We start from the raw sequence: 56,500 nt of genomic DNA on the forward strand, positions 1-56,500 counted from the left end.
CAGAGACAGCGCCAGCAGGTGGCCCGGCACGTAGCCGGCGGCGATCCAGCCGAGCGCGAGGAGGCCCACCGCGAAGGCGGTGTGATGGAGGAGTCGGTTCATGTCGTGGGGTGCGTGCGAAGTGCGTCCAGCAGGCCCTGGGCCGGCAACAGCCGGTGCGCCAGTTCGGCCTGCAGCACGTGGTCCAGGTCATCACGGAAGGTGGCGGTCCAGCCGGGGTCGTCCCCGGCGGCGCGGGCCATCCGTTCGAAGTGCGATTGAAGCCTCAGCGGCACCAGCGCCAGCAGACGGCGTTCGTGCGGCGCCAGGGCCTGGTCCATGACGGCGTCGAGTGCGGCCAGCCGGGCGAGCGACGGCGCACGCCGGGACAGGGCGTCTCGCAGGCGCTGGCGCAACGCGCCGACGGCCTCGAGCATCGCCTGCTGCCGGGCGGCGCAGTGGCGTCGGTACGGGCTGAAATCGGTCGGGCTCGCCTCGGCGTCGGCAGGGCCGGCGGCGATGGACGCCGACAGGGCCGCGCGCACGCGCTGGAAGTCCGCCTCGTCGCCACCCAGGCCGCGCGAGCGCGCGGGGGCGGCATCCGACGGCCCGGCGTTGAGCGCGGTCGACAGCGAGATCGCGTCCGTCCAGCTGAGCCAGTGGCCCAGCCGTTCGGCGAACGCCGGTCGCACATCGACAGGGGGGGCGTCCGCCAGACGGGCCAGGAGGCGGGTGAGCTCCGAACCGGCAACGCCCGGGCTGGATGACCCGAGTTGCATGGATGCCAGTTTGAAGGTTTCGTGAAAGGGGAGTGAGTTTACTACGGGAGGGGGTCCGTCCGGCCCATCCCCCCCTCACTGGAGACGGACCGCGGAATCGAAGTGCCAGGTGCGCCGGATCTCGATCACGTCGTACTCGCGGGCGAGCGCCGCGGGGAACGCCGGGTTGGGCTTCTGGGCCTCGACGATGCGGCGGATCGCGTCGTCGACCTCGGGCACGCCGCTCGACACCACGAAAGTCACGGACTCGACGGAGCCGTCGCTGCGGATCGCCACGGTGACCATCGGCGTCGTGTGCGGCCGCCTGGCCAGGGCCTGCACCGTCTCGGCGGGAGTGCCGAACTGGATGCGGCGGGCCCAGGTGTCGGCGTACTGCACGAGTTCGGCGTTCGGGTCGGTGCGCCCCCAGAGACGGCCCCGGCGCGGGGAACTGAGCGACAGCGGCAGGCTGTTGTTCGGCGGGCGGGCCTTCGCCACGTCGCGCTGCGCGGCCTCCTCGTCGAGCTGACGACCGATCGCGCGGCGCACGGCCTCGCGGCGCTCCTGTTCGGCGTTGGCGCGGGCGGCGGCCTGCCGGTCGGCTTCCTGGCGCTCGGCGTCGGCGCGGGCGGCCTCCTGGCGCTGCGCTTCCTGCCGGGCCGCGGCTTCGCGGGCGGCCTGGTCGCGGCGTTCGGCGTCGGCTCGGGCTGCCTCTGCGCGGGCTGCGTCTGCGCGGGCTGCTTCTGCGCGGGTGGCTTCCGCTCGGGCCGCTTCGACACGTGCAGCGTCTGCCCGTGCGGCTTCCTGCCGCCGAGCTTCCTGTTCGGCCGCGGCCGCGCGTTCGGCCGACTCGCGGCGTTCGGCATCGAGGCGCGCGGCTTCGACCCGGGCGGCCTCCTGGCGGCGGGCCTCGGCCTGGGCCGCTGTGTCACGCGTCACCTGGGCCTGGCGTTCGGCCTCCACACGCGCCGCTTCGGCCCGGGCCGCCTCCTGCCGCCGCGCGTCCGCGTCGGCCGCGGCCTGCTTCGCCTCCTGCTCCCGGCGCTCGGCCTCCTGCCGTTCGGTCTCCCGCCGGGCCGCGTCGGCGCGGGCCGCCTCCTGGCGGCGCGCTTCCGCCTCGGCCACCGCCTGCCGCGCCACCTGGTCCCGGCGTTCGGCCTCGATGCGTGCGGCTTCCTGGCGTTCCGCCTCCTGCCGCACGGCGGCCTCCCGCGCGAGGGCCTCCTGGCGCTCGGCTTCCACCCGCGCCGCCTCGGCGCGCAAGGCCTCCTGGCGCCGCAGCGCCTCCCGCGCGAGTTCGTCGGGCGACGAAGCCGGCGCCTCGGGCAACGGCGCGCTGGCCGCGACGGCCACCACGGGAGGCGGCGCGACGGGGGTGTCGGGCACGGGCACCTCGACGACCGGCACGGGCACGGGCGGTGGCACGGGGGTTTCGGGTGCTGGCGGTGGGGGCGGCGCCTCGGCCACGAACGCGGGGGGCGGTTCGGGGGCCGGCGGCTCCGGGGCATCCGGAGCCGGTGCGTCCGGCGTCGGGGCGGGCGGCACCTCGGGTGCAGGCCGGGGACTCGGAGGACGCGATGCCCGTGCGGGCGGCGCCTCGTCCCGAGCTTCCGCGGGCGGTGTCGGGGGGGCGGGCAGCGGTGTGAGCACGATGCTCAGGTCGTCCGCCTCCGCCCGCCGGTCCTGCCACGGGAAGGTGAGGCCCGGCGCCCCGGTGCCGGATCCACCGAACACCAGGGTCAGCAGCACCGCATGCACGACGAGGGAGACGCCCATCGCCAGCAGCATCCGTCGGCGTTCGGGGACCGTGAAGCGTTCGGCCCGCTCCGGCACCGCACCCGGCGGCTCCGAAGGCCTTGGCGCTGCCACTTCAGCGTCGTCCGTGATCCGCGTCTGGGCCATCGCGTGGATTCTCGCGGATCCACGCGGTCATCCCGGGGCCGGCGCCCCACCCAAGAAGGGGGGCTAGCGTTTCATGACGTGGACGACTTCGCCCTCGCGGATCGTCGAGGTGCGGCCATTGGCATCGGTGTACGTGTAGACACCCGCCTTCGGGTCCAGCTCGGGCTTTCCGGTGCTGACGACCTGGCCGCCGTCGCGGGTGTTGATGAGGTATTCGCTGGTGGAGCAGGCGGCCAGGGCGCAGGCCGCGAGTACCAGGACAACAGAGGCTCGGAACATGGTGGTCGTCTCCCAGCGAAGAGTCTAGGAAGCCACCAGCCGGCCGGCAACTGCCCTTTGGTGCCGCCCAGGCTCCTAGCGGGCCGGATCTCCCGCCATCGCGAACGCGATCCACGCCAGGCCGACCATCGCCGCCAGCATCAGCAGCAGCTCCCGGTAGCCCGGCACCACGAGCAGCACCCACGCCCCCACCAGCGGACCGACCGCGCGCGGCACGAGGGACAGCACCGACAGCAGCCCGCTGATGCGCCCCACGTGCGCATGGCCGAAGTACGTGGGCACGACGTGGCCCCGCACGATGGTGATGAGGCCGTTGGCCGCGCCGAACATCACCGCGAACAGCAGCAGCGCCCAGAGCGAATGGGCCAGCGCGAAGATGAGGAGCGACAGCGGCATGGCCGCGAACACCGCCAGCCCGAGCACCCGCGCCGACCAGCGCCGCCCGGCCACCATGAACACCACCCGGCCGACGACCTGCGCCGGCCCCACCCACATCAGCACCGCCAGGGCCTGGGCCTCCGGCGTGCCCTTCGACGCGAAGGCCGGCAGCACGTGGGCCCAGAAGGTGGCCGACACGATGGAATACAGCATGAAGGTGGCCGCCAGCAGCCAGAACGCCTTGTGGCGCAGGGCCTCGTGCAGCGTGGCGTCGTCCGCGGCGTCGGCGGCACGCACCGGGCGCGGCGGGTCGGTGCCGCGCAGCGCCCATGCGTTGAGCGGCGTCGCCACGAACAGCAGCAGCCCGCCCACCACCGCGAGCGCCACGCGCCAGCCGAACGCCCCGATCAGCCACAACGTGACCGGGAACGACACCGTGCTCGCGAACCCGCCCACGAGGGTGAGCCAGGTGATGGCCGACCCGTAGCGGGTGGGAAAGCGCCGGGTGACGACGCTGAAGGCCGGCTCGTAGAGGGTCATCGCCATCGCGGCGCCCAGCAGCGCCCACGCGAGGTACAGCACCGGCAGGCTCTCGACGACAGACCACAGCAGGAAACCGAGGCCCGCGATGAACGTGCCGCCCGCCATCACCGCGCGCCCGTGTCCGCGATCGATGAGCGCCCCGGCCCCGTAGCTGGCCGCGCCCCACACCGCGAGCCCCAACGTGAACGCCCCCATGATCGACGGCTTGGACCAGCCGAACGTGTCGTGCATCGGCAGCACGAAGGCCGAGAAGGTGTAGTACAGCGCCGCCCACGCGATCAGCTGGGCCCCGGCCAGGCACGCGACGGTGGGGCCGAAGGCCGGCGGCGCGGGCGCGTCGGAAAGTCGGGACATCGCGGTGATTGTGGGCAGTGCGGCCCCGCCCGTCTGTCACCCCTGGGTCAGCCGCGCCGTGCCTTTGCGGGAAAATGCCACGGTGTCCTCACCCGATTCCTTCCCACCCATCGTGTTCGTCCACGGCAACGGCGACACCGCCGCGCTGTGGTTCACCACCGTCTGGCGCTTCGAGTCGAACGGCTGGCCGCGCGACCGGCTGCACGCCATCGACCTGCCCTACCCGCTCGCCCGCGACGACGAACACACGCCCCAGCCCGGCCGCACCTCGAGTGCCGAGCACATGGCCTTCCTCGCGGCCGAGGTGGAGCGCGTGCGCGCGGCCACCGGGGCACGCCGCGTGCTGCTCGTCGCGAACTCGCGGGGCGGCTACGCGGTGCGCAACTACCTGGCCCGCGGCGGCGGGGCGGACAAGGTGTCGCACGTGGTGCTGGGCGGCACGCCCAACCACGGCGTGTGGACCTCGGCGGAACACCTCCCCCACAACGAGTTCAACGGTGCCGGCCCGCTGCTGCGCGCCCTCAACGAACCCGGACCGGACGGCCACGAGGTGACGCCCGGCGTCGCGTGGCTCACGCTGCGGTCCGACGGCAACGACAAGTACTGCCAGCCCACCGGCCACTGGATCGGCGTGCCGCACCTGGCCACCGGCACCGGGCCCGACAGCCCCGAACTGCGCGGTGCCGTCAACGTGGTGGTGCCGGGCGTGGACCACCGCGAGACGTCGTACGGCCCCGAGGCCTTCGCCCACACCTGGGCCTTCCTCACCGGCGCGCCGCCGGCCACCCTGTCGATCGAACCGGAACCCCAGCTGCGGCTCGACGGCAAGGTCTCGGGCTTCGGCGTCGACAACCGCAAGGGCTTCGACCCGACGAACCTGCCGCTCGTGGGCGCGCGCCTCGAGGTCTTCGCCACGCACCCGGACACCGGCGAACGCCTGGGTCCGGCCGTCCACGTGCGCACCATCGGACCCGAGGGCCGCTGGGGGCCGATGACCGCGCGCCCGGGCCAGCCGTACGAGTTCGTCATCACCGCCGACGGCTACCCGGTCACCCACGTGTACCGCTCGCCGTTCGTGCGCTCCTCCGAACTCATCCACCTGCGCGCCGAGCGCCTGCCGAAGCCGGAGGCTACGCCGCCGCTGTCGCGCGTCACGCTCAGCCGCCCGCGCGGCTTCTTCGACCGCCAGCGCGACCGCGTGATGCTCGACGGCCAGTGCCCTCCGCCCGACGTGCCGCCCGGCGTGGCGGGGGTCTCGGTGGCCGTGGCCCGGGTCACCGACCGGGCCGGCCGCACCGTGCAGGCAGAATTCAACGGCGAACGCATCGCGGGCCTCGCATGGCCGCTGGCCGAGGGCCACCTGGTGACGTTCGAACTCCACCACTGATCTCCATGAAGCTGTCCCAACTGCTGTTCACCCAGGGCTTCGGCGCCCGCCGCGAGTGCGAGGGCCTGATCGCCTCCGGCCACGTCACCGTCGGCGGCGAGCGTGTCGACGACCCGTTCGCCGACGTCGATCCGACGGGCCTGCAGTTCACCGTGCGCGGCGAACCGTGGACGTACCACGAGAAGGCGCTGCTCGTGATGAACAAGCCGCAGGGTGTCGAGTGCTCGCAGAAGCCGAAGCACCACCCGAGCATCTACAGCCTGCTGCCCGCGCCGCTGCGCCGGCGCGACGTGCAGAGCATCGGCCGCCTCGACGAGGACACCACGGGCCTGCTGCTGTTCACCGACGACGGCGCGCTGATCCACCGCTTCACGTCGCCGAAGAAACACGTGCCGAAGGTGTACGAAGTGACCTGCAAGCACCCCGTGACGCCGGACCAGATCGCCCGCCTGCTCGAAGGGGTCAAGCTGGTGGACGACCCGGCCACCGTTCGGGCCGTGGCCTGCGAGCCCACCGGCGAACTCACGCTGCGTTTGACCCTCGTCGACGGCAAGTACCACCAGGTCAAGCGCATGCTGGCCGCGGTGAGCAACCGGGTCGAGGGACTGCACCGCAGCGGCTTCGGCGCCCTCGTGCTGCCCGCCGACCTGGCCCCGGGCCAGTGGCGGTGGCTGGAAGGCCCGTCGGCCATCGTGCCGGCCGGGTGAGGCACGGGTTCAAACGCCGGATATCTGCGCGGAACTCCGGAGGATTGCGTTCGCATCCCGCAATTCATGAACGGCCTCCGCACCCACCTCCGCGTCGCCCGCAAGCACCTCGGTGAAGCGCTGAACGGCGCGACTCCGATCGGCCAAGGTAATCCGGTCCTTCAACCGGATGGTGCCGTTGACATGAATCAGCACGAACAAAACTTTGCCGGATGCAATCGATTGAAGCTGCACTTTGGTCGAGTTGCCCTGACGTGCGGCAACCGTCGTGTAATTGCTGATGGCTTTCGTCGCGTAGCGCCATGGCAAATCGGATCGCGGCGATGCGGAGAAGATGGAATGCAGCCGGGCCCAGAATCCTTCTCGCTGCACTTCTTTCCTGGCGCGATGTTTGAGCTGTCGCTGGACCTCCAGCAAGAAGGCATCGAACTCCTTGTATGCAGCGGCCGGCACCGGTTCAACTGAGGCCTCTTCAAAGCCGAGCACAGACGGAGGGGAGGGCTGCACTGCCCCGGCGACCACGTCGGCCTGCTCGACCGCATCCGGAGATGATTCCGAGAGAAAGGCATCGAACTCAGCCGAACCGACTGGCGGCTCATGCCACGCAGTCGTCGCTGCTGGCAATGCATCGGCTTCCATGGCAACCGCACCGAAACTCGAGGGCAACGGGGCCTGTTCGACGGCCTTGCTGTTGTGGCGCTCCAGGGCGCGCAGCAGGCGATCAAGGGAATCACTGTCTTGCATCAGGCGCTCAACCAGCGCAGCCGCTTGTCTCGCACCTTCCTCGGTCGACAGATCGAACTCGCCCCCCTCGACCTCATGCAAGGCCGCGGCGAGGACATTCGGCGGGATCCCGGCAAGCGCATCAGCCATGGCACACACTCTAGCACCTCATCGGAAAGCATCGAACCGGGCCGAGAAGGCCCGCGCCACGACGTCGTCGAAATGGAAGTACTCGTCGCTGCCACGTCGGCGGAAGATCCGGGTGATGGCTGGCGCGTCGATGGACAGACGCTGCATTCCGACTTTTTGCTCGTAGAAGCGCAGCAGTTTCTCACCGCCCTCGGGTGCCGCATGCAGCAGAAAGGTGCCGTCCTGACCCGACTCGAGTGCGGCCTGGATCCCGCTGTCCAGCAGAGCCATTGCCACCCCTTTCGCAGCGGGCACCTTCAACTCATCATAGACCTCCTTCGGGGCATCTGCCAGAAACCAGCCGAAGCCTCTGTCACGCCGCTCTTCGAGCACCGTGCAATTCAGTTGCGGGACGGTGGTCAACATTCCGATGGGAAAGGCGCCGGTTTCTCCCGTGTCAACGACAAGGCTCATGGCCCAGGCGGGGCCATGACCACCCGCCAGACGAGTAAGGTTGTGCAATCCCGCCAGATGCAGCCAGTGAACCCAGTTCCATCCCACGTCGGCACGGACGGACGTGCTGTCGAGCCCTTCCGCTGCATGACGATAGTTGCGGTTGATGTGCGGCTGGACCGCGTGGTGCCAGATGTACGCCAGTCGACCCGTCATCGGCACGACGTGCACTTTCATGTCGGGCGACGAGGACAGGGTGCTGAGGCGTCGGATCGGCCGCTGGAGCATCGTTTCTGACATTCATGGAGGGGTACAGGCTCGCTACCCGGCTTGAGGCACCCCCGATGCCAGCGGGCCATCCGTCGGTGAACATCATGTCCAGGTCTCTACGCGGAAGAACTCCAGCAACGCGCACAAAAAGAGGCTTCTCCGTGGCCTGCTCTCCAGGGTAGGAGGCACCCTCCCGACGTGACGAGCCACAATCCTGGCCTGAAGCCATAATCCCGCACCATGCAAGTTTTCCGCGGATTCCACCACCCCGGCATCGCCCCCGCCTGCGCCCTGACCATCGGCAACTTCGACGGTGTCCACCGCGGGCACCAGGCCATGCTGGCCCTGCTCCGCTCCGAAGCCCAGCACCGCGGGCTGCCGTCCTGCGTCCTGACCTTCGAGCCGCACCCGCGCGACTACTTCGCCCGCAAGGCCGGCAAGCCCGAGCTGGCCCCGCCCCGCATCGCCACCCTGCGCGACAAGCTGAGCGAACTGGAGCGCTGCGGCATCGACCAGGTCGTGGTGCTGCGCTTCGACGAGGCCCTGGCCACCCAACCCGCCGCCGCGTTCATCCAGGACACCCTGGTCGACGGCCTGGGCGCGAAGTACGTGCTGGTGGGCGACGACTTCCGCTTCGGCGCGAAGCGGGTGGGCGACTACACGATGCTCGACGCCGCCGGCGCCGAGCAGGGCTTCGACGTGGCCCGCATGAACAGCTACGAGGTGCACGGCCTGCGCGTGTCGAGTTCGGCGGTGCGCGAGGCGCTGGCGGCCGGCAACCTCAGCCAGGTCACCGCGCTGCTGGGCCGCCCGTACAGCATCAGCGGCCACGTCGTGCACGGCAAGAAACTCGGGCGCGACCTGGGCTTCCGCACGCTCAACCTGCGTTTCCCGCACCGGCTGGCCGCGGCCATGGGCATCTTCGCGGTGCGCACCCACGGCCTGGCGCCGGAGCCCGTCGACGGGGTCGCGAGCCTCGGCGTGCGCCCCACGGTGGACGACAGCGGCCGGGTGCTGCTCGAAGTGCACTGCCTCGAATGGCCATCCTCGCTGGGCCTGGAGGGGGGGTACGGTAAACTCGTGCGTGTGGAACTGCTGCACAAGATCCGCGACGAGGCCCGGTACGACGGGCTCGACGCCCTGAAAGCCGCCATCCTGCAGGATGAGGCCGACGCACGCACGTTCCTCGCGTCCGCGACACCCCATGCCGCCACCGGTCGCCAGACCACCCGCGACCGAATTTAGCGCTCGCCCCTGCCCTCCCCGCGAGCTCCGGCGCCCCTGGCCGGCCCACTTTCCAGACGCGCGCCCCGCCGCGCCCCCTGCGCCATGACCGACAAAGCCACCGACTACCGCGCCACGCTGAACCTGCCCGACACCCCGTTCCCGATGCGCGGCGACCTGCCCAAGCGCGAGCCGGGCTGGGTCAAGCAATGGAACGACGAAGGCACCTACAAGCGCCTGCGCGAAGCCCGCTGCGGCGCCCCGAAGTTCATCCTGCACGACGGCCCCCCGTACGCCAACGGCCAGATCCACATGGGCCACGCGGTGAACAAGATCCTGAAGGACATGATCGTCAAGTCGAAGCAGCTCGACGGCTTCGACGCGCTGTACGTGCCCGGCTGGGACTGCCACGGCCTGCCCATCGAGAACGCCATCGAGAAGAAGTACGGCCGCAACCTGAGCCGCGACGAGATGCAGGCCAAGAGCCGCGCCTACGCCACGGAACAGATCGCCCAGCAGATGACCGACTTCCAGCGCCTGGGCGTGCTGGGCGAGTGGGACCATCCGTACAAGACGATGGACTTCGCGAACGAGGCCGGCGAGCTGCGCGCGTTCAAGCGCGTGATCGAACGCGGCTTCGTGTACCGCGGCCTCAAGCCCGTGTACTGGTGCTTCGACTGCGGCTCGTCGCTCGCCGAGTTCGAGATCGAGTACGCCGACAAGAAGAGCCAGACGCTCGACGTGGCCTTCAAGTCGCACGAACCCGCCAAGCTGGCCGCGGCCTTCGGCCTGCCGTCGCTGTCGAAGGATGCCTTCGCGGTCATCTGGACCACCACCGCGTGGACCATCCCCGCGAACCAGGCCATCAACCTGAACCCCGAGCTGCCGTACGCGCTGGTCGACACGCCGCGCGGCCTGTTCCTCGTGGCCGAGGCGCTGGTGGAGGCCTGCCTGAAGCGCTGGAACCTCGAGGGTTCGGTGCTGGCCACCACGAAGGGCGAGAAGCTCGGCGGCCTCGCGTTCGAGCACCCGCTGTACGACGTGGACGCCGGCTACCGCCGCCTGTCGCCCGTGTACCTCGCCGACTACGCCACGGCCGACGACGGCACGGGCCTCGTGCACTCGGCCCCCGCCTACGGCGTGGACGACTTCAACTCCTGCGTGTCCCACGGCGTCACGTACGACGACATCCTGAACCCGGTGCAGGGCAATGGCGCCTACGCGCCCGAGTTCCCGCTGTTCGGCGGCCAGCACATCTGGAAGGCCGTGCCGGTCATCATCCAGGCGCTGGAAGACGCCGGCCGCCTGCTCCACACCACCACCATCACCCACAGCTACCCGCACTGCTGGCGCCACAAGACGCCGGTGATCTACCGCGCGGCCGCCCAGTGGTTCATCCGCATGGATGAGGGCGAAGGCGTGTTCACGAAGGACAAGGCCCCGAAGACGCTGCGCCAGACCGCCCTCGAAGCCATCGAGCAGACGAGCTTCTACCCGGAGAACGGCAAGGCCCGCCTGCACGACATGATCGCCAACCGGCCCGACTGGTGCATCAGCCGCCAGCGCAGCTGGGGCGTGCCCATCCCGTTCTTCCTGCACAAGGACTCGGGCGAGCTGCACCCGCGCACCATGGAGATCCTCGACCAGGCCGCCGACATCGTCGAGAAGGGCGGCATCGAGGCCTGGAGCCGCGTGACCACCGAGGAGATCCTCGGCGCGGCCGACGCCCCCAGCTACACGAAGAGCACCGACATCCTCGAGGTGTGGTTCGACTCGGGCAGCACGTTCTTCCACGTGCTGCGCGGCACGCACGCGCCGCAGTTCCATGAAACCGGCCCCGAGGCCGACCTGTACCTCGAAGGCCACGACCAGCACCGCGGCTGGTTCCACTCGTCGCTGCTGCTCGCGTGCGCGCTCGAAGGCCGCGCGCCGTACAAGGGCCTGCTGACCCACGGCTTCACGGTGGACAGCCAGGGCCGCAAGATGAGCAAGTCGCTCGGCAACGGCATCGACCCGCAGGAGGTCAACAAGAAGCTCGGAGCCGAGATCATCCGCCTGTGGGTGGCCGCGAGCGACTACTCCGGCGACATCGCGGGCGACCAGAAGATCCTGGACCGCGTGGTGGACGCGTACCGCCGCATCCGCAACACGCTGCGCTTCCTGATGGCCAACACGAGCGACTTCGACATCGCGAAGGACGGCGTGCCGCTCGACCAGCTGCTGGAGGTGGATCGCTACGCGCTCTCGCGCGCCGCGCAGTTCCAGGCCGAGATCCTCGCCCACTACAAGGTGTACGAGTTCCACCCGGTGGTGGCCAAGCTGCAGGTGTACTGCTCGGAAGACCTCGGCGCGTTCTACCTCGACGTGCTGAAGGACCGCCTCTACACCACCGCGCCGAAGTCGCTCGCCCGCCGCAGCGCCCAGACCGCCGTGTGGCACATCACCCAGGCCATGCTGCGCTGGATGGCGCCGTTCCTGAGCTTCACCGCGGAAGAAGCGTGGGGCTTCATCGGCAACGGCCAGTCGATCTTCACGCAGCAGTACTGCGACCTGGGCTCGCCGGACGAAGCGCTGCTCGCCAAGTGGACCCGCGTGCGCGAAGTCCGCGACCTCGTGATGAAGAACATCGAGACCGTGCGCACCGCCGGCCAGGTGGGGGCGTCGCTGCAGGCCGAGATCGTGATCACGGCCCCGGCCGCCGACCTCGACCTGCTGGCCTCGCTGGGCGACGACCTGAAGTTCGTCACCATCACGTCGGCGGCCTCGGCCGTCGTCGGCGACGCGCTGTCCGTGGCGGTGACGCCGTCGGCGGGCACGAAGTGCGAGCGATGCTGGCACTACCGCGACGACGTCGGTGTCGACCCCGCGCACCCGACGATCTGCGGCCGCTGCACGTCGAACCTGTTCGGCGCGGGCGAGACCCGCACCGTCGCCTGACCCCTTTTCCGGACCGCTCCCACCGCATGGCCACCCGCCCCGCTCCGTCGTCGTCCCCCTCGTCGAGCCTGCTCCCCTGGCTCGGCATCGCCGCCATCGTGATCGTGCTGGACCAGCTCACCAAGACGCTGATCCTCCAGTACTTCCAGTACGGCGACAGCCGCACCATCACGTCGTTCTTCAACCTCGTGCGGGTCCACAACACCGGGGCGGCGTTCTCGTTCCTGGCGGGGGCCTCGGGGTGGCAGCGGTGGTTCTTCGTGGCCCTGGGCGCGGTGGCCACCGTCTTCATCATCTACATGCTGCGCCGCCACGGCGGCCAGAAGGTGTTCGCGTGGGCGCTGGCGCTGATCCTGGGCGGTGCCCTGGGCAACGTGATCGACCGGCTGATGCACGGCTACGTGGTGGACTTCCTCCAGTTCCACTACGCCGGCAAGGCGTTCCCGTCCTTCAACATCGCCGACAGCGCCATCACGATCGGCGCCATCCTGCTGATCCTGGACGAACTGCTGCGCGTGCGCCGCTCCAAATAGGCGCGCCACCGGGGCGATTGGGGAAAAAATCTGTCGTGAACGCGCACTCCCGGTAACGTTATGTAGTCGTGTTGGGGCATGATCGGGGGTCGCCTCCCTTCCCGCGCCCACGACGATGGTCGATTTCAGTTGCCTGCCGTTCTACGAGTGGCTCGACGTGCCCATCTGGGTGTTCGACCCTGAACGTCTGCAAGCCACCTGGGCGAACCGCGCGGGCCTGACCTTCTGGCAGGCCGACTCGGTGGACGAACTCTCCCGGCGCGATTTCTCCGACGTCAGCGAAGGCGTTCGCACCCGGCTCGCGCTGAGTTCGCAGGCCCACGCCCGCGGCGAGGTCACGCGGGATTCCTGGACGCTGTACCCGAAGGGCACCCCGTTCACCTCGGTGCTGGTCTCGCGCGGGATCATGATGCCGGACGGCCGCCAGGGCATCCTGTTCGCCTCGGAGCCCCTCTCCACCGGGCTCGATGCCGACGCGCTGCGTGGCGTCGAGGCCATCACCCACACCACGGTGCGGGTCGCGCTGCATTCACTGCCCGACGGCCTGGCGCTGATGCGCAACCCCGCCGCCGTGCAGGCCTTCGGTCCCATTCCGCAGGGCGACGCCCCGCGTCCGTCCGATTTCGACGGCATGTTCAGCGACCCCGGTGTGGCCGCGCGCATCATCGCCCAGGTGCGCAAGGGCCAGACCTTCAGCGCCGAACTCGAGCTGAACACGCTCGGCGGCCTGCGCTGGCACGGCGTGGACGTGCGCCCGGTGGTGGACCCCGTGTCCGGCCGCCGCGCGATGCAGGTCAACGCCCGCGACATCGCCGACCTCAAGGCCACTCAGAAGGCGCTGGAAGGCGCCCGCGTGGCAGCCGACAACGCCAACATGGCCAAGAGCGCGTTCCTCGCGAACATGAGCCACGAGATCCGCACGCCGATGAACGGCGTGCTGGGCCTCACCGAACTCGTGCTGCACACCGACCTGTCCGAGAAGCAGCGCCAGTACATCTCGCTCGCGAACCAGTCGGCCAAGGGCCTGATGGTCATCATCGATGACCTGCTCGACGTCGCGAAGATCGAGGCGGGCCAGATGGTCATCGAACACCGCCCGTTCTCCGTGCGCAAGTGCCTCGAGGAAGCGCTCTCGCCGCTGCTGCTCACCGGGCAGCAGAAGGGCCTGCGCCTGGCCTGGCAGGTGGCCGACGCCATTCCGGCCACGCTCGTGGGCGATGCCGTGCGCCTGCGCCAGGTGCTCATCAACCTCGTGGGCAACGCCGTCAAGTTCACGAACCAGGGCTCGGTGCAGGTGAGCGTGGAGCCCGCGCTCGACGCCCCACCCACCGGCGTGCACCTGCGCTTCACCGTGCGCGACACCGGCATCGGCATGTCGCCCGAGCAGCTGCAGCGCGTGTTCGAGCCCTTCGTGCAGGCCGACAGCAGCATCACCCGCCGCTACGGCGGCACCGGCCTCGGGCTCGCCATCGTCGCCCGCCTCGTCAAGCTGATGGGCGGCGACATCCAGGTCACCAGCAAGGAAGGCGAAGGCAGCTGCCTGAGCTTCACCGCGCAGCTGGCCCTGCCCGGCGGCGGCGGCCCCGAACCCGACCCCACCACCCACACCCTCGGCGCACCGGTTCCCCTGCACCGCCTGACCTTCCTCTGATGACCCATCGCCTGACCGCCCGCGTGGCGCTGGTGCTCACCCTGCCGCCCCTGCTCTGGGCCGGCAACGCCGTCGTCGGACGTGCATTGGTGGGCAGCGTGCCTCCCCTGACCCTCAACGCGATGCGCTGGGCCCTCGCCTTCTTCCTGCTGCTGCCGCTCGGCTGGCGCGCGCTGTCGCGCCCGCAGGAGATCCTGTCGCGCTGGAAGTACCTCGTGGTCCTCGGCCTCCTGGGCGTGGGCAGCTACAACGCGCTGCAGTACATGGCCGTGCACACCTCCACGCCCATCAACATCACGTTGATCACGGCCAGCATGCCGCTGTGGATGCTCGGGGTCGGCCTCCTGTTCTTCCGCGAGCCCGCGCGGCGCCGCCAGCTGTACGGCGCGGCGCTGTCGCTCGCGGGCGTGGCGCTCGTGCTGTCACACGGCCACCCGTCCACCCTGCTCGAGCTGCGCCTCGTGCAGGGCGACCTGCTGATCCTGCTGGCCGCGGCGCTGTGGGCCGGCTACAGCTGGCTGCTCGTGCGTCCGCCGGCCTCGATGCAGGGCGAGAACCGCCCGGCCTGGAACTGGGCCGAGTTCCTGCTGATCCAGGTGGTCTTCGGCGGCGCGTGGGCCTGGCTCTTCGCCGGGGCCGAGCACCTGTTCCTGCAGCCGGAGCCCATCGTGTGGTCGGCCAAGCTGTGGTTCGGCTGGTTCTACGTCGCGCTCGGCGCCTCCATCGTGGCGTACTGGCTGTGGGGCGTGGGCGTGGCGGCCGTCGGGCCGTCGATCGGCGCGTTTTTCATCAACCTCACGCCGCTGTTCGCTGCGCTGCTGTCGGCCGCGCTGCTGTCCGAGCCGCCGCGCTGGTTCCACGTCGTGGCGTTCGCACTGATCGCCGCGGGCATCGTGGTCACGTCGGTGGCCCCGAAGAAGGTCTGACATGCACCTTCGCCTCCGCTCCTGGCAGATCGCCTACGCCGCCGCCGCGCTGCTGATCCTGCTCGTGATGGGGATGGGCGAGTACCTCGGTGCCCTGGGCACCGACCGCTTCGCCCAGTCGATCGACATCGACCGCCTGTGGGCCCAGCGCTCGGCGAGCCTCGCGGACCTGCGCAAGCTCGCCAACGACGCGAACGCCCCGGCGAACGACATCTTCAGCACGCGCGAGCCCGCGCGCGAACGCCAGCGGCTGCGCGACGCCACCGTCCGCTTCGGCGACGGCCTGGCGAACGCCCGAGAGGTGTTCGGACGCCACGGGGTCGAGAGCCAGCGAGAGCTGATGCTGCAGGGGCTCACCGAAACCGAGCGGGCGATGCAGTCGATGCTCGAACACGCCGAGCAGACCCTCGTGCAGTTCGAGGATGGCAAGGTGGAGGCGGCCACGCGACTCATGGCCGAAGCCGACCGCGACTACACGCAGATCCAGGAACGCATCCGCAGCATCGGCATCACCGCGCGCACCGTGCAGAAGGCCGAGTTCGACCAGCTGTCGGCCGACGTCGTGCACTACCGCCAGCTCGAGTTCGTCAGCATGGGCGTGGTCACGCTCATCACGCTGGTGATGCTCGTGTACGGCTACCGGCTGCACCAGCGCGCCGAACGCGCGGCCGAGGTCGAGTCGGCCCACCGCGCCGAGCTGCAACTGGCGAAGGACGCCGCCGAGGCCGCGAGCCAGGCGAAGTCGCAGTTCCTCGCGAACATGAGCCACGAGATCCGCACGCCGATGAACGGCGTGCTGGGCATGACCGAGCTGCTGCTCGGCACGCCCTTGAACGACCAGCAGCGGCGCTTCGCTGACAGCGCGCACCGCTCGGGCCAGGCGCTGCTCGGGGTCATCAACGACATCCTCGACTTCTCGAAGATCGAATCGGGCACCTTCGAAGTGGAGTCGATGCCGTTCAACCCCTGCGAGGTGGCGCACGACGTGGCCGAGCTGCTCGCGGTGCAGGCCCACGCCAAGGGCCTGGAGGTGATCTGCCAGGTGGGCCACGACCTGCCCGTGCGCGCCTTCGGCGATGCCGCGCGCCTGCGCCAGGTGCTGATGAACCTGCTCGGCAACGCGGTGAAGTTCACCGAACGCGGCCAGGTGGTGATCTCGGTCAACCGGCTGCCGGCCACGAGCGCCGCCCACCAGCATGCCGCGCTCGTCGAGTTCTCCGTGTCGGACACGGGCCCCGGCATCTCGCGGGCCGACCAGGCCCGCGTGTTCGAGGCCTTCACCCAGGCGGACAGCACGCGCACGCGGCGCCACGGCGGCACGGGCCTCGGCCTCACCATCTCGAACGAACTGGTCGCGATGATGGGCGGCAAGCTGCAGCTCGACAGCGAACCCGGCGCGGGCTCGCGCTTCTGGTTCTCGCTGCCGATGCGGCTGCTGCCCGAGTCGTCGCCGGTGCTGACCGACCGCGAGGCCTCGATGCTGCACGGCCTGGAGGTGCTGGTCGTCGACGACAACGCCACCAACCTCGACATCCTGCGCCACCAGATGCTCGCGTGGGGCCTGCGCGTGGAGACCGCCACCACCGGTGCCCAGGCGCTCGAGCTGATGATGAAGCGCCCCACGGTGCACGACTTCGCCATCCTCGACGTGCACATGCCCGAGATGAACGGCATCGCGCTCACCGAACGCATCCGCGCCATCCGCCGCCTCGACGAGCTGCGCCTCGTGATGCTGAGCTCGGCCGGGCTCGACATGCCGGCCGAGGGCCTCGCGCGCCTCGGCATCGCCCGGTGGCTCGCGAAGCCGGTCCGCAAGAGCGAACTGCGGCGTGCGCTCGTGGAACTGCTGGACCAGGCCGCGACGCCCGCGCCGCAGCCGGCCCGCACCGTGTCGATCACCCCGCCGCCGCCCGATGCCGCATCGCACCACCCCACGCCCGGCGCACGCATCCTGCTGGCCGAGGACCATGTGGTGAACCAGGAAGTGGCCGCGCAGATGCTGCGCATGGCCGGCTACCACGTGCAGGTGGTGGGCGACGGCCAGTCCGCGGTCGAGGCCATCGCCGGCGGCGGTGTCGAACTGGTGCTGATGGACTGCCTGATGCCGGTGATGGACGGCTTCGAGGCCACGGCCCGCGTGCGCGAGCTGGAGGAAGGCTCCGGCCGCCGCCTGCCCATCGTGGCGCTCACGGCCAACGCGATGAAGGGGGACGTGGAGACCTGCCTGGCCGCCGGCATGGACGATCACCTCGCCAAGCCCTTCACGCAGCAGCAGCTGATCACCGTGATCGAGCGGCAGCTGAAGGCGCGCAGCCGGCAGGTGGGCTGAGAATCAGCCCACCTGCCGCCGCGGCGAAGGCCGGGGCCCCGGGCCTTCCTAGAACGTCCCCGGGTACGTCCCGCCGTCCACCAGGATGTTCTGTCCGGTCAGGTAGCCGGCGTGCTGGCTGCACAGGAACGCGCAGATCGCGCCGAACTCGGCCGGTGTGCCGAAACGCTGCGACGGGATCGTGCGGCGGCGGGCGTCGGCGGCTGCTTCCTCGTTCTGGCCCAACGCCTTGGCACCCGCCTTCAGCGTGGTGCGCAGGCGATCCGTGTCGAACGCACCGGGCAGCAGGCCGTTGATGGTGACGTTGCGCGCGGCGATCGGGCTGCGCGCGAGGCCCGCCACGAACCCCGTGAGGCCGCTGCGCGCGCCGTTGGACAGGCCCAGCACCCCGATGGGGGCCTTCACGGCACCGGACGTGATGTTGACCACGCGGCCGTAGCCGCGGGCGGCCATCGCATCGATGGTCGAGCGGATCAGCTCGATCGGGGTCAGCATGTTGGCGTCGAGCGCCTGGATCCACGTGTCGCGGTCCCAGTTGCGGAAGTCGCCGGGCGGCGGGCCGCCGGCGTTGTTCACGAGGATGTCGACCTGCGGGCATGCGGCCAGCGCCGCGGCGCGGCCCTCGGCCGTGGTGATGTCGCCCGCCACCGTGCGCACCTCGCCGCGGCCGATCGCGCGCAGTTCCGCGGCCGTGGCCTCGAGGGCCTCGACGCCGCGCGCCGTGATCACGACGTTCGCGCCTTCACGCACCAGCGCTTCCGCGCAGCCCTTGCCCAAGCCCTTGCTGGCGGCGCACACCAGCGCCCACTTGCCTTCGATCCCCAGGTCCATGTCGTTCTCCTCTCGTTGAATTCAGCCGACGCGGGCGCGCGTCAGCATCCAGATGCCACCCATCACCAGCACCGTGCCCGCGGCGACCCAGCCCGTGAAGGGCTCGCCGAGGATCACGATGCCCATCAGGATCGTCGACAGCGGCCCGATCATGCCGATCTGCGCCGCCGCGCCCGCCCCGATGCGTTCGATCGCCATCATCACCATGAGCACCGGCGCGAAGGTGCACACGGTGGCGTTCACCACGGACAGCCAGATCACCTCGGGCGCGACGATCGCGGCCGACATGGGCCGCAGCACCACGAACTGCACGAGGCACAGCACGCAGGCCACCGTGGTGGCGAGGCCCGCGAGGCGCAGCGCGCCCAGACGGCGCACTTCCTCGCCGCTGTACGCGAGGTACAGCGCGTAGCTCACCGCGCTCAGGAACACGAGCAGCGCGCCGAGGGCCGCATCGGCGCCGAGCGTGGTGATCTCGTGGCCGAACACCAGCAGCACGCCGGCGTAGCTGATCGCGAGCGACACCAGCTGCTTGCGGTTGACCTTCTTCTTGAACAGCACCACGCCGAGCGCGAGCACGATCGTGGGGTTGAGGTACAGGATCAGGCGCTCGAAGCTCGCGGTGATGTACGCGAGGCCCGCGAAGTCGAGGAAGCTCGCGAGGTAGTAGCCCGTGATGCCGAGGAACACGACGATGCGCCAGTCGCGCGCCGTGAGCGCCGGCTTGCCCCGGCCCGCCCACCAGGCGAGGAACAGGAACAGCGGCAGCGCGAACAGCATGCGGTACATGATGAGCGTGACCGCATCGACGTCGTGGCGGTAGGCCAGCTTGACGATGATGGCCTTGCCCGAGAACGCGATGGCGCCGAGCGCCGCCAGCAGCACACCCGGCCACATGGCGCGCTGCGAGGCATTCGCGGGCGCCTGGGCGGCTGCGGGAGAGGAATGCATCCCCGCATTCTAGGAACGAGGCCCGGCCCGTGCAGGCACTCGGATTAGCGGGGGCTCAGTCCTGCTGGTTCCGGAACTCCACGCACTGCGGATGGCGGCTGAAGCGTGCGGTGCCGCACTGGGTTTCCATGCAGCGGAACAGCGCGAAGTTCGTGCGGCTGCCGCAGGCGGCGCGCGGGTTGTTGGGTGCCGGCGGCTCCGCGTCGGGTTCGGCCGCGGCGGCCTTGCGCGCCGGCGTGGCCTTCGCCACCTTGGCCGTCTCGCGTGCGGGCGGCGGCGGAGCCGGTTCGGGCGCGGGGGCCGCGGCCACCGGCGGCGGGGGCGATGGCTCCGGTGCGGGCGCAGGTGCGGGGGCAGGAGCCGGTCCGGCGGCGGGGGGCTGCTCCGTCAGCACACGCTCGATGGGCTCCCGGACCGGTTGCGGCGAGAGCACGGCCGCGGGTCGCTCCGCCGCCGGGGTCTGGGCCGACGCCGTGGTGTCCGACCGCGACGGATCCAGCCAGCCGGCGATCTGGGCCGGGTTCTCGGCGACGTACCAGCCCGCCATGCCGAGGCACACCACCAGCCCGAACACCGCGGCGACCGCGCGCGTGGGCTCGCGGCGCCGCCGGTTCGCCGGACGGCGGCGGCTCGACGGGCCGGGCATGGTCCAGCTCTGGGGGCCGAGGCCGGGCTCCCGCGGCACGGGGCGGCCGGGCAGCGGACCGAAGGTCGAGGTGCCGAAGGTGGACGGGCCGAAGCCGGATGGCTCCTTGCGCCGGGCCTCGTCGTCCTCCTTGGTCCAGGGCAACGAGGACATCGCCATCGCGATGGCCGCAGCCGCGGCCGCATCGGCCTGGGCGTCCGGGTCATCGGCCACGGGCTCGCGCGCGCCCCTCGCGGGCGGCGGCTCGGGCATCGCTTCCTTCGTCAGCACCGGCGGTTCCGGCCGCTGCGGGGGGGTGTCCTGGCGAGGCGCCGGCGCGGGGGCCTGGGGCACGGGTGCGGCGCCCGTGAGGTCGAGCAAGGCACGCAGCGCCCCCAGGTCCTGCGGCCGGTTCTCGGGACGCACGGCCAGCGCCCGGTCGATCGCGGCCAGGAAGGCCGTGGACGGCATGGCCCCGTGCAGGCGACCCGGCGGCCGGCGCGACAGGCCCTCGGAGAGCGGCGCGTGCACGTCGTCGGGCCCGAGCACGGCCGCGGAGACCGGCGGGCGGCCGACCAGTGCGAGGTGGGCGATGGCGCCCAGGCTGTAGATGTCGGTCCACGGGCCCACCGGCAGGTGGCTGCCGTGGGCGAACAGCTCGATGGGGGCGTACTGGCGGTCGACGCTGTCGATCACCACGTGCTGGCTGGCCGGCGCCACGGTGGACAGGTCGAGCAGCATCGGCCGCCCATCGGGCATCAGCCAGATGCTCTCGGGCGCGAGACCCAGGTGGTACACCCCGCCGGCGTGCAGCACGCCCACGGCGTCGCACAGGGCCACGAGCAGCCGGCGCAGCCAGCCCTCGTCGGTCACGCCCACCCGCTGCAGCGACACCGCGAGCGACTCGCCCTCGTACGCCGGCATCAGCATGTAGGCCGTGCCGTGTTCCTCCCACACGCGCAGCGCGCGGCCGATGGCCGGGTGGTCGAAGCGGGTGAGCCAGCGCGCCCCGCGCAGGAAGGCCGACAGCGCCGTGGCCCGGGCGCTGGCGTCGGTGCCGTGGGCCAGCACCACCTCGCCACCCGCGCCACGCACCGCGAGGCCGCGCGGGAAGTGTTCGCGGACGAGCACGTGCCGCTGCAGCAGCGGGTCGTCGGCGAGGTAGAGGATGCCGTTGTCGTCCTGCCCGATGGGTTCCACGATCACGCAGCCGCCCACCTGCGCCCCGGAGTGCAGGAGGTCGCGGTCGAGTTCGGACATCGTGGGCATCGTGCTGGGCCCGAAATCCCGGGTGTGGTCGATCGAAGGCATCAAGGCAACGGCGGTCAGTTGGCGACAAAACGCCCCGCCACGGCACGGGTGCCCACGGGACTCGGGCCCATGGAGCAATCGATGTGCCCGAACCGTTGGAAGCGCCAGCCGGCCCGGTCCCCTTCCAGGGGGCCTAGTATGCGGCCGCGAGCCCGTCCCGGCGTGAATCACTGGCGGCGAGATAGCCTTCCGCCGCGGGGTCGCCGAGGCGCCAGATGAACTGGCCGGCACCGAAGTCCTGGTAGCTGTCGTTGATCACCGCGAGCCGGTGGCCCAGGGCCGAGAGGCCCGCCACGGTGTCGGGCCGCATCGTGGCCTCGACGTTCAGTTCCAGGCCGTGGTTGTAGCGCCAGCGCGGTGCATCGCACGCGGCCTGCGGGTTCTGCCGGTGGTTCAGCAAACGCACGAGCGTCTGCACGTGGCCCTGCGGCTGCAGGCTCGCGCCCATCACACCGAACGACATCACCGGTGCACCGTCGCGGCTCAGGAAGCCCGGGATGATGGTGTGGAACGGGCGCTTGCCCGGCGCCACCACGTTCGGGCTCGCGGCGTCGAGGCTGAACGCGTGTCCGCGGTTCTGCATCGACAGGCCGTACCCGGGCACCACCACGCCCGACCCGAAGCCCATGAAGTTGCTCTGGATGAAGCTGACCATCATCCCCTGCTCGTCCGCCGCGGTCAGGTAAATCGTGCCACCCTTCACCGGGTTACCGGCACCGAAGTCCTGCGCTTTCTGCCGATCGATCAGCGTGGCGCGGTCGGCCAGGTACGCGGGGTCGAGCAACTGCTCGACCGTCACGGTCATGCTCGCGGGTTCCGAGACGAAGCGGTACACGTCGGCGAAGGCGAGTTTCATCGCCTCGATCTGCAGGTGCTGCGACTCGACGCCGTCCACGGGCAGCGAGCCGAGGTCGAAGTGGGCGAGGATGCCGAGCGCGATCTGCGCGGCGATGCCCTGCCCGTTCGGCGGGATCTCGTGCAGCGTGTGGCCAGCGTAGTCGAGCCCCACGGGGTCGACCCACTCGGGGCGGAAGCCCGCGAAGTCGGCCGCCGTGATGACCGCGCCGTGTTCGCGCGCGTGCCGCTCGGCCGCCTCGGCGACCTCGCCGCCGTACAGCGCCTGCCCCTTCGTCCGCGCGATCAGGTCCAGCGTGCGGGCCGCATCGGGGAAGCGGAAGCGCTCGCCGATCCCGGGCGCCCGCCCCTTCGGCAGGAAGGCGCCGGCAAAGCCCGGCTGGCCCTTCAGCAGCGGCTCGGCTGCGGCCCACTTCTGCTGCACCACCACCGGCACGGCGTAGCCGCGCTCGGCGATCTCGATGGCCGGGGCCATCAGGTCGGCGAAGGGCAGCTTGCCGAACCGTTCGCTGAGGGCCACCCATCCGGCCACCGCGCCCGGCACGGTGACGCTGTCCCAGCCGCGCTGTGGCGGCGTGGCGGCGTCGCCGTACTTGCGGCGGAAGTAGTCGGGACTCCAGGCCGCGGGCGCGCGGCCCGAGGCGTTGAGGCCGTGCAGCCGCTGCCCGTCCCACACGATGCAGAACGCATCGGACCCGAGGCCGTTGCTCACGGGCTCGACGACGGTCATCACGGCCGCCGAGGCGATGGCCGCGTCCACCGCGTTGCCACCCTGCATCAGCACGCGCAGGCCGGCCTGCGCGCCGAGCGGGTGCGACGTGGAGACGACGTTGCGGCCGAACACCGGGAGCCGCCGGCTGGGGTAGCCGGCGCGCCAGTCGAAGGGGGTGGCGGATGCGGTCATGGGAAAGGTCTCTCGGACATCAGGATGCAGGATGGACAAGGCCGCCCGGAGGCGGCCTTGTCGGGGGTGGAGCGGAACCCGGTCAGTCGGCGTCCTGGAACGCGACTTCCCGCTTGTTCTTGATCGACGGCAGCAGCACCACGATGATCATCAGCACCGAGGCGATCAGCAGGCCGGCCGACAGCGGACGGGTCACGAAGGTACTCCAGTCGCCGCGCGAGAGCAGCAGCGCACGGCGCAGGTTCTCTTCCATCATCGGGCCCAGGATGAAGCCGAGCAGCAGCGGCGCCGGTTCGCACTTGAGCTTGTAGAACAGGTAGCCCACCACCGCGAAGATGGCGGTCATGTAGACGTCGAAGTTGTTGTTGTTCAGCGTGTACGTGCCGATGCAGCAGAACAGCGTGATGGCCGGGAACAGGAACCGGTACGGCACGGTCAGCAGCTTGATCCAGATGCCGATCATGGGCAGGTTCAGGATCACGAGCATCGCGTTGCCCACCCACATCGAGGCGATCAGGCCCCAGAACAGCTCGGGGTTGCTCGACATCACCTGCGGGCCAGGCTGGATGCCCTTGATGGTCATCGCGCCCACCATCAGCGCCATCACGGCGTTCGGCGGGATGCCGAGGGTCAGCATCGGGATGAACGAGGTCTGCGCGCCGGCGTTGTTCGCCGATTCGGGGCCCGCGACACCGCGGATGTCGCCCTTGCCGAAGCGGCCGTCGGGACCGGCGACCTTCTTCTCGACCGTGTAGGCCGCGAACGAGGCCAGCAGCGCGCCGCCGCCCGGCAGCACGCCGAGGACGGAACCGAGCGCCGTGCCGCGCAGCACCGCGGGCCAGGCCTGCTGGAAGTCCTTGCGGGTGGGCCACAGGCCCTTCACTTCCTTCGTGAAGACCTCGCGGTGTTCCTCGGGCATGCCGAGGTTGGCGATGATTTCGCCGAAGCCAAACAGGCCCATGGCGATCACGACGAAGCCGATGCCGTCCGTCAGTTCAGGGAAGTTGATGCCGGTGAACGGCAGTTCCGAGTAACGCGGCACGCCGGAGATCACGTCGGTGTTGATCTGCGCGAGCAGCAGGCCCAGGATGATCATCGAGATGGCCTTCAGCAGCGAGCCGGAAGCCAGCACCACGGCACCGATCAGGCCCAGCACCATCAGCGAGAAGTATTCGGCCGGGCCGAACTTGAACGCGAGTTCGGTCAGCGGCGGCGCGAAGGCCGCGATGATGATGGTGCCCACGCAGCCCGCGAAGAACGAGCCCAGGCCCGCGGCCGCGAGGGCCGAGCCGGCGCGGCCCTGCCGCGCCATCTGGTAGCCGTCGATGGCGGTCACCACCGAGCTCGACTCACCCGGCACGTTGATCAGGATCGCGGTGGTGGAACCGCCGTACTGCGCGCCGTAGTAGATGCCGGCCAGCATGATGAGCGCGGGCGTGGCGTCCAGCGAGTAGATGGACGGCAGCAGCATCGCGATGGTGGCGACGGGGCCCAGGCCGGGCAGCACGCCGATCAGCGTGCCCAGCACGCAGCCGAAGAAGGCGTACATCAGGTTGTTCAGCGTGAAAGCCACGCCGAAACCGAGCGCCAGGTTGTTCAGGAGATCCATGGTGAGAGTTTCCTCAGCCCGCGATGAAAGACGGCCACATGGGGATCGTCAGGTTGAGGCCCTTGACGAACACGAGCCAGGAGAAGACGTCGAGCACGACGCTGGCGATGAGCACGCCGCCCCACTTGAATTCCTTGCCGGCGAAGCTGGTGACGATGATCAGGATGGGCACCGTGATGATCAGGCCGAGGCGCGGCAGCAGCGCACCGAACAGCGTGATGGCGAACACGATGATGAGCAGGGGCCGCCAGGCGATGTCGCCGACGGGGTCACCGCCCTCGACCTCGATGGTGAGCGACGTGAAGATCACGATCGCCCCGAGGATGGCCATGATCACGCTGAGGATCATCGGGAAGTATCCCGGTCCCGGTCGCGCGCCGCTGCCCATCGCGTAGTCGGTGGCGCCATAGGCAAAAGCCAGCCCCACCACCACGAACATCAAACCGGAGAAAAAATCCCGCTGACTCTTGATCTTCACAAAGGTACCCCTCATCTCGTGATGTGCGATTCACACGGATTCTAGGCAGCACCTCCCAGTGCACGTGTGTGGTTTACACGTAGCGGAAACCCACATCCCATGCGGGTTCCAGACCGCCGTTCAGCCTTTCTTCAGCCTTCCCACAAGGGCGTGGACCGCAGCACTTCCTCGATGGTGGTCACCCCTTCCGCGATCTTCATGGCTCCCGCCAGCCGCAGCGGCCGCATGCCGTCCTTGACGGCCTGGCGGCGCAGCGTCGCGACGTCCGGCACCGGGCTGATGCTGTTGCGCGCCGGGTCGGTGACGTCGAGCAGTTCGTAGAGGCCGGCGCGGCCGCGGTAGCCGGTCATGCGGCACTCGAGGCAGCCCACCGGCTTGTACGCCCGCACCTTGCCGTTCAGCGTCCAGGGCTTGACGAACGCGTTCAGCGAGTCGGCCGTGACGTCGGGGTCGGGCTGCTTGCACGACACGCACAGCGTGCGCACCAGGCGCTGCGCCAGCACGCCGATCACGGTGGCACCGATCAGGTACGGCGGCACGCCCAGGTCCACCAGGCGGGTGATGGCCGAGGCCGCGTCGTTCGTGTGCAGCGTGCTGAACACGAGGTGGCCCGTGAGCGCGGCCTGGATGGCCATCTCGGCCGTTTCCAGGTCGCGGATCTCGCCCACCATGATGATGTCCGGGTCCTGGCGCATCAGCGCACGCAGGCCTTCCGCGAAGCCGAGGTCGAGCGTGGACTGCACCTGCGTCTGGTTGAACGCGGGCTGGATCATCTCGATCGGGTCCTCGATCGTGCAGACGTTCACCTCGTCGGTGGCGAGCCGCTTGAGCGTGGAGTAAAGCGTGGTGGTCTTGCCGGAACCCGTGGGACCGGTCACCAGGATGATGCCGTGGGCGCGGGCCGTGAGGGCCTCCCAGCGCTGCGCGTCGTGCACGCCGAAGCCCAGCGCGTCGAGCTTCTTGACCGTGGTGTCGGGGTCGAAGATGCGCATCACCATCTTCTCGCCGAACGCCGTGGGCAGCGTCGACAGCCGCATCTCCACCTCGTCGCCCTGCGGGTTGCGCGTCTTGATGCGGCCGTCGAGCGGCCGGCGGCGCTCGACCACGTCCATGCGGCCGAGCAGCTTCACGCGCGCGATCATCGCGCTCATCACGCCGGGTGGCAGCTGGTAGACGGTGTGCATCACGCCGTCGATGCGGAAGCGGATCACGGCGAGGTCGCGGCGCGGCTCGAGGTGGATGTCGCTCGCGCGCTGGTCGAACGCGTACTGCCACAGCCAGTCGACCACCTGCACGACGCCCTGGTCGTTCGCGTCGAGCTGCTTGTTGCTGCGCCCGAGCTCGACCAGCTGCTCGAAGCTGGCGGAGGCCGCCATCTCGCCGGTCTTGACCGCGTTGCGGACGGACCGCGAGAGCGTGTAGAACTCGGTGGTGAACTTGGCGAGGTCGAGCGGATTCGCCACGACGAGGCGGATGGCCTTGCGCGTGTGCGCCTCGATCTCGGGCACCCACGCCACGTCGTAGGGCTCGCTGGTGGCCACCACGATCTCGTTGAGGCCCACCTGCAGCGGCAGGGCGCGCCGCCGCTCGGCGTAGTTGATGGACATCACGTCGGACACTCGCCCCACGTCCACCTTCAGCGGATCGATGCGCTGGTAGGCGAGGCCCACGCGCTTGGCGAGCCACTCGGTCAGCATCTCGGTGTCGAGCGTCTTGCCGGTGCGCGCGTGGTTCAGGCCGGCGCTGCCCAGGCGCACGAGCGGATGCTGCTTGCTGTCGGCCGCGGAGAAGCGCTTGTCGAGGACGTCGTGGTCGGTCTCGGAGATGATGCCGTCGTCGCGCAGCCACCGGACGAGGCGCCGCCATTCCAGCCGCCCGGCCGGGTGCGCGCTGGCGGGACGGGTCGCGGAGTGCGGGACGGCAGAATTCATGGCGAGGGGAGGCTTTCGGCGGGGAGCACCCGGATCATGCGCAGCCACTTGCGGGCGGGCAGTTCGAACCGAGTTTCAATGTTTTCCGCACGCCGGGCAAGCGTGTCCCTGTTCAGATTTGCAAAGCTTTCTTTTCCGGCGACAACAATGGTGTTGCCCTCCTTCGTGGGCCGCAGGCTGCGCAGCGCATCCGCGCCGAACACGGCGGCCAGGCGCCGCGCGCTGCGCTCGAAGCTCGCGTCCCGCCCGAACAGGTTCACGGTCATCACGCCGCCGTCGCGCAGCAGCGCCCGGCAGTTCCGGTAGAAACCCTCGTCGTCGAGCACGGGGCTCGCCGCATCGTGGTCGTACAGGTCGACGTTGAGCACGTCCACCGTGTCGTGGTGCGCCGGGTCGGCGGCGAAGGCCGCGGCATCCTCGTTCCGCACATGGAGCCGCGCGTCGTCCTCGGGCAGGTGGAACCACAGCCGGCACGCGGTGATCACCGTGGGGTTCAGCTCCACCGCGGTGGTCTTCATGCGCAGGTTGCGGTGGCAGAAGCGGGTCATCGCCGCGGCGCCCAGGCCCAGCTGCACCGCGTGCCCCTCGGTCACGACGGCCTCGTCGCGGAACAGCATCCACGCCATCATGCGCTGGATGTACTCGAGTTCGAGCACGTGCGGCTTGCGCACGCGCATCGCGCCCTGCACCCACGGTGTGCCGAGGTGGAGGTAGCGCACACCATCGGCCTCGGACATCGTCGCGGGGGCCAGTTCGATCTTCTTCTTGCGGGTCGCCATGGGGTTCGTCGGAATGTCAGAGAAGGCCGTGGGCCTCGAACACGGCCCGCCACGCGGCGAGCTTGCGGTCGAAGGACCAGGAGGCGTTGGCGGGGCTCGTCGAGGGCAGGCGCACGACGTCGACGCCGAGCGCCTCCGTGACACGCCGCGACCGCGCCGACTCCCCGCCGTTGTGGGCCACCGCCGTGAGCCCCGGCGCCCGCACGCGCAGGCTCGCGAGGTCGTTGAGCTGCGCGTCCGCGATGGCGCGGTCGAGGCTGCCCTCGCGGCGGCAGTGGGCGTAGACGTCCCACAGGCCCAGGTGGTGGTCGTTCATCGCGGCCAGGCGCTCGGCGTACGGCAGCGCACGCAGGTCCACGCCCCAGATCGTCGAGAGCAGCGGCCAGAACTGGTTGCGCGGGTGGGCGTAGTACTGCCCCGCCTCGAGCGAGGCCACGCCGGGAAAGCTGCCCAGCACGACGAGGCGCGTGCGGGCGTCGATCACGGGCGGCAGGCCGCACAGCAGGGGCGAAGGGGAAGCGGACATCAAGCCGTGGAGTCTGCCAGAGCCGCGAGCCGCGGCAGCGCGGCGAGTGCGTTCGCGTGGCACACGGCGGCGGTGTGTTCGAGGGTCCAGCCGCGCAGCTCCGCCAGCGTGGCGGCGATGCGCGGCAGCTCGGCCGGTTCGTTGCGGCCGGTGGTTTCGCCTTCGGCGCGCTGGGCCGCGGTGCGGTAGAGCCAGTGGGGCGGGATGTCGGGCGCGTCGGTCTCCAGCACCAGCGCGGTCTCGGGCACGGTGGCGGCGAGGTGGCGGATCTGGTGCGCGCGATCGAAGGTCATCGCCCCGCCGAAGCCGAGCCGGAAGCCCAGGTCGACGAAGACCTTCGCCTGCTGGTCGCTGCCGTTGAAGGCATGGGCGATGCCGGCCACGCCGGCCTTGCGCAGGTGCTTGAGCAGCGTGTCGGCCGAGCGCCGCACGTGCACGATCACGGGCAGGCCAGCGGCCTTCGCGAGGTCCAGCTGCGCCGCGAAGAAACGCTCGGCGCGCACCTGGTCGAGCCCGGGGACGAAGTGGTCCAGGCCGATCTCGCCGACGGCCACGAGGCGCGGGTCGCCGCGGTGCCGCGCGAGGTGATCGGCCAGCACGGCGAGGTCACCGTCGTCCGCACGGTCGACGAACAGCGGGTGGATGCCGAGCGCGTACGACAGCCCGTGCCGGTGGGCCAGCTCGCGCACCGTGTCGAAGTCGAACGCGCCCACGGCCTGCAACACCAGCATCTCCACGCCGACGGCCCTGCTGCGCGCCACGACCGCGTCGCGGTCGGGGTCGAACTCGGGGGCGTCGAGGTGGCAGTGGGTGTCGATCCAGGGCATCCGGGGATGATGCCATCCCCGCGGATCACCCTCGGACGCGACGGCCCCTCGCGGCCCCCACCAGGGCCAGCCCGCCCAGCATCAGCGCCCACGTGGCCGGCTCGGGCACCGGTGCGGCCAGGGCGATCCGGTGGGTGTGCGCCTGCATGAAGACGCCCAGCTGGTCGCCGTCGTGGAAGTCGTAGGAGATGCGCAGGCGGCCGTCCCGCACGACCGCACCCAGGCCCGGTGCGACGGCGATCGCTTCCACCTGCTGCTGCGCCGACCCCGTGGGGAACAGGATGATGCCGGCCCACGCCAGGGTTTCGCGCCAGGTCGCGCCATCGATGCCGCCAGCCTCCACGTGATAGTCGGCCTCGACCCACAGCCGCCCGGTGCCGCTGAACGTGAGGCTGCTGAACCAGTTGGTATTGACCCCCTTCGGGCCGGTGCCGCCGTTGCCGGACAGCTCGGAGCGCAGGCCCACCGACGAGAACGAGGCCGTGCCCGTGGTGCCGTCGGCCAAGGTCGTGGCCACCTGCGTGTCCGGCAGGTAGACACCGCTGCCGCCCCAGGTCGAGGGGGTGCCCGAGGCCTCGCAGGCCTCGGTCTGGCCGGGGCGGATGCAGGCGTCGGCCCACACCGTGGACGCCCCGAACTGCACCCCGAAGAACCCGGGCTCGGGCGTGATGTCCTCCAGGCTGAAGGTGGCGGCGGCGAAGTCGATGCGGGCCGTGGCCTGCGGCACGGCGAGCACGGGCAAGGCGGCGCAGGCGACGGCGAGGCCGGCCGCGAAGCGGAACAAGGTCATGGGTTCCCTCCCTGGGAATCGTGGGTTGACGAGGTCGAGCGAGGCGCAGGCATACAAGCCCCGTGCCAGGCCTTCCCGTCGCGCCGCGAGGCCCGCGGAGGTCAAACCTGCCTTGCGTCTGCAGCTCCTGCCGTCAACCTTCCCGCACGACCTCCGGCGACACGGACGACGTGGCGGCGGACCGCACCGCCGCCGCACCCAGCCCGAGGCTCGCATCGAACCCGAACAGCTTGCCCGCCCACAGGAACACCACCCACACCAGCACGCCGAACGGCAGGTAGCCGAAGTAGCCCAGCAGCGGCATCTCGGCACAGATGTGGATCACGTTGACGTACGGGATGTCGTAGATCCAGTAGTTGGGGTTCGTGGGCGCGAGGCCCGGCGGCTGCGCGCTGCCCCAGTTCCAGAACTCCCACAGGAAGCCGTTGAAGAGCGACGACAGCGCCACGAGGATGGCGGGCGACCAGTTGCCCTCCCCCATCGCCGTGAACGGCGTCCAGACGCCCACGCGGATCATCTGCCCGACGATCACGGCCATCGGCCCGATCCACACGACCCAGAACAGCGGCAGCGGGAACACCACCATCAGCGCGATGGCGGCGAGACCGCCCCACAGCAGCAGGCCGCCCGGCAGGCGCAGCTTCGGGCCGTCGGCGTAACGCACCGACAGTTTCGGGAAGGTGTTGAGGAACGTGTACCACTCGAAGATCGCCGGCCACACCGTGGTGTACGCGACGAGGAACAGCACGACGATCGTCGCGTGGCTGAGCTGCGGCATGTGCCCGTTCGGGTAGTACCAGTTGCCGAGCACGAAGTAGTTCGCGAACTCGAAGTAGTACCAGCCCACGACGGACACGAGGGCGCTCAGCCACAGCGTGTGCGGGCGCGTGGCGAGCAGCGAGCGCCCCGCGGTGCGGCGGTACACCAGTCCGTCGAGCACGAGGATGAAGCCCCACCACAGCGGCGAGAACGCGTAGTAGACGAGATCACCGAAGACGGTGAAACGGGCGAACATCAGCCACAGGAAGAAGCATCCGACGGCGGCACCCACCCAGAACCACCACGGCAGCGGCCCGGGCACCACGGGCGCGGGCGGCGCCACCGGCTTGAAGCCGAACCAGGACGGGAACAGCAGCAGCGCGAGGATCACCAGCACGACCGCGAGCATGAGGAGGAAGTACGGCAGCCAGAACGGCGGCATCTGCTCGACGAAGGCCGGCGGGAACACGCCGAAGCCCGGCGGCAGGTGGGTGCCCGGGTACACGAACCAGGCGACGATCAACGGAACGATCAGCGTGGCCAGCACGGGCCAGATCAAGGACCAGCGGATGCCTTTGGGCATGTCTTCTTCCCTCCCCTCGTGGTTGATGAACGGTTCAACTAGACGGAGTCGGCCTCCATCTGGGTGTCCTGGTCGCGCACCTTGCGGCGGCGGCGCTTGTTCTCGTACATGCGCGAGTCCGCCACGTGCTTGAGCTGGTCGTGGTGGGTGCATTCGAAGACGCGCACCGACCCGCTGCTGGCGCCGCTGAGCGGGAAGCCCGAGGCCCTCAGAGCGTCGATGGTCTCGTGCAGCAGGCGGTCCACGCGCTCGAAGTCGCCGTCGTGCGTGGTGGCGGCGAATTCGTCGCCGCCCAGGCGGTGCAGCGTGGCCGACTCGCCCAGGCGCTCGGCGAGATCGCGTGCGAAGGCCCGCAGCAGCTCGTCGCCGCTCGCGTGCCCGAAGTGGTCGTTGTAGTGCTTGAGGCCGTCGAGGTCGACGAACGTGAGGCTGCCCTCGGACGGCAGCCGCTCCATCTCGAGCTCGAGCGCATAGCGGTTGGGCAGCCCGGTGAGCGTGTCGGTGCAGGCGAGCCGCAGGTTGCCCTCGGCGCGTGCGAGCGCCGCCTCCTTGTCACGCCGCAGCAGGCCGAACTGGTACGACAGCACGAAGGCGAGCAGCACCACCTCGATGGTCACCGCCACGAGGCCCAGGTGTTCGATGAAGATCGCGTAGACGCCATGCAGGTCCACGAGCGTGATGGACGCGAGCCCCGAGACGAAGAAGCCCACGTTCGCGAGCAGGTACAGCCGGGCCAGCACGTTGCCGCGCAGCGACTGCACGGCGCCGGCGACGAGGCCGAAGCCGAGGAACAGCGCCACGCCGAAGCGGTCGAGTTCGAGCGACCAGTTCGGCCGCACCGCGGCCACCACGACGAACAACGCCATCACCCCGATCACGGCGCAGCCGGCACGGTACAGCCGGGGCGCGGTGCGCGGGCGGATGTCGAGCAGGCCGATCGCGAACACCATGTAGGCGATGTTGGAGAACAGGATGGGCACGCTGATCAGGTAGAACGTGGTCCACCCGAACAGCTCGCGGAACGCCAGCAGCGCCGTGCCGTTGTAGAGCACGTTGCCGAGGATGAACAGCGCGTACATCGCATGCACGCGCTGGTGGTGCAGCGCGGCCAGGCACGTGTAGTAGACGCCCAGGCCGAGGAAGATGCCCAGGCACAGCAGCACGATCGCGTTGCCGGGCTTGATGGACTGGCGGTAGGTGTCGGCGGGTTCGACGTACGGCTCGGGGCTCGCGAGGTAGAACGGCGAGTCGAGGTCGGAGACCAGCCGGTAGCGCCCGGGCTCCAGAACCACCTCGCGGCCATGGCGCAGCATGTACGGGTTGGCCTCGAGGCTGCCGATGCCGCCGGACACCTCGGCCACCTGCGGCCCGCGCACGTCGTACACGCGGTGCGTGAAGTGCTGGATGACACTGGAGTTCTTGAAGTCGATCACGTACGTGCCGACCTGGCCCACGTCGAACTCGGCCTCGAAGCGGAAGCGGCCGCCGGTGGGCGCGACCTGGGACACGGGCTGCCCGGCGGCGGCCGGTTCACCGTGCGGGGCGAGCTGCACCCATTGGCCCTGGAGTTCGAGCGGCTGCGCCCAGGCCTTCGCACCCGGCCAGAGCAGGGCGAGCAGGAGGACGAGCAGGAACGACCACCCCCGGGCCGGGCCGCGTTGCGTTGTCTTGATCATCGGGCCCGCAGTGTCTCCGTCTGGCTCGTCCGTTGAACGTGCGCAGTACACCACAGCCCTGCGGCTTTCCTCAACCGTGGAAAAACTCCACCCTGGCACGCAACGCGTGCCAGGGTGAATTATTCACGATTCGTTACCGTCAGGACAGATGCCCGAGCGTCAGGTGTTGCACGCGGTGGCAGCGAGCGGCCAGCGACTCGTCGTGCGTGACCATCACGAAGGCGGTGCCGTGTTCGCGGGCCAGGTCCATCATCAGCGCGAACACGGTGTCGGCCGTGCGGCGGTCGAGGTTGCCCGTGGGCTCGTCGGCCAGCACGCAGGCCGGGTTGCCGGCCAGCGCCCGGGCGATGGCCACGCGCTGGCGCTCGCCGCCCGACAGCTGGGCCGGACGGTGATCCACCCGGCCGGCCAGGCCCACCTGGGCCAGCACGGCCCGGGCCTTGTCGCGGGCCTGCTCGACCGGCAGGCGGCGCACGCGCAGCGGCATCGCCACGTTGTCGAGCGCGCTGAACTCGGGCAGCAGGTGATGGAACTGGTAGACGAAACCGAGGTGCTGGTTGCGCCACTGGCCCTGCTCGGCCGCGCCCATGTGGGCGAAGTCGCGGCCGGCCAGGCGCACGGTGCCGCGGCTCGGCGCCTCGAGGCCGCCCAGCAGGTGCAGCAGCGTGCTCTTGCCGGAACCGGACGCGCCGACGACGGCCACGGCCTCGCCACGCGCCACGCGCAGGTCCACGCCCTGCAGCACCTGCACGTCGAGCCCGCCTTCGTCGAACCGCTTGTGCAGGCCCACGGCCTCGATCACGGGGTCATTCATAACGCAGGGCCTCGGCGGGTTGGACGCGGCTGGCCCGCCAGCTGGGGTACAGCGTGGCGAGGAAGGCGAGCACGAGCGAGATCAGGGTGATGGGCAGGATGTCGCCCCACTGCGGGTCGCTGGGCATGCGGCTGATCAGGTAGATGCTGCCCGGCAGGAAGCTGGTGTTGAGCAGCCGCTCGAGCGCCGGCACGAGGGTGCCGATGTTGAACGACACCAGCAGCCCGAGCACCACGCCGGCCAGCGTGCCGATCACGCCGGACAGCGCGCCCTGCACCATGAAGATGCCCATGATGGAACGCGGCGTGGCGCCGAGGGTGCGCAGGATCGCGATGTCGGCGCGCTTGTCGGTCACCGTCATCACGAGCGTGGAGACGAGGTTGAACGCGGCCACCGCGACGATCAGCGTGAGGATGATGAACATCAGCCGCTTCTCGAGCTGCACGGCCGAGAACCAGTTGCGGTTGGTGCGGGTCCAGTCGCGCACCGAGACCTCGGGGCCGAGCACCTGCGACAGCTGCGCGCCCACGTCGCGGGCGTCGTGCAGGTTCTTCAGGCGCAGCTGGACGCCCGACGGGCCCTCGAGGCGGAACAGCTTGGCCGCGTCTTCGATGTGGATCATCGCGAGCGTGCTGTCGTACTCGTAGTGGCCCGAGTCGAAGGTGCCGACCACGGTGACCTGCTTCAGGCGGGGCACCACGCCGGCCGGCGTGACCTGGCCGCCCGGGGCCACGATGGTGACGTTGTCGCCCTCGCGCACGCCCAGGGACCGCGCGAGTTCCACGCCCAGCACGATGCCCCACTGGCCGGGGACGAGTTTCGCGAGGGTGGTGTCCTTGAGCTTCGCGGCCACCTCGGTGACCGTGGCCTCGTCGTTCGGCGAGATGCCGCGCACGACGGCGCCGCGCATGTCCTCGCCGCGGGCGATCAGGGCCTGCATCGCGATGAAGGGGGCCGCGCCGATCACCTGCGGGTTCTCGCGCGCCTTCGCGGCGGTGGCCTGCCAGTCGGGCAGCGCGGCGCCGTAGGCGTCGACCACCTCGATGTGGGCGATGGCCGACAGCATGCGGTCGCGGACCTCCTTCTGGAAGCCGTTCATCACCGACAGCACGATGATGAGCGCCGCGACGCCGAGCCCGATGCCGAGCATCGACACGCCGGAGATGAAGGAGATGAAGCCGTTGCGCCGGCCGGCGCGTCCCGCGCGCGTGTAGCGCCAGCCGATCTGCAGTTCGTAGGGCCAGTTCATGCGGTGCAGGAGTGATGGGGGCCCGGTCTCGGACCGGGCCGGGCGCGGATTGGTTCCGCGCGGGGTCTCGAACTCAGTGGTTGGCGGCCGGGCGCAGCAGCGCCGGCTTCGCGCCGAAACGCTTGATGACCGAGGCCTCGATGCCGGCGGCGTCGAGCCCGTTGAGGCTCATCAGCTTGACCGGGTCGCCGTGTTCGATGAACTGGTCGGGCAGGCCCAGCACCAGCACGGGCACGTTCAGGCCGGCCGCCTGCAGGGCCTCGAGCACCGCGCTGCCCGCGCCACCCATCACGCAGCCGTCCTCCACCGTGACGAGGGCGTCGTGGGTGCGGGCCAGCTCGGCCACCAGGGCCGCGTCGAGCGGCTTGGCGTAGCGCATGTTCGCCACCGTGGCGCCGAGCTTCTCGGCGGCTTCGAGCGCGGGGTACAGCAGCGTGCCGAATGCCAGGATGGCCACGCGTTCGCCGCGGCGGCGCACCTCGCCCTTGCCCCACGGCAGGGTCTCGAGGCCGTCGCCCGGCACCACGCCGACACCGGCGCCGCGCGGGTAGCGCACGGCCACCGGATGGTTCTGCGCGTAGGCCGTGCTCAGCAGCTGGCGGCACTCGCGCTCGTCGGCCGGGGTCAGCACGCTGACGTTCGGGATGCAGCGCAGGAAGGCGATGTCGTAGTTGCCCGCGTGCGTAGCGCCGTCGGCACCGACCAGGCCCGCGCGGTCGAGCGCGAACACCACCGGGAGGTTCTGGATGGCGACGTCGTGCACGAGCTGGTCGTACGCGCGCTGCAGGAAGGTGGAGTAGATGGCCACGACGGGCTTCATGCCCTCGCAGGCGAGGCCGCCCGCGAACGTGACGGCGTGCTGCTCGGCGATGCCCACGTCGTGGTACCGCTTCGGGAACCGCTGCTCGAACTCGACCATGCCCGAACCCTCGCGCATCGCGGGCGTGATGCCCACGAGGCGCTCGTCGGCGGCGGCCATGTCGCACAGCCACTGGCCGAACACCTGCGTGAAGGTGGTCTTGGGCACACCCGACGGCTTCTTCAGGCCCTCGGCGGGGTTGAACTTGCCCGGGCCGTGGTACGCGATGGGGTCGGCCTCGGCGAGCTTGTAGCCGTAGCCCTTCTTCGTGACGACGTGCAGGAACAGCGGGCCCTTCATGCCGCGCAGGTTCTCGAGCGTGGGCACGAGCGAGTCGAGGTCGTGGCCGTCGATGGGGCCGAAGTACGTGAAGCCGAACTCCTCGAAGATCGTGCACGGCACGACCATGCCCTTCGCGTGCTCTTCGAGGCGGCGGGCCAGCTCGAACAGCGGGGGCGCGTTCTTCAGCACGTTCTTCGCGGTGTCGCGCGCCGTGGCGTAGAACTTGCCGCTCATCAGGCGGGCGAAGTAGCGGTTGAGCGCCCCGACCGGCGGGGAGATCGACATGTCGTTGTCGTTGAGCACCACGATCATGTTGGCGCCCGCGACCCCGGCGTTGTTCAGGGCCTCGAAGGCCATGCCGGCCGTCATGGCGCCGTCGCCGATCACGGCGATGGAGCGGCGGTCCTCGCCCTTCATCTTCGCGGCCACGGCCATGCCGAGCGCGGCCGAGATGGAGGTGGACGAGTGGGCGGTGCCGAAGGTGTCGTACTCGCTCTCGTCGCGGCGCGGGAAGCCCGACAGGCCGCCCAGCTGACGCAGCGTCGACATGCGGTCGCGGCGGCCGGTGAGGATCTTGTGCGGGTAGGTCTGGTGGCCCACGTCCCAGACGATGCGGTCCTGCGGCGTGTTGAACACGTGGTGCAGCGCGATGGTCAGCTCGACCGTGCCCAGGTTCGACGACAGGTGCCCGCCGGTCTGCGAGACGCTCTGCAGCAGGAATTCGCGCAGCTCGGCGGAGAGCTGCTTGAGTTCCAGCCGCGACAAGCCGCGCAGGTCGGCCGGGCCGTCGATCTTTTGCAGGAGGGTGGGGTTCATCAGTTGTCTCTTTCCACGACCTTGTCGGCCAGCACCTTCAGGCGTTCGACGTTGGCGATGCCGCTTCGCGCGAGCGCCGCCTGCGCCTTGTTGCGCAGCTCCTCCGCGTGGGCACGCGCGGCCGGCAGGCCGAGGATGCTCACGTAGGTGGGCTTGTTGTTGTCCATGTCCTTGCCGGCCGTCTTGCCGAGCGTTTCCGAGGCCTGCGTGACATCGAGGATGTCGTCGACCACCTGGAAGGCGAGGCCCACGGCGTCGCCGTAGTCGGCCAGGGCCGACCAGGCGGCGGGGGGCAGGTCGCCGCAGGCGGCCCCCATCAGCACGCTGCCCTGCAGCAGGGCGCCGGTCTTGCGGTGGTGCATGTCGCGCAGGGCCTGCTCGTTCAGGGGCACGCCGACGCTCGCGAGGTCGATGGCCTGGCCGCCGGCCATGCCGGCGTGGCCGGCCGAGCGGGCCAGCAGCGAACACAACTTGGCCTGCAGGGCCGCGGGCACCCCGTCGTCGGGCGTGAGCACCTCGAAGGCGAGCGCCTGCATGGCGTCACCCGCCAGCATGGCCTGGGCCTCGCCGAACTGCACGTGCACGGTGGGCTTGCCCCGGCGCAGCACGTCGTTGTCCATGCACGGCATGTCGTCGTGCACGAGGGAATAGGCGTGGATCAGCTCGACCGCGCAGGCGGCGCGCAGCGAGGCCTCGCGGTGGCCGCCCACCGCCTGGGCGGCGGCCAGCACCAGCAGCGGACGCAGGCGCTTGCCGCCGTCGAGCACGCCATAGCGCATGGCCTGGCCGAGGCCGGCCGGCGCGGTGCCGGGCACCCAGGCCGACAGCGCCGACTCGACGGTGTCCAGCTCGGCCCGGAGCCACGCGTCGAAGGGCACCGACTGCGGCACGGAGGCAGCGGCTACGGAAAACAAGCTCATGAATCAGTCCAGGGTTTCAGCTGACCGTCCTCGAGCAACCGGACCTGGGTTTCCACGGCGTCCAGTCTCGAACGGCAGAAATTCAACAGTTCGGCCCCTCGGCGATAGCTGCCGAGCAGCGCGTCGAGCGGCAATTGCCCGCCCTCCATCGCTGCCACGAGGCGTTCCAGCTCGGCCAGGGCTTCTTCATAGCTGTCGGGCAGCTGAGCAGCGGTCGGGGCGGGGGGAGCTTTGGCCATCGTGCGAAGGAAATAGGGGATTGTAGTCAGGCCGGACACGGCGGGACATCCCGGGTTACCGCCTGTAGCTTCCCCGCAATGGGGGTCTTGCACGGAGGGCTGCTCGGCGTCATGCCCTTCCTTCCGTTACAATCCGGGGCCTCGCTAAAAACAGCGCGCCGTGCGCAGCGAGACATCCCACTCCTGCGGTCACCCCCCGGGGGTGGCCGTGAACATCGGTTATAGGAGATCCTCGGGATCATGTCCGACCTGAGCCTCACCCTCGAAGCTCTCGAGCAGCATCGCTCGCAACTCCCCGTAGCAGCCTACTTCGACGACGACCTCCATCGCCGCGAGATGGAGCTGATCTTCCAGCACGGTCCCCGGTACCTCGGCCACGAACTCGCCGTGCCCGAGGTCGGCGACCACTACGCCCTGCCCCAGGAGGGGGAAGGCCGCGCGCTCGTGCGCACCGCCGAGGGCATCCAGCTGCTGTCGAACGTCTGCCGCCACCGCCAGGCGGTGATGCTGCGCGGGCGCGGCAACACCGGCAAGAACATCGTGTGCCCCCTGCACCGCTGGACCTACGACCTGAAGGGCCAGCTGGTGGGCGCCCCGCATTTCCCCGAAGACCCCTGCCTCCACCTGAACGCCTACAAGACGCGCAGCTGGAACGGGCTGATCTTCGAGGACAACGGCCGCGACATCGCCGCCGAGCTGGGCCAGATCGGCCCCCGCGCCGCGCTCGACTTCGACGGCTACGTGCTCGACCGCGTGCACGTGCACGAGTGCGACTACAACTGGAAGACGTTCATCGAGGTGTACCTCGAGGACTACCACGTGGGCCCGTTCCACCCCGGCCTGAGCCAGTTCGTCACCTGCAACGACCTCGAGTGGGAGTTCGGCAGGCACCACTCGGTGCAGACCGTGGGCACCAACAACGCCCTCGTGAAGGCCGGCTCGGACGTGTACCGCAAGTGGCACGACGCCGTGCTCGCGTTCCGCGACGGCGTGCCGCCCGAGCGCGGGGCCATCTGGCTCACGTACTACCCGAACATCATGATCGAGTGGTATCCGCACGTGCTGGTGGTCTCGGCGCTGTACCCGAAGGGGCCGCAGAAGACCGTCAACGTGGTGGAGTTCTACTACCCCGAGGAAATCCACGCGTTCGAGCGCGACTTCGTCGACGCCCAGCAGGCCGCCTACCTGGAGACCTGCGTCGAGGACGACGAGATCGCCCTGCGCATGGACGCCGGCCGCAAGGCGCTGCACGAACGCGGCGACAACGAAGTGGGTCCCTATCAATCCCCGATGGAAGACGGCATGCGCGAGTTCCATGCCTGGTACCGCCGAACGATGAATTTCCGAGCCTGATGCCCGCTTCCGCCCTGATGGTCCTGGCGACCTTCCTGTTCGCCACGATGGGGGTGTGCGTCAAGCTCGCCTCCAGCCTCTACGGCACCGGCGAGATCGTCTTCTACCGCGGCCTGATCGGGGCCACGATGCTGTTCATCGTCAGCCGCGTCCGCGGCGGCACGCTGCGCACCGGCGTGCCCGGCATGCACTTCTGGCGCTCGCTCACCGGCGTCACGGCGCTGTGCATGTGGTTCTATTCCATCGGCAACCTGCCGCTCGCCACGTCGATGACGCTGAACTACATGTCGTCGGTGTGGATGGCGCTGTTCCTGATCGGCGGCGCCGTGGCCCTGGGCACCACCCGGGTCGACGGCAAGGTCGTGGGCACCATCCTGCTCGGCTTCGGCGGCGTGGCGCTCGTGCTGCGCCCCACCATCGACCAGCAGCAGCTGTGGCACGGCCTCGTGGGGCTGATCTCGGGGATGATCTCGGCCACGGCCTACCTGCAGGTCACGGCCCTCGGCCGGGCCGGCGAGCCCGAGTACCGCACCGTCTTCTACTTCTCGCTGGGCGGTGTGGTGGCCGGCGCGGGCATGACGCTGCTCAACGACGGTTTCCACGCCCACACCTGGAAGGGCGCCGGGCTGCTGATCGCCGTGGGCCTGCTCGCCACCACGGCCCAGCTGCTGATGACCCGCGCGTACGCCACGGGCCGCACGCTCGTCAACGCGAGCCTGCAGTACCTGGGCATCGCGTTCGCGTTCGGCTACGGCGTGCTGCTGTTCGACGACCCGGTCACCTGGATGGCGCTGGCCGGCATGGCGCTGATCATCGGCGCCGGGGTCGCGGCCACGATGCTGCGCACCAAGGTCACGAACAAGACCGACACCACCATCATGAACGAGACCTGAGGACCCGCACGCCATGGACACGCCGCTGATCTCCGCCTCCGCGCTGCTGGGCGCGTCCCCTGCCCCGCTGCTGCTCGACTGCAGCTTCGACCTCGCCGACGCGGCGGCCGGCGAACAAGCGTACGTGCTGGGCCACCTGCCCGGCGCGCTGTACGTGCACCTCGACCGCGACCTGTCGGGCGCGAAGACCGGCATGAACGGCCGCCATCCGCTGCGCACGCGCGACGAATATGCCGCGTGGATGGCTTCGGTCGGCATCGGCCCGGACCGCGAGGTGGTGGTGTACGACCGCCAGGCCGGCATGTTCGCGGTGCGTGCGTGGTGGGTGCTGCGCTGGATGGGGCACACGCGGGTCGCGCTGCTCGACGGCGGCGTCGACGCCTGGGTGCGCGCCGGCGGATCGCTCGCCACCGACGTGCCCGTGCCGAAGCCCGTGGCCATCACGCCCGCGCCCGCGCCCGCCATGCCCACGCTGGATGCCGCCGCCGTCCTCGCCCGCCTGCCCGGCCTGCGCCTGCTCGACGCCCGCGCGCCCGAGCGCTACCGGGGCGACGTCGAACCCATCGACCGCGTCGCCGGCCACATCCCCGGCGCCCGCAACCGCTTCTTCAAGGACAACCTGCAGGCCGACGGCACCTTCAAGCCGGCCGCGCAGCTTCGCGCCGAGTACGCCCCGCTGGTCGACGGCGCGGCAAAGGGGTCGGTGGTGGTGTCGTGCGGCTCGGGGGTCACGGCGTGCCATGACGTGCTCGCGATGGAAGTCGCCGGCCTCGGCACCGCCACGCTGTACCCGGGATCGTGGAGCGAGTGGTCGGCGGATCCGGAGCGCCCGGTGGAGAAGTCCCCGGCCGCGTAGGACATCCGTCATTGACCGGTCACCGCGGCCGGTCTACGCTGGGGCCGTTGCATCCGCAAGGAGGTCCACCATGTTCCAACGCATCCTGGTCCCCACCGACGGTTCGGACATCACGCAGAAGTCCGTGGCCAGCGCCCTCTCACTGGCCGCCTCCCTGGGCGCCCGCGTCTACGTGCTGAGCGTGAAGGAACCCTTCCCGTACAGCGCCATCTCGGAGATGCAGCCCACGCCGCCTCAGGAATTCTTCGAGGCGCAGGAGCGCATCGCCGCCAGCCGCGTGGCCGACGTCGCCGCACTGGCCGAGGCGCAGGGCGTGGTCTGCGAGACCCACACCATCGAGGCGCTGCACCCGTGGGAAGCCATCATCGAACACGCGCAGCACAAGGCCTGCGACCTGATCGTGATGGCCTCGCACGGGCGGCGCGGCGTGACCGCGCTGCTGCTGGGCAGCGAGACCCAGAAGGTGCTCACGCACACCAAGATCCCGGTGCTGGTCGTCCGCTGATCAGGTTCCGAGCGATCGGGGTGCCAGCAGGAAGCGGCGCACCACCGCGTTGAGGCGCCGCGCCTGCATCTTCAGACTCTCGGCGGCGGCCGCGCTTTCTTCCACGAGCGCGGCGTTCTGCTGCGTCGCCTGGTCGAGCAGGCTCACCGACTCGCCGATGCGCGAGATGCCCTCGCTCTGGCGGCCCGAGGCCACCGAGATCTCGCCGATCAGCGTGCTCACGCGGCGCGCCTGTTCGACGATGTCGGCCATGCGGGAGCCCGCCTCGCCCACGAGGCCGGCCCCCGCGTCCACGCGTTCGGTCGAGCGCGCGATCAGCGCACGGATCTCCTTCGCGGCCACCGAGGAGCGCTGGGCCAGCGCCCGCACCTCGCCGGCCACCACGGCGAAGCCGCGGCCCTGCTCGCCCGCACGCGCGGCTTCCACCGCGGCGTTCAGGGCCAGGATGTTCGTCTGGAACGCGATGCCGTCGATCACGCCGATGATGTCGGCGATGTTGCGCGACGAGGCGGAGATGTCGTCCATCGTGCCCACCACGCGGCCCACCACCTCGCTGCCCTCGGCGGCCGCGGCCGACGCGTGGTCGGCCAGGCGGTTCGCGGTGTTCGCGGTCTCGGCGGTGCCCATCACGTGGCCCGTGAGCTGCTCCATCGACGAGACGGTGGCCTGCAGGTTCGTGGCTTGTTCCTCGGTGCGCTGGCTGAGGTCGAGGTTGCCGTTGGCGATCTCGGTGGCGGCCTCCTCCACGGTGGCGGCGGCCAGGCCCACGTCGGCCATCGCGGCCTCCACCTTGCCGAGCGTGGCCTTGAGCATCACCGCCGTGGGCGCCGACACCGGCACGTCGGCCACGTCGAGGTTCAGCAGGCCGTCGCGGTCCACGCTGCGCACCAGGGCCGACAGCTCGGCCGCCTCGACCGCCGCGCGGCGCAGGCCGATCGCCAGGTACACCTCGATGGCCGTCTGCGCCACCACGTAGATGGCGTGCATCATCGTCTTGAGCAGGTCCGGCTCGGGCGTGCAGTAGACACCCAGGTTCAAGGCCTGCAGGCGGTCGAACAGCACGTGGTGCACGGCGAACAGGCCGGCGGCGAACACGAGCGGGCGCCAGTCGCGATAGACCAGGATCAGGCCCAGCAGCACGAACACGCCGAAGTGGAACTCGATGGTGCCGCGCCCGAGCTGGATGTGCAGCGCGATGGCCGCGACGTTGCAGACCGTGAGCACGATGCGCGCCGCACGGCGGCCGCGCATCGTCGCGATGGCGGCCGTGCCGGCGAGCAGCAGCACGGTGCTGACGATCGCGGCGGTGCCCAGCGTGCCGAAGTGGTGGCCGATGGCGAAGGCGGCCAGCGAACTGCACAGCAGCGTGACCCACATGACGAGGTCGCCGGTGCGGTCGATGGCCGCCAGGTCGGCGGGGTCCGCGCGGACGGGGGACGGTGAAGCGAAGGACATGGTCGGGATCTCCAGGGGCGGCCGTGCAGACCACCCGCTGGCACCGCCCCGACGCCCGGCCACGCGGGCGCCGGCGGGCGCCTCGGGCAGGGATCCCTCCATTTCGGCCACGGGCCGGGCAACTTGAGGTCATCCCGGCCAAGTTGTCCCGGTCAGGTCGGGTACTTCACCGTGCAGCCGTACGCCTTCGTCACCGGCTGGCTCACCGGCTTGCCGGCCAGCGCCTCGCCGAGGGCCTGGTTCACGTAGTTCGTGGCCCCGGCGATGTCGGCCGGGTTCGACGTGGGCTTGCTGTCGATGGCGCCCGCGTAAATCAGCTGGCCCTTCGGGTCGACGATGTACATGTGCGGCGTGGTGGCCGCGCGGTAGGCCTTGCCGATGCTGCCGTCGTCGATCACCGACGCGGTGGCGGCCGCATGTTTCGTGGCCTGCCACGACTGCAGTTCGGTGCGCGCCTTGGGGTCGGCCGACGGCACCGTCTGGATCGACAGCCACACCACGCCCTTGGCCGTCGCGTCCTTCTGCGTGGCCGGCAGGTTGCCGCTGTCGTAGTGCTTCTTGACGAACGGGCACTCCGGGTTCGTCCACTCGAGCACGACGAACTTGCCCTTGAAGTCGGACAGCGCGACCGGCTTGCCGGCGAGGTCGGTGGCGGTGAAGGCCGGCGCGGGCTTGCCGACCGCCGCCTGCGCCATCGCGCCGCTGGCGGCCAGCAGCGCCACACCCAGCACGCCGAGTTTCCAGTGGTTCTTCATGAAGGGCTCCTTGAGGTCGGCCCGCCGTCGCGGGCGGTGGGGATTCCGGCCAGGGCCTCCCGCACGTCGGCTGCACGGAGCACTTCCGGCAGCAGGCGCGGCGGCTGGTCCGGCCGGGCGTAGAGCGCGTACACCGGCACGCCGCTGCGGCCGAGTCGCGTGAGTTCGCGGGTGATGACGGGGTCCCGGCGCGTCCAGTCGGCGCGCAGCAGCAGCACGCCGGCACCGCGCGCCTGCGCCAGCACGGCGGGGTCGGCGAGCGCGGTGCGCTTGTTGAACTGGCAGGTCACGCACCAGGCCGCGGTGAAGTCGACGAACACGGGCCGGCCCTCGGCCTGGGCGGCGGCCACGGCCTCGGGGCTCCAGGCCTGCCAGTCGGCCGAGGCCTCCGGCACGGCGGCCCGGGGCGCCCGCGCGTCGTCGAGGCCGGGCCAGGCCCACAGCACGGCGACCACCAGCACCGGCACGGCCACCGCGCCCAGCACCACCCGCCCGCGCGCGCCGATGCCCGGCGAGCCCAGCGCCCACATCACGAAGGCCACCGCCACCAGCACCGCGAGCAGCCCCGCCGCGCCGTCGATGCCCGCCTGCTGGCCCAGCACCCACACGAGCCACACGACGGTGGCGAACATCGGGAACGCCATCGCGACCTTGAACCGCGCCATCCACGCGCCCGGCCGAGGCAGTGCGCGGGCGACGGCGGGCACGAGGCTCGCGGCGAGGTACGGCAGGGCCATGCCGACACCGAGCGCGGCGAACACGGCCAGCGCCTCGACCGTGGGCAGGGTCAGCGCGGCTCCCAGGGCCACGCCCATGAACGGCGCGGTGCACGGCGACGCGACCGCCACCGCGAGCACGCCGGTCAGCGCCTGGTCGGCCAGCGGGTGGTGCAGCCGGAGCGATGCGAGGCTGCCGGGCAGCACCGAGCCGAACTCGAAGACCCCGGCCAGGTTCAGCCCGATCAGCGTGAACACCACGGCCAGCCCCGCCACGAACAGCGGCGACTGCAGCTGGAAGCCCCAGCCGAGCGCCTCGCCGCCGGCGCGCAGCGCCAGCAGCAGCCCGGCCAGCGCGAGGAAGGAGGCCACCACGCCCGCGGTGTACGCGAGGCCCTGGGCGGCGAGCACGCGGCGGTCCTGGCCGGCCTTGGCGAAACCGAGCACCTTCAGCGACAGGATCGGGAACACGCAGGGCATCAGGTTCAGCAGCAGGCCGCCGAGCAGCGCGAGGCCCATCGATGCCGCGAGGGATGCGGGCGGTTCAGGCACCGGCAAGGGTTCGACCGCGGGCGACGGGGCACCAGGCGCCGGCCAAGGTCCTGCCACCGGCACGCCCACGCGCCAGCCGCCTGGCCGCGCGGCATCGGCCAGCACGACGGCCAGTGTCTCGGGGCTTTCGGAGCGCTGCGGTGACAGCGGCACGCGGGCGACCCAGCGGCCGCCGTCCCAGCGCTGCTCGACCGGCGCGGCCGGGTCGACCACGCCGCCCAGTTCGGGGAAGAAGCGCAGCGTCCTGCCTTGTGCCGAGGCCGGGAGGCCGTCGACGTCGACCGCCAGCACCTCGCCGTCGACCCGTGCCGAGCCCTTCGCCCCCGGCGGTTCCACCGGGGCCTCGGCCCGCGCTGCCTGGAAGCGTTTCGCCTGGGCATCGATCACCGTGCCGGCCGCCAGCCGCAGGCGGAACTCACCCGATTCCGGAATGCAGACGTCCTTGCACACGAGCCAATCGGCCCGCAGGGCCACCTCGACGTCGCCCGTGCCCGGGGCGAGCGTCACCGCCACGGGCAGCAGCACCTGGCCGTCGTAGCCGTGGTTCATCAGCGGGCCGAATGGCAACGGCAACGGCACCGGCCACTCGATGGGGCCGGCCTGGACGCCCTCGGGCAGCGTCCACTTGAACGTGGTGGGCAGGCCCGAGTCGCCGGGGTTCTTCCAGTAGGTGTGCCACTTCGGCTGGTGGTCGATGGACAGGCCGAGCCACAGCGGCTTGCCCGGCGCCACGCCCTCGGGGGCGTGGGCCAGCAGTTCGGCGCGCACATGCTCGGTGGTGACCACCGTGGATTGCGCGCCGGCGCACGCCGGCAGCAGCGCCGGCAGGAGGTTGAGCAGGAGACGCCACGAACGGAACATCGGCAGCCCTCGGGGACGGTATCGCCCTGGCAGACTGCCCTCGGGCCCGGAAGTTCCGGGATCTTAGTGGGCGTGCCCGTGCCCGGAATGCAACGACCCCACGATCAGCATCGTGATGGTCAGGCCCACCGCCAGCCACGCGATCTGCGCGAGCGTCTCGCGCAGCGGCAGCCGGTGCTGCAGCTGCGGGATCAGGTCGGCCACGGCCACGTAGATGAAGCTGCTGGAGGCGACGACGAGCATGTACGGGAACAGCTGCTCCCACGGGCCCACGACGAAGTAGCCCACGATGCCGCCCAGCACCGCCGCGAGGCCGGAGGCCGCGTTGTAGAGCAGTGCCTTCTTGCGCGACAGGCCGGCGTTGAGCAGCACGATGTAGTCGCCCACCTCCTGCGGGATCTCGTGGGCGATGATGGCCGCCGCGGTGACGACGCCCAGGTGCCAGTCGGTCAGGAAGGCCGCCGCGATGATGATGCCGTCGCAGAAGTTGTGGATGCTGTCGCCCACCAGCACGCTCCAGCCGCCGCGCCCCGCCTGGTGGCGGTCGAAGCCGTGGTGGTGATGGTGGTGGTCGTTCTCGTGGTGGTGGCCGTGGCGGTACAGCTCGGCCTTCTCCAGCAGGAAGAAGAACAGCAGGCCGGCCAGCAGCGTGAGGAACAGCGAATGCGGGCTGGCGCTGCTCTCGAAGGCCTCGGGCAGCACGTGCAGCAGCGCGGTGCCGAGCAGCACGCCGGTGGACAGGCTCACGAGGTGGTGCACCACCTTCGACAACACGCCGACGGTGAGGCTGGCCGCGATCACGACCGACAGCAGCCCACCCGCGAAGGTGGCCACCAGGATGTACAAGAGCGTCATGCGCGAACCGTCACGTCAAACCCGCAGAGAGGACAAACAACAAAAGGCCGCGCGGTGCGCGGCCTTCCGGGAGGGGAGCAGCTTTCAGGCCACCCCGTTGGCCTTGAACCAGGCGGTTGCCCGTTTCCAGCCGTCCTCGGCCGCTTCCTTGCGGTAGCTGGGGCGGTAGTCGGCGTGGAAGGCGTGCGGGGTGTCGGGGTACACGACGAACTCCGATTTCTTCGCCGCCGGGCTGCCCGAGGCCAGGGCCGCCTTCATCTTATCAACGCTGTCAAGCGGAATGCCTGCATCGGCGCCGCCATAGAGACCCAGCACGGGGCCACCCAGCTTGCCGGCCACGTCCACCGGCTGTTTCGGCGAGAGCGGCGTCGATTCGCCGACCAGCTTGCCGTACCAGGCCACCGACGCCTTCACGGCGGGGTTGTGGGCGGCATACAGCCACACCTGGCGCCCGCCCCAGCAGAAGCCGGTCACGCCCAGGCGCGACGTGTCGCCGCCGTTGGCCTTGGCCCACGCCACCGACGCGTCGAGGTCGGCCATCACCTGCTCGTCGGGCACCTTCGCGATCACCTCGGACAGCAGCTTCGGGATGTCGGTGTACGCCTTGGCATCACCCTGGCGGATGAACAGCTCGGGGGCGATCGCGAGGTACCCGAGCTTGGCGAAGCGCCGGGCCACGTCGGCGATGTGCTCGTGCACGCCGAAGATCTCCGACAGCACGAGGATGACCGGCAGCCCGGTCTTGCCGGCGGGCGCCGCACGGTAGGCAGGGATGCTGCTGCCGCCCACGGGGATGTTCACGACGCCGGCGGTCAGGCCGGCCGTGTCGGTGGTGATGGTCTGCGCGCTGACCGGCAGCACGGCGGCGGCGAACCCCGAGCCCACCGCCGTCTGGACGAAGCTGCGGCGGGTGAAGTCGCGGGTGGGGGTGAGGCTGTCGAACTCGGAACGGCTCATGGGTGGAACTCCTGGGTTGCGAACGGGGGCCTGTGAAACGTCGCATTCTAGGAAGGAACCCAAAGCCCGTGCGCGCCCGACCTTGTTCGCGTCTCGCGCGCCGGAGTGCCACAAAAACACCGGACAATCAGGCCCATGAGTTCCCCGCGCCCCTCCGTGTCCCCCTCCGACCTGGCCGCCATCGACATCGGCTCCAACAGTTTCCGCCTCGAGATCGGCCAGATCACCCCGGGGCGCTACAAGCGCGTCGAGTACCTGAAGGAAACCGTGCGCCTGGGCGCCGGCCTCGACACCGACGGCATGCTCACGGAAGAAGCGGCCGCCCGCGGCCTCGCCTGCCTCTCGCGGTTCGCCCAGCGGCTGGCCGGCTACGCGCCGGGCCAGGTGCGCGCCGTGGCCACGCAGACGCTGCGCGAGGCCCGCAACCGCGACCTGTTCCTCGCCCGCGCGCAGACCGTGCTGGGCCACCCCATCGAGGTCATCTCCGGCCGCGAGGAAGCGCGCCTGATCTACGCCGGCGTCGCCCGCCTGCAGCCCTCCGAGCAGCCCCGCCTCGTGATCGACATCGGCGGCCGCTCCACCGAGATGATCCTCGGCTGCGGGCGCACGCCGCAGCGCGCCGAGTCGTTCCAGGTGGGCAGCGTGAGCCTGTCGCTGCGCTTCTTCCCCGACGGCAAGTTCACCGAACAGGCCTTCCGCAACGCCCAGATCGCCGCCGGCGCCGAGTTCGAGGAGGCCCTGGCGCCCTTCGCCCGCTCGCTGTGGACCGAGGCGCTCGGCTCGTCCGGCACGGCCGGGGCCGTGTCGCAGCTGCTGCAGGCCAACGGGATCACCGACGGCGCCATCACGCCCGATGGCCTGCGCTGGTGCATCGCGCAGTGCCTGAAGGCCGGCCGCGCCGACCGCCTCGCCCTCACGGGCCTGAAGGACGACCGCCGCGCCGTGCTCGGCGGTGGCCTCGCGATCCTCTACACCCTCGCCACGCACTTCGGCATCGACGCGCTGCAGCCGGCGCGCGGCGCGCTGCGCCAGGGCGTGATCTTCGACCTCGACGAACGCCGCGAAGGCTCGCAGGCCGGCGCCCGCAGCCACGACATGCGCGAGGCCTCCGTGCAGGAACTGCAGCGCCGCTTCGAGGTGGACACCGCCCAGGCCCAGCGCGTGGCCTCGGTGGCGTCCACGCTGTTCGGCCAGGTGGAGCCCGCGGCCGACACGGCCCGCGTGCGCCAGCTCGCCTGGGCCTGCGCGCTGCACGAGATCGGCATGATGGTCTCGCACCACGACCACCACCGCCACAGCGCCTACCTGCTGGGCCACGCCGACGCGGCGGGCTTCTCGCAGTCCGAGCAGCGCCGGCTCGCGGAACTCGTGCTCGCGCAGCGCGGTGGCCTGCGCAAGGTCGAGCCGCAGCTGGGCGACGAATCGTTCGCCTGGCAGGTGATGTGCCTGCGCCTGGCCATCATCGGCTGCCACGCCCGCCAGGCGGTGGACCCGGCGCGTGTCACGCTGTCCCGCAAGGACAAGGTCGCGGTGCTGACCGTGCCGTCGACCTGGACCGACACCCACCCCCGCACGCTGTACCTGCTCGACGAGGAAACCGCGGTGTGGGAACGCAGCGGCATGCTGCGGCTGCAGGTGCGGCGCTGACCTTCCGGTTTCAGCGGGCCGGTGGCGGCACCTTCGCATCCGCCGGGTCACCGAGGTAGTGCGGCGACATGATCTGCACGCCGGCCTCGGCGAACACGTCCAGCACGTGGGCGTGCAGCACGCTCAGCACCTCGGCGCGCGGACGCGGCAGTTCGGGCACGGCCTGGGTCACGAGGCGGTACTCCACATAGAAGTCCGACAGCGCGGTCTGGAACACCCGCGGCTCGGGGTCGGCCAGGATCCCGTCGGTGCGTGACGCCGCCGCCAGCAGCAGCGACTGCACCTGGCGCCACGGCGTGTCGTAGCCGATGGTCACCGTGGTGTCGAGCACCCAGCCGCGGCCCTTCACCGCACGCGAGTAGTTCTTCGTGGTGGTGCCGAGCACCACGGCGTTCGGCACTGTCACCTCCTCGCCGAGGCCGGTGCGGATCTTCGTGGTGAACGCCCCCAACTCGGTCACCGTGCCCTCCTGGTCGCTGATCCGCACGTACTCGCCGACGCGCAGCGTGCGCGAGTACATCAGGATCAGCCCGCTCGCGCCCTGTCCGATGAGGCTCGATCCGCCCAGCGTGATCATCACCCCCACGAGCACCGACACCCCCTTGAACGCATCGCTGTCCGAGCCGGGCAGGTAGGGATAGGCCATCACGCCCGCGAACAGCCAGATGGCCACCGCGACGATGCGCCGGGTGGGGCCGACGGTGTCGCGGTCGAGCCAGCGCGTGGCGGACCCGCCCTGCGCGACGCGGTCGAAGATGGGGCCGAGGGCGTCCACGATCAGCTTGGCGATCAGGAAGATCAGCGCCGCGACGATGAGGTCGGGAACCGCCCGCAGCATCCCGTGGCCCAGCTGCGCCGCCACCCCGACGAGGAAATGGCCGAGGCGTTCGCCCCAGGCCCGCGTGACCGGAAACTGCGTGAGCACGAACACGAGCCACTGGTAGCTGAACAGCGCCAGCAGCAGCCACGACACGACCCCGAAGGCCCAGTGCGTGACGGCCCGCAGGCGCGGCAGGGCCACGAGCGGCGCCCCCGCCACCCGCACGCCGGCCGCGCGGGTGGCCAGCAGGCGAGCCGCCCGCGCGGCCACGCGCCCGCGAAGCCGCCAGACGATCCATGCGGCGAGGCCGAACGCGAGTGTCGCCAGCGCCGACCACGCCACCGCGCGCAGCAGGCGACCGCGGTCGCGCGACTCCCGCGTCTCGGAGATGACCTGGGCGAGCGACCGTTCCGCCGCCGCGGTGATGCCGGGCAGCGTCTCGCGGCGGACCGCGTCGACGTCCTGCTCGGTGAGCACCATCGCGAAGGTGCCGTCGATCAAGAGCACGCTGCCGAGCGGATCCTGCTGGACGGTCACCTGGCCCGGACCACCCCGGTCGAGCAGCTCGGTCAGCATGCGTTGGGTGCGCCGGGCGCGCTCGGCGGGAGCGATGCCGAAGAACGGCGCGCGGAACACGGCGATGGGCCGGTTGAGCAGCGAGACCACGGCCTCGTCGCCTCCCGGCCCCGCGGGTGGGGTGGCCGGTGCGCTGGCCGGCGCGCTGGCCGGCACCGCAGGCTGCGCCAGCGGCGCTCCGCACCAGAACAGCCAGACCAGCACGGTGACGAACGGAAGATGCCGCATGCACGCCCCTCGGGACACGATGCCCGATTGCAGCGCATCTCGCAGCCGGCGTCACCTTGCCCGAAGGTGCATTTCAGAGGTCGAACACGAGGGAGCGGTGCGCCGCCACGCCGGCCATCACGCCGTCGGCCGACGCGAAGGTGGCGTTGTGCATGCCCCGCGCCGCATCGCCGGCCGCGAACACGCCCGGCACGGTGGTCTGCTTCATCTCGTCGACCCGGATCGCCGAGCCGGCCATGCCCTCGTCGAAGGCACAGCCCAGCTGGTCGGCGAGCGGGCTGGCCGGGACGGTGCGCGGGCCGATGAACAGCGCCTCCAGCGGCACCCTGCGCCCGTTGTCCAGCACGGCGGCGGTCAAGGCCGGGGCGTCACCTTCCAGCGCGACCACGCGCCCGGTCGCCACCGCCACGTTCCGCCGCCGCAACAGGGCCCGGTCCTCGTCGGACAGGGTGTCCGGCCCGTCCAGCAGCAGCGTGACCGGCCCCCAGTCCGCCACCAGCGCGGCGTGGTGCGCCGACATCGGAGACGTCGACAGCACGCCGAGCGTCCGCCCCGCCACCTCGTACCCGTGGCAGTACGGACAGTGCAGCACGGTGCGGCCCCAGCGTTCGGCGAGCCCACCGATCTCGGGCAGCACATCGCGCACACCGTGGGCCAGCACCAACTTGCGCGCCCTCAGCGGGGCATGCCCGTCGAGTCCCAGCACGAAGCCGCCGCCGTCCGCACGGGCCGACGTGGCGAACGCGTCGACGAAGGTCACGGACGGGTATGCACGGAGCTTCCCGCGCGCCTGCTCGAGCAGCTCGAACGGCGGCACGCCGTCCTGCGCGAAGAAGCCGTGCGACGCTTCGGCGAAGCGATTGCGCGGCGCGCCGGCGTCCACCACGCACACGGGGCGGCGGGCGCGGGCGAGTTGCATCGCCGCCGACAGGCCGGCGAAGCTGCCGCCGACCACCAGCACGTCAAACGTCATGGGTCATGTCCTCCAGGGTGTGGCCACCGCGCACGAGGCGCTGGTGGAAGTCTTCGGAAAGGTCGGCGAGCGTGACCTCGCCGAGGCGTTCGAGCAGCAGGGCCTCGGCGTCGCGGTAGGCGCCGCCGAGCGCGGCGTTGACCGCCTGCTCGACGAGACACCCCGGGCTTTCGGTGCGGTGGCCCACGGCCAGCAGCGCGGGCGCGCCCACGGCCTCGTGGATGTCGCGCAGGCTGATGGCCGAGAGCGGGCACGAGAGCACCCAGCCCCCGCCATGGCCCCTGGCCGACGCCACGAACCCGGCTTCGCGCAACCCGCCCATCAGGCGCCGCACGACGACGGGGTTCGTGTGCATCGCCGCGGCGAGCGACTCGGACGTGGCGGGGTGCTCGGACTCGGCCATGTGGAGGAGGACGTGCAGGACGCCCGACAACTTGCTGTCTCGTTTCATGCTACATCATAAGTTGCATGAAAAGACCTTCGCCGCGACGGGGCTGTGCGGCGACACTCGAGACATGAACGACACCGTCGAACGCCATTCCCGCGCCGAGGACGTGCAGGCCCTGCTGTCCGGCACGCTGCTGATCGCCCTCGGGGTCGCGATGTTCACGCACACCGGGCTGCTGACCGGCGGCACCGCGGGCCTCGCGTTCCTGCTGCACTACGCCACCGGCATCGCGTTCGGGAAGCTCTTCTTCCTGATCAACCTGCCCTTCTACTGGATCGCCTGGAAGCGCATGGGCCGCGTGTTCACGTTCAAGACCTTCGCGGCCGTGGCGCTGCTGTCGCTCTTCACGGAACTGCAGCCGCACGTCGTGCGCTTCGATGCGCTGCACCCGCTGTACGCGGCGGTGGCGGGCGGCCTGCTGTGCGGCACCGGCTTCCTGATCCTGTTCCGCCACCAGGCGAGCCTGGGCGGCTTCGGCATCGTCGCGCTGCTGCTGCAGCAGGACCGCGGCTGGCGTGCCGGCAAGGTCCAGATGGTGGTCGACGGCGTGCTCGTGGCCGCCGCCCTCTTCGTCGTGGCGCCGGAGCGCATCGCGTACTCGCTCGTGGGCGCGGTGGTGCTGAACATGACCCTGGCGGTCAATCACCGGCCCGGACGCTACATCGCGATGTAACCCAAGGAAGACCATGACCCTCACCATCGGCATCCACGTCTTCGACCAGGTCGAAGTGCTCGACTTCGCGGGCCCCTACGAGGTCTTCACGTGCGCCTCGCGCCTGCACCGGCGCACCCACGACGAGGACCTGTTCCGCGTGCTGACCATCGCCCGCTCGGCCGACCCGGTGCGCGCCCGCGCCGGCCTGCCCGTGCTGCCCGACAGCACCTTCGACACCCACCCGCCGCTCGAGCTCGTCATCGTGCCGGGCGGCGTGGTGACGGCCGAGCTGGAACAGCCCGCGGTGATCGACTGGGTGCGCCGCGTGGCGGGCGCGACGAAGCTCACGGCCTCGGTGTGCACCGGGGCCTTCCTGCTCGCGAAGGCCGGGGTGCTCGACGGCAAGGCCGCGACCACGCACTGGGAAGACGTGGACGACCTGCGGGCGATGTTCCCGGGCCTGGACGTGCGCACCGGCGTGCGCTGGGTCGACGAGGGCGCGGTGGTCAGCAGCGCCGGCATCTCCGCCGGCATCGACATGAGCCTGCACCTCGTCGAACGGCTCGCGGGCCGCGCGCTCGCCGAACGCACGGCCCGCCAGCTCGATTTCGACTGGACCGAAAACGGGTGACCCGCGGCTCCCGCCGGGGATCACCCGCCGGAGGCGATCAGAACTCGATCGCCGCGCCCACCGACACCGCCTTCTGCACGCGGTTCGAACGGGCCTCGCCACTCAGGCCGGCGAAGGCGTAGGCGCCCGGCACGATCTGGCGGGTGGCGAACACGTTGGCCGCCACGAAGCCGCGGCCCACGTCCGGGGCCTGCACGCTGCCGGCCATGCCGTTCAGCGTCGTGGCCACCACCGGGTTCAGCAGGTCGCCGCCGTCGCGGCCCACCGCGACGGTGCCGCGGAAGGTGTAGGCCGAGACCATCGGGTTCTTCTCCGAACCGGTGACCGACAGGCCCGCCGTGAGGCGATTGCCCGTGGCCGAGAGTTCACCGATCGACAGGGCCGACGGCGAGGCGCCCCCTTCGGAACCCGCATCGCGCTTGACCTGCTGCACGCCGAACCGCGCGAACGGCTCGAGCGCGGTGCCGGCCACGTCGAAGGCCTTGCGCACCCCCACGGCCGCGAACTGCTGGCGCGTCGACAGGTTCGTCGTCAGGCGTTCGGCCTGCGCGTCGAGCGGGTCGGCGCGGTTGCTGCGCGAATGGCCGGTGCCGTAGCCCAGCTGGGCGTCACCGATGAAACCGGCCACGCCGTGCTGGCCGTAGACCACCGCCAGCGTGTCCTCGAGCTTGCCGGAGCTGCCGGCCGACGAACCCACCTGCGTCGAGGTCGACGCGGCGGCCACGCCGACGCGCGACACACCGGACTGCCACACGTCGACACCCACCGTCAGTGCGTTGTGCGTGGCACGGGCGCCGGACGAGACGGCATCGGCCGACCAGCGGGTCTCGCCGGTGCTGTAGTCGGCCCAGCCGGTCAGGCGGGCTTCACCCTCCGTCGTCGACATCGACAGGTGCTTGGCGACGGCACCCTGCAGCTGCTGGCCCGACAGGGGCTGCGCTGCGGCCAGTGCACCGTGGATCTCGCCGCTCAGGGCCACGAGGGTCGCGTCGAGCGCGGCGCCGTCCAGGGCCAGCACGGCGTTGCCCATCGCGGACTGAGCAGCGGTGGCGGTGCCGGCATCGTCGGCGGCCAGCATGCGGTCGATCGACGTGGCGACGGCCAGCGCGTTGCGGTTGTAGCGCACCGAGGCGCCGTAGGCGGCCAGCGAGGTCGGCACGACCTTCAGGTCGATGGTCTGCAGGCCGGTGCCGGTGTTGTAGACCAGGCGCAGGCGGGTGCCCGCGGCGAGGCCATCCGGCTGGTCGAGCGCCGCGAAGCGCGTGCTGCCGATGCCACCTTCGGCCACGACGATGCGGTACGTGTCGCCCACCTTCGGCACATAGGCCGTGTAGGCGCCGAGGCCGGCAATGTCGGTGAGGTGCACGTCGAGCGTCGCGCCGTTCGCGACGAACTGGCTCGTGCTGCCGGTGACGACGAGTTGGTCGTGGAAGCCCGCGTCGTTGCCGGCGGTGGCGCCGTTCACGTCGACATCGAAGGTCGAGCCCGCGGACAGGGTGACCGTGCTGTTCGTGGTCATCACGCCCGGCGAGTTGCCCGGGGCGAGGCGGCCGCCGGCGGCGACGGTGATCGGGCCGGCGATGCGGCCCGAGCCGTGCAGCTCGGCACCGCTCGCCACGTTCACCGCGCCGGCGAGCAGCGCGTTGACGCTCAGCACACCGCCGTGGACGGTGGTGGTGCCGGTGTAGGCCTGGTCGGTGCCGTAGGTGGTCGATCCACCACCCAGCACGACGTTGCCCGCACCGCTGATGCTGCCGCCGAAACCGCCCAGGCCCTGCGACAGCGTCAGCGTGCTGCTGCCGAGCACCACCTGGCCGTTGCCGGTCAGGCCCGCCAGCGTGACACCCGCGGTGCTGCCCGAGATGTCGAGCGTGCCGGCGTTGGTCACGCCGGACGACGCGGCGATGCTGCCCGCGCCGCTCAGCGCGAGGGTCGCCCCCGAGCCGATGGTGGTGGCGCCCGTGTAGGCGCTGCTGCCCGACAGCACGGCGGTGCTGGCCGGCGCCAGCCGGACGCCGCCCGTGCCCGCCACGGTGCCCGCGAAGGCCGACTGGGTGCCCTGCAGCAGCAAGGTCTGCGCGCCCAGCTGCACCGCGCCCGTGCCGTGCAGGTTCTGCAACGCGGCGCCGGACGTGCCCGACACGTCGAGCGTGCCGTCGACCGTGACCGACGACGACGCGGCGATGGTGCCGGTGCCCGACAGCACCAGCGTGCCGCCGCTGGCCACCTGCGTCGCGCCAAAGTACAGGTTCGCGCCGGTGAAGGTCTGCGTGCCGCCCGCGACGGCGACACCGCCCGTGCCGGCGACGACGCCGCCGAAGGTGTTCGCGCCGTGCTGGATCACCAGCGAGTTGGCGCCCAGTTCGACCCGGCCCGAACCGCCCAGCGACTGGACGGCGGCCGGCGCGCTGGCGGCGGACACGTCGAGCGTGCCGTCGGCCACCACCGTGGACGACGTGGCGATGCTGCCGGCGCCCGACAGCGCGAGCGTGGTGCCGGGCGCGACCGTGGTGGCGCCCGTGTACGTGTTGACGCCCTGGAGCGTCACGCGGCCGCCCGCGCCCGTCACCGTCAGCGCGCCCGGCGTGCCGGCCACGTCGTCGGCGATCGTGCCGGTGACGGTCACGTTCGTGGCCACCGCCTGGATCGTGCCGCCCTCGGTGCCGATGGCGAAGTTCTGCGCCAGCG

49 protein-coding genes (2 of these 49 only partly in view) are annotated in these 56,500 nt (G+C 70.8%); 15 read left to right on the forward strand and 34 right to left on the reverse strand.

The window, feature by feature from the left end; genetic code table 11:
* The 5 genes from A4W93_RS19345 to A4W93_RS19365 form a co-directional block, all read right to left on the reverse strand.
* Window positions 1-102, reverse strand: partial view of a DUF802 domain-containing protein gene (locus tag A4W93_RS19345; protein WP_085752161.1) — the beginning only. The gene continues 1,983 nt to the left of window position 1, outside the view; only the first 102 of its 2,085 coding nucleotides appear in the window; its start codon is at window positions 100-102; its stop codon lies beyond the left edge, outside the window.
* Window positions 99-758 (reverse strand): DUF3348 family protein, encoded by a 660-nt coding sequence (locus tag A4W93_RS19350; protein ID WP_085752162.1) that lies wholly within the window; start codon window positions 756-758, stop codon window positions 99-101. Before A4W93_RS19350 ends, A4W93_RS19345 begins: the two co-directional genes overlap by 4 nt.
* A 75-nt stretch (window positions 759-833) precedes the next feature.
* Window positions 834-2,639, reverse strand: a complete 1,806-nt coding sequence (locus tag A4W93_RS19355; RefSeq protein ID WP_157131707.1) for a TonB family protein — start codon at window positions 2,637-2,639, stop codon at window positions 834-836.
* 63 nt (window positions 2,640-2,702) lie between these two features.
* Window positions 2,703-2,918, reverse strand: coding sequence for a YgdI/YgdR family lipoprotein (locus tag A4W93_RS19360; RefSeq protein ID WP_085752164.1), 216 nt, complete (start codon window positions 2,916-2,918; stop codon window positions 2,703-2,705).
* Window positions 2,919-2,993: 75 nt separating this feature from the next.
* Window positions 2,994-4,193, reverse strand: coding sequence for an MFS transporter (locus A4W93_RS19365; RefSeq protein WP_085752165.1), 1,200 nt, complete (start codon window positions 4,191-4,193; stop codon window positions 2,994-2,996).
* Window positions 4,194-4,275: 82 nt separating this feature from the next.
* Between A4W93_RS19365 and A4W93_RS19370 the strand changes: the two genes are divergently transcribed.
* Together A4W93_RS19370 and A4W93_RS19375 are read left to right on the forward strand one after the other, a co-directional pair.
* Window positions 4,276-5,580 (forward strand): alpha/beta fold hydrolase, encoded by a 1,305-nt coding sequence (locus tag A4W93_RS19370; RefSeq protein WP_157782196.1) that lies wholly within the window; start codon window positions 4,276-4,278, stop codon window positions 5,578-5,580.
* A 5-nt stretch (window positions 5,581-5,585) separates the two neighbouring features.
* A complete protein-coding gene (locus A4W93_RS19375) occupies window positions 5,586-6,287 on the forward strand; it encodes a pseudouridine synthase (protein ID WP_085752166.1) in 702 nt (233 codons plus the stop codon).
* Between the two features lie 9 nt (window positions 6,288-6,296).
* Here A4W93_RS19375 and A4W93_RS19380 read toward each other — a convergent pair whose 3' ends face one another.
* On the reverse strand, window positions 6,297-7,160 hold the full coding sequence (locus A4W93_RS19380) for a hypothetical protein (RefSeq protein ID WP_085752167.1): 864 nt from the start codon (window positions 7,158-7,160) through the stop codon (window positions 6,297-6,299).
* An 18-nt stretch (window positions 7,161-7,178) separates the two neighbouring features.
* Window positions 7,179-7,829 carry a hypothetical protein gene (locus A4W93_RS19385; RefSeq protein WP_157131708.1) on the reverse strand — a complete coding sequence of 217 codons (651 nt, stop codon included), beginning with the start codon at window positions 7,827-7,829 and terminating at the stop codon, window positions 7,179-7,181.
* A gap of 273 nt (window positions 7,830-8,102) precedes the next feature.
* On the opposite strand from A4W93_RS19385, the gene A4W93_RS19390 reads away from it, so the two are divergent.
* From A4W93_RS19390 to A4W93_RS19415, 6 genes are all read left to right on the forward strand, one after another.
* Window positions 8,103-9,107, forward strand: a complete 1,005-nt coding sequence (locus tag A4W93_RS19390) for a bifunctional riboflavin kinase/FAD synthetase (RefSeq protein ID WP_085752169.1) — start codon at window positions 8,103-8,105, stop codon at window positions 9,105-9,107.
* Window positions 9,108-9,191: 84 nt separating this feature from the next.
* Window positions 9,192-12,023: an isoleucine--tRNA ligase gene (ileS, locus tag A4W93_RS19395; RefSeq protein ID WP_085752170.1), complete on the forward strand. Its 2,832-nt coding sequence runs from the start codon at window positions 9,192-9,194 to the stop codon at window positions 12,021-12,023.
* 26 nt (window positions 12,024-12,049) lie between these two features.
* Complete coding sequence (lspA, locus tag A4W93_RS19400) at window positions 12,050-12,556, forward strand: signal peptidase II (RefSeq protein ID WP_085752171.1); 507 nt, start codon at window positions 12,050-12,052, stop codon at window positions 12,554-12,556.
* A gap of 115 nt (window positions 12,557-12,671) precedes the next feature.
* A complete protein-coding gene (locus A4W93_RS19405) occupies window positions 12,672-14,207 on the forward strand; it encodes an ATP-binding protein (protein ID WP_085752172.1) in 1,536 nt (511 codons plus the stop codon).
* Window positions 14,207-15,133: a DMT family transporter gene (locus A4W93_RS19410; protein ID WP_085752173.1), complete on the forward strand. Its 927-nt coding sequence runs from the start codon at window positions 14,207-14,209 to the stop codon at window positions 15,131-15,133. The genes A4W93_RS19405 and A4W93_RS19410 overlap by 1 nt, the downstream gene beginning before the upstream one ends.
* A 1-nt stretch (window position 15,134) precedes the next feature.
* Entirely contained in the window at window positions 15,135-17,462 is a 2,328-nt protein-coding gene (locus tag A4W93_RS19415) for a response regulator (protein WP_085752174.1), read from the forward strand.
* 48 nt (window positions 17,463-17,510) lie between these two features.
* Here A4W93_RS19415 and A4W93_RS19420 read toward each other — a convergent pair whose 3' ends face one another.
* The 18 genes from A4W93_RS19420 to A4W93_RS19505 all read right to left on the reverse strand — a co-directional run bounded on the left by A4W93_RS19420 (window position 17,511) and on the right by A4W93_RS19505 (window position 38,076).
* A complete protein-coding gene (locus A4W93_RS19420; RefSeq protein ID WP_085752175.1) occupies window positions 17,511-18,293 on the reverse strand; it encodes an SDR family oxidoreductase in 783 nt (260 codons plus the stop codon).
* A 21-nt stretch (window positions 18,294-18,314) separates the two neighbouring features.
* Window positions 18,315-19,190, reverse strand: a complete 876-nt coding sequence (locus tag A4W93_RS19425) for a DMT family transporter (protein WP_237357810.1) — start codon at window positions 19,188-19,190, stop codon at window positions 18,315-18,317.
* 109 nt (window positions 19,191-19,299) lie between these two features.
* On the reverse strand, window positions 19,300-21,129 hold the full coding sequence (locus tag A4W93_RS19430) for a serine/threonine protein kinase (protein WP_169726564.1): 1,830 nt from the start codon (window positions 21,127-21,129) through the stop codon (window positions 19,300-19,302).
* A 184-nt stretch (window positions 21,130-21,313) separates the two neighbouring features.
* Window positions 21,314-22,939 carry a gamma-glutamyltransferase family protein gene (locus tag A4W93_RS19435; RefSeq protein ID WP_085752178.1) on the reverse strand — a complete coding sequence of 542 codons (1,626 nt, stop codon included), beginning with the start codon at window positions 22,937-22,939 and terminating at the stop codon, window positions 21,314-21,316.
* 82 nt (window positions 22,940-23,021) lie between these two features.
* Window positions 23,022-24,548, reverse strand: a complete 1,527-nt coding sequence (locus A4W93_RS19440) for a tripartite tricarboxylate transporter permease (protein ID WP_085752179.1) — start codon at window positions 24,546-24,548, stop codon at window positions 23,022-23,024.
* Window positions 24,549-24,561: 13 nt separating this feature from the next.
* Window positions 24,562-25,026, reverse strand: coding sequence for a tripartite tricarboxylate transporter TctB family protein (locus A4W93_RS19445; protein WP_085752180.1), 465 nt, complete (start codon window positions 25,024-25,026; stop codon window positions 24,562-24,564).
* Window positions 25,027-25,157: 131 nt separating this feature from the next.
* Entirely contained in the window at window positions 25,158-26,957 is a 1,800-nt protein-coding gene (locus A4W93_RS19450; protein WP_085752181.1) for a type IV pilus assembly ATPase TfpB, read from the reverse strand.
* On the reverse strand, window positions 26,954-27,736 hold the full coding sequence (locus A4W93_RS19455; protein WP_085752182.1) for a spermine/spermidine synthase domain-containing protein: 783 nt from the start codon (window positions 27,734-27,736) through the stop codon (window positions 26,954-26,956). The genes A4W93_RS19450 and A4W93_RS19455 overlap by 4 nt, the downstream gene beginning before the upstream one ends.
* 16 nt (window positions 27,737-27,752) lie before the next feature.
* Entirely contained in the window at window positions 27,753-28,262 is a 510-nt protein-coding gene (locus tag A4W93_RS19460) for a DNA-deoxyinosine glycosylase (RefSeq protein ID WP_085752183.1), read from the reverse strand.
* Window positions 28,262-29,089 carry a TatD family hydrolase gene (locus A4W93_RS19465; protein ID WP_085752184.1) on the reverse strand — a complete coding sequence of 276 codons (828 nt, stop codon included), beginning with the start codon at window positions 29,087-29,089 and terminating at the stop codon, window positions 28,262-28,264. Before A4W93_RS19465 ends, A4W93_RS19460 begins: the two co-directional genes overlap by 1 nt.
* Before the next feature lie 25 nt (window positions 29,090-29,114).
* Window positions 29,115-29,879 carry a PEPxxWA-CTERM sorting domain-containing protein gene (locus tag A4W93_RS19470; RefSeq protein WP_085752185.1) on the reverse strand — a complete coding sequence of 255 codons (765 nt, stop codon included), beginning with the start codon at window positions 29,877-29,879 and terminating at the stop codon, window positions 29,115-29,117.
* Window positions 29,880-30,012: 133 nt separating this feature from the next.
* Window positions 30,013-31,221 carry a mechanosensitive ion channel protein MscS gene (locus tag A4W93_RS19475; protein WP_085752186.1) on the reverse strand — a complete coding sequence of 403 codons (1,209 nt, stop codon included), beginning with the start codon at window positions 31,219-31,221 and terminating at the stop codon, window positions 30,013-30,015.
* Between the two features lie 38 nt (window positions 31,222-31,259).
* Window positions 31,260-32,897 (reverse strand): sensor domain-containing diguanylate cyclase, encoded by a 1,638-nt coding sequence (locus tag A4W93_RS19480; RefSeq protein ID WP_085752187.1) that lies wholly within the window; start codon window positions 32,895-32,897, stop codon window positions 31,260-31,262.
* 139 nt (window positions 32,898-33,036) lie between these two features.
* Complete coding sequence (locus tag A4W93_RS19485; protein ID WP_085752188.1) at window positions 33,037-33,711, reverse strand: ABC transporter ATP-binding protein; 675 nt, start codon at window positions 33,709-33,711, stop codon at window positions 33,037-33,039.
* Window positions 33,704-34,960 (reverse strand): lipoprotein-releasing ABC transporter permease subunit, encoded by a 1,257-nt coding sequence (locus tag A4W93_RS19490; protein ID WP_085752189.1) that lies wholly within the window; start codon window positions 34,958-34,960, stop codon window positions 33,704-33,706. Before A4W93_RS19490 ends, A4W93_RS19485 begins: the two co-directional genes overlap by 8 nt.
* A 73-nt stretch (window positions 34,961-35,033) precedes the next feature.
* Window positions 35,034-36,917 (reverse strand): 1-deoxy-D-xylulose-5-phosphate synthase, encoded by a 1,884-nt coding sequence (dxs, locus tag A4W93_RS19495; RefSeq protein WP_085752190.1) that lies wholly within the window; start codon window positions 36,915-36,917, stop codon window positions 35,034-35,036.
* Window positions 36,917-37,837 (reverse strand): polyprenyl synthetase family protein, encoded by a 921-nt coding sequence (locus tag A4W93_RS19500; RefSeq protein WP_099959938.1) that lies wholly within the window; start codon window positions 37,835-37,837, stop codon window positions 36,917-36,919. The genes dxs and A4W93_RS19500 overlap by 1 nt, the downstream gene beginning before the upstream one ends.
* Window positions 37,834-38,076 carry an exodeoxyribonuclease VII small subunit gene (locus A4W93_RS19505; RefSeq protein ID WP_085754242.1) on the reverse strand — a complete coding sequence of 81 codons (243 nt, stop codon included), beginning with the start codon at window positions 38,074-38,076 and terminating at the stop codon, window positions 37,834-37,836. The genes A4W93_RS19500 and A4W93_RS19505 overlap by 4 nt, the downstream gene beginning before the upstream one ends.
* Before the next feature lie 240 nt (window positions 38,077-38,316).
* Here A4W93_RS19505 and A4W93_RS19510 point away from each other — a divergent pair, with 240 nt between their 5' ends.
* The 4 genes from A4W93_RS19510 to A4W93_RS19525 all read left to right on the forward strand — a co-directional run bounded on the left by A4W93_RS19510 (window position 38,317) and on the right by A4W93_RS19525 (window position 41,683).
* Entirely contained in the window at window positions 38,317-39,429 is a 1,113-nt protein-coding gene (locus A4W93_RS19510; RefSeq protein WP_085752192.1) for an aromatic ring-hydroxylating oxygenase subunit alpha, read from the forward strand.
* Window positions 39,429-40,322, forward strand: coding sequence for a DMT family transporter (locus A4W93_RS19515; RefSeq protein ID WP_085752193.1), 894 nt, complete (start codon window positions 39,429-39,431; stop codon window positions 40,320-40,322). The genes A4W93_RS19510 and A4W93_RS19515 overlap by 1 nt, the downstream gene beginning before the upstream one ends.
* A gap of 13 nt (window positions 40,323-40,335) precedes the next feature.
* Window positions 40,336-41,178, forward strand: coding sequence for a sulfurtransferase (locus A4W93_RS19520; RefSeq protein ID WP_085752194.1), 843 nt, complete (start codon window positions 40,336-40,338; stop codon window positions 41,176-41,178).
* 70 nt (window positions 41,179-41,248) lie between these two features.
* Window positions 41,249-41,683 (forward strand): universal stress protein, encoded by a 435-nt coding sequence (locus A4W93_RS19525; RefSeq protein WP_085752195.1) that lies wholly within the window; start codon window positions 41,249-41,251, stop codon window positions 41,681-41,683.
* Here the strand turns inward: A4W93_RS19525 and A4W93_RS19530 are convergent, their stop codons facing one another.
* The 5 genes from A4W93_RS19530 to A4W93_RS19550 form a co-directional block, all read right to left on the reverse strand.
* Window positions 41,684-43,138: a methyl-accepting chemotaxis protein gene (locus A4W93_RS19530; protein ID WP_085752196.1), complete on the reverse strand. Its 1,455-nt coding sequence runs from the start codon at window positions 43,136-43,138 to the stop codon at window positions 41,684-41,686.
* Between the two features lie 152 nt (window positions 43,139-43,290).
* Window positions 43,291-43,893, reverse strand: a complete 603-nt coding sequence (locus A4W93_RS19535; RefSeq protein ID WP_085752197.1) for a redoxin domain-containing protein — start codon at window positions 43,891-43,893, stop codon at window positions 43,291-43,293.
* On the reverse strand, window positions 43,890-46,022 hold the full coding sequence (locus A4W93_RS19540) for a protein-disulfide reductase DsbD family protein (protein WP_099959939.1): 2,133 nt from the start codon (window positions 46,020-46,022) through the stop codon (window positions 43,890-43,892). The genes A4W93_RS19535 and A4W93_RS19540 overlap by 4 nt, the downstream gene beginning before the upstream one ends.
* Window positions 46,023-46,085: 63 nt before the next feature.
* Entirely contained in the window at window positions 46,086-46,877 is a 792-nt protein-coding gene (locus A4W93_RS19545; protein WP_085752199.1) for a ZIP family metal transporter, read from the reverse strand.
* 84 nt (window positions 46,878-46,961) lie between these two features.
* On the reverse strand, window positions 46,962-47,834 hold the full coding sequence (locus A4W93_RS19550) for a dienelactone hydrolase family protein (protein WP_085752200.1): 873 nt from the start codon (window positions 47,832-47,834) through the stop codon (window positions 46,962-46,964).
* Between the two features lie 135 nt (window positions 47,835-47,969).
* Here A4W93_RS19550 and ppx point away from each other — a divergent pair, with 135 nt between their 5' ends.
* Window positions 47,970-49,481 (forward strand): exopolyphosphatase, encoded by a 1,512-nt coding sequence (ppx, locus tag A4W93_RS19555; protein WP_085752201.1) that lies wholly within the window; start codon window positions 47,970-47,972, stop codon window positions 49,479-49,481.
* 10 nt (window positions 49,482-49,491) lie between these two features.
* On the opposite strand, the gene A4W93_RS19560 is transcribed toward ppx, so the two are convergent.
* The 3 genes from A4W93_RS19560 to A4W93_RS19570 all read right to left on the reverse strand — a co-directional run bounded on the left by A4W93_RS19560 (window position 49,492) and on the right by A4W93_RS19570 (window position 52,529).
* Window positions 49,492-51,105, reverse strand: coding sequence for a mechanosensitive ion channel family protein (locus tag A4W93_RS19560; protein WP_085752202.1), 1,614 nt, complete (start codon window positions 51,103-51,105; stop codon window positions 49,492-49,494).
* Window positions 51,106-51,178: 73 nt separating this feature from the next.
* Window positions 51,179-52,078, reverse strand: a complete 900-nt coding sequence (locus A4W93_RS19565; protein WP_085752203.1) for an NAD(P)/FAD-dependent oxidoreductase — start codon at window positions 52,076-52,078, stop codon at window positions 51,179-51,181.
* Entirely contained in the window at window positions 52,068-52,529 is a 462-nt protein-coding gene (locus A4W93_RS19570; RefSeq protein WP_085752204.1) for an Rrf2 family transcriptional regulator, read from the reverse strand. The genes A4W93_RS19565 and A4W93_RS19570 overlap by 11 nt, the downstream gene beginning before the upstream one ends.
* A 64-nt stretch (window positions 52,530-52,593) precedes the next feature.
* On the opposite strand from A4W93_RS19570, the gene A4W93_RS19575 reads away from it, so the two are divergent.
* Window positions 52,594-53,199 carry a YitT family protein gene (locus A4W93_RS19575; RefSeq protein WP_085752205.1) on the forward strand — a complete coding sequence of 202 codons (606 nt, stop codon included), beginning with the start codon at window positions 52,594-52,596 and terminating at the stop codon, window positions 53,197-53,199.
* 13 nt (window positions 53,200-53,212) lie between these two features.
* Complete coding sequence (locus tag A4W93_RS19580; protein ID WP_085752206.1) at window positions 53,213-53,812, forward strand: DJ-1/PfpI family protein; 600 nt, start codon at window positions 53,213-53,215, stop codon at window positions 53,810-53,812.
* A 37-nt stretch (window positions 53,813-53,849) separates the two neighbouring features.
* Here A4W93_RS19580 and A4W93_RS19585 read toward each other — a convergent pair whose 3' ends face one another.
* Window positions 53,850-56,500 carry the 3' portion of an autotransporter outer membrane beta-barrel domain-containing protein gene (locus A4W93_RS19585; RefSeq protein WP_085752207.1) on the reverse strand. It continues 856 nt past the right edge of the window, so the window shows 2,651 of its 3,507 coding nt (coding positions 857-3,507); the start codon falls outside the window, past its right edge; its stop codon occupies window positions 53,850-53,852.

The organism is Piscinibacter gummiphilus (assembly GCF_002116905.1).
Classification (GTDB): domain Bacteria; phylum Pseudomonadota; class Gammaproteobacteria; order Burkholderiales; family Burkholderiaceae_C; genus Rhizobacter; species Rhizobacter gummiphilus.

Bases quoted from the DNA above. Each gene is read 5' to 3' on its own strand.
- A4W93_RS19350 (WP_085752162.1), bottom strand. From the start codon at position 758: ATGCAACTCGGGTCATCCAGCCCGGGCGTTGCCGGTTCGGAGCTCACC.
- A4W93_RS19355 (WP_157131707.1), bottom strand. From the start codon at position 2,639: ATGGCCCAGACGCGGATCACGGACGACGCTGAAGTGGCAGCGCCAAGG.
- A4W93_RS19360 (WP_085752164.1), bottom strand. From the start codon at position 2,918: ATGTTCCGAGCCTCTGTTGTCCTGGTACTCGCGGCCTGCGCCCTGGCC.
- A4W93_RS19365 (WP_085752165.1), bottom strand. From the start codon at position 4,193: ATGTCCCGACTTTCCGACGCGCCCGCGCCGCCGGCCTTCGGCCCCACC.
- A4W93_RS19375 (WP_085752166.1), top strand. From the start codon at position 5,586: ATGAAGCTGTCCCAACTGCTGTTCACCCAGGGCTTCGGCGCCCGCCGC.
- A4W93_RS19380 (WP_085752167.1), bottom strand. From the start codon at position 7,160: ATGGCTGATGCGCTTGCCGGGATCCCGCCGAATGTCCTCGCCGCGGCC.
- A4W93_RS19385 (WP_157131708.1), bottom strand. From the start codon at position 7,829: ATGAAAGTGCACGTCGTGCCGATGACGGGTCGACTGGCGTACATCTGG.
- A4W93_RS19390 (WP_085752169.1), top strand. From the start codon at position 8,103: ATGCAAGTTTTCCGCGGATTCCACCACCCCGGCATCGCCCCCGCCTGC.
- ileS (WP_085752170.1), top strand. From the start codon at position 9,192: ATGACCGACAAAGCCACCGACTACCGCGCCACGCTGAACCTGCCCGAC.
- lspA (WP_085752171.1), top strand. From the start codon at position 12,050: ATGGCCACCCGCCCCGCTCCGTCGTCGTCCCCCTCGTCGAGCCTGCTC.
- A4W93_RS19405 (WP_085752172.1), top strand. From the start codon at position 12,672: ATGGTCGATTTCAGTTGCCTGCCGTTCTACGAGTGGCTCGACGTGCCC.
- A4W93_RS19410 (WP_085752173.1), top strand. From the start codon at position 14,207: ATGACCCATCGCCTGACCGCCCGCGTGGCGCTGGTGCTCACCCTGCCG.
- A4W93_RS19415 (WP_085752174.1), top strand. From the start codon at position 15,135: ATGCACCTTCGCCTCCGCTCCTGGCAGATCGCCTACGCCGCCGCCGCG.
- A4W93_RS19420 (WP_085752175.1), bottom strand. From the start codon at position 18,293: ATGGACCTGGGGATCGAAGGCAAGTGGGCGCTGGTGTGCGCCGCCAGC.
- A4W93_RS19425 (WP_237357810.1), bottom strand. From the start codon at position 19,190: ATGTGGCCGGGTGTGCTGCTGGCGGCGCTCGGCGCCATCGCGTTCTCG.
- A4W93_RS19430 (WP_169726564.1), bottom strand. From the start codon at position 21,129: ATGTCCGAACTCGACCGCGACCTCCTGCACTCCGGGGCGCAGGTGGGC.
- A4W93_RS19435 (WP_085752178.1), bottom strand. From the start codon at position 22,939: ATGACCGCATCCGCCACCCCCTTCGACTGGCGCGCCGGCTACCCCAGC.
- A4W93_RS19440 (WP_085752179.1), bottom strand. From the start codon at position 24,548: ATGGATCTCCTGAACAACCTGGCGCTCGGTTTCGGCGTGGCTTTCACG.
- A4W93_RS19450 (WP_085752181.1), bottom strand. From the start codon at position 26,957: ATGAATTCTGCCGTCCCGCACTCCGCGACCCGTCCCGCCAGCGCGCAC.
- A4W93_RS19455 (WP_085752182.1), bottom strand. From the start codon at position 27,736: ATGGCGACCCGCAAGAAGAAGATCGAACTGGCCCCCGCGACGATGTCC.
- A4W93_RS19460 (WP_085752183.1), bottom strand. From the start codon at position 28,262: ATGTCCGCTTCCCCTTCGCCCCTGCTGTGCGGCCTGCCGCCCGTGATC.
- A4W93_RS19465 (WP_085752184.1), bottom strand. From the start codon at position 29,089: ATGCCCTGGATCGACACCCACTGCCACCTCGACGCCCCCGAGTTCGAC.
- A4W93_RS19470 (WP_085752185.1), bottom strand. From the start codon at position 29,879: ATGACCTTGTTCCGCTTCGCGGCCGGCCTCGCCGTCGCCTGCGCCGCC.
- A4W93_RS19475 (WP_085752186.1), bottom strand. From the start codon at position 31,221: ATGCCCAAAGGCATCCGCTGGTCCTTGATCTGGCCCGTGCTGGCCACG.
- A4W93_RS19480 (WP_085752187.1), bottom strand. From the start codon at position 32,897: ATGATCAAGACAACGCAACGCGGCCCGGCCCGGGGGTGGTCGTTCCTG.
- A4W93_RS19485 (WP_085752188.1), bottom strand. From the start codon at position 33,711: ATGAATGACCCCGTGATCGAGGCCGTGGGCCTGCACAAGCGGTTCGAC.
- A4W93_RS19490 (WP_085752189.1), bottom strand. From the start codon at position 34,960: ATGAACTGGCCCTACGAACTGCAGATCGGCTGGCGCTACACGCGCGCG.
- dxs (WP_085752190.1), bottom strand. From the start codon at position 36,917: ATGAACCCCACCCTCCTGCAAAAGATCGACGGCCCGGCCGACCTGCGC.
- A4W93_RS19500 (WP_099959938.1), bottom strand. From the start codon at position 37,837: ATGAGCTTGTTTTCCGTAGCCGCTGCCTCCGTGCCGCAGTCGGTGCCC.
- A4W93_RS19505 (WP_085754242.1), bottom strand. From the start codon at position 38,076: ATGGCCAAAGCTCCCCCCGCCCCGACCGCTGCTCAGCTGCCCGACAGC.
- A4W93_RS19510 (WP_085752192.1), top strand. From the start codon at position 38,317: ATGTCCGACCTGAGCCTCACCCTCGAAGCTCTCGAGCAGCATCGCTCG.
- A4W93_RS19515 (WP_085752193.1), top strand. From the start codon at position 39,429: ATGCCCGCTTCCGCCCTGATGGTCCTGGCGACCTTCCTGTTCGCCACG.
- A4W93_RS19520 (WP_085752194.1), top strand. From the start codon at position 40,336: ATGGACACGCCGCTGATCTCCGCCTCCGCGCTGCTGGGCGCGTCCCCT.
- A4W93_RS19525 (WP_085752195.1), top strand. From the start codon at position 41,249: ATGTTCCAACGCATCCTGGTCCCCACCGACGGTTCGGACATCACGCAG.
- A4W93_RS19530 (WP_085752196.1), bottom strand. From the start codon at position 43,138: ATGTCCTTCGCTTCACCGTCCCCCGTCCGCGCGGACCCCGCCGACCTG.
- A4W93_RS19535 (WP_085752197.1), bottom strand. From the start codon at position 43,893: ATGAAGAACCACTGGAAACTCGGCGTGCTGGGTGTGGCGCTGCTGGCC.
- A4W93_RS19540 (WP_099959939.1), bottom strand. From the start codon at position 46,022: ATGTTCCGTTCGTGGCGTCTCCTGCTCAACCTCCTGCCGGCGCTGCTG.
- A4W93_RS19545 (WP_085752199.1), bottom strand. From the start codon at position 46,877: ATGACGCTCTTGTACATCCTGGTGGCCACCTTCGCGGGTGGGCTGCTG.
- A4W93_RS19550 (WP_085752200.1), bottom strand. From the start codon at position 47,834: ATGAGCCGTTCCGAGTTCGACAGCCTCACCCCCACCCGCGACTTCACC.
- ppx (WP_085752201.1), top strand. From the start codon at position 47,970: ATGAGTTCCCCGCGCCCCTCCGTGTCCCCCTCCGACCTGGCCGCCATC.
- A4W93_RS19560 (WP_085752202.1), bottom strand. From the start codon at position 51,105: ATGCGGCATCTTCCGTTCGTCACCGTGCTGGTCTGGCTGTTCTGGTGC.
- A4W93_RS19565 (WP_085752203.1), bottom strand. From the start codon at position 52,078: ATGACGTTTGACGTGCTGGTGGTCGGCGGCAGCTTCGCCGGCCTGTCG.
- A4W93_RS19570 (WP_085752204.1), bottom strand. From the start codon at position 52,529: ATGAAACGAGACAGCAAGTTGTCGGGCGTCCTGCACGTCCTCCTCCAC.
- A4W93_RS19575 (WP_085752205.1), top strand. From the start codon at position 52,594: ATGAACGACACCGTCGAACGCCATTCCCGCGCCGAGGACGTGCAGGCC.
- A4W93_RS19580 (WP_085752206.1), top strand. From the start codon at position 53,213: ATGACCCTCACCATCGGCATCCACGTCTTCGACCAGGTCGAAGTGCTC.